We start from the raw sequence: 57,671 nt of genomic DNA, 5'->3' as shown, positions 1-57,671 counted from the left end.
ATAGGCGGGCCAAAGTCGAAAGGCGTCCCGGCCACGGGTGCCAGCTCACCAGTTGGAATAAGCCCGGCATCAACAGGCGTATATTTTTCTGCTTTGATCCTCATGGTATGATCAAGTATGGTGTTAGCAGGCGTTCCAGTTAGGTTGAAATAGCTGTGGTTAGTGAGGTTGAGCACCGTAGCCTTGTCCGTAGTGGCAGTGTAATCGATCTTTAGTTCATTGTTGGCAGTCAATGTGTAAACAACTTTCACATTCAAATTACCAGGATATCCTTCTTCTCCATCAACGCTCAAATAGCTCAGCTCCAGCGAAGGCTCATCTCCATCAACTGCATTGGCAGTCCAAACTTGCTTGTCAAAACCTTTGGTACCACCGTGAAGGTGGTTCTCTCCGTTATTTTTGACCAGCATGTAGGTTTCACCATCAATGGTGAACTGGCCTTTGGCTATTCTGTTCGCATAGCGGCCTGCTATTGCACCAAAAAACGGATGGCCGGCCAGGTATGTTTTCAAACTGTCGAAGCCTAATACAATGGAAGAAACCTTTCCGTTTTTCTCGGGGAAATTCCACTTAGTGACAATTCCGCCATAGTTGGTGATTTTTACTTCAGAACCAGCGTCGTTGGTCAGCGTGAATAGCTGAACCTTTTTGCCATCTACCTCACCCCAATCTGCAGCAGATATGTGGGAGGCGGTTGTAGTCTCCTCAGTTTTTTCTTTAGTAGGCATTGTGCAAGCGTTTAGGCCCAGGGCCAATAAGCAAAGTAGTATAGTAGGTTTCATATTGGTGAGGTAAAGCCAGAGCATCACTTTTGATGCTCTGGCTGGTTTTGGTCTAGATGTACCTGTTGATCAGGTTCTCGATATATTCCTGGCGACCGCTGGTCATTGCAGGCTCTCCGTTTTCGGCAGCATAGTTGCGAAGGTCTTCGAGAGATAGTTTTCCCTGTTCAAACTCCTTGCCTTTTCCGCTGTCGAATGAGGCATAACGGTCTTTGCGAATCTTCTTGTATTCCGACTTTTGCAAAATGTTGTCGGCAGCTACCAGGGCACGGGCAAAGATGTCGACACCACCAATATGGGCATAGAACAAGTCCTCCATGTCAGTAGAGTTTCTTCTGATCTTAGCATCGAAGTTGATGCCACCACCACCAAAGCCTCCGTTTTGCAAAATGATCATCATAGCTTCGGTAACCTCGGTGATATCGTTAGGGAACTGATCAGTATCCCAGCCGTTCTGGTAATCGCCTCTGTTGGCATCAATAGAACCAAGCAAGCCTGCATCGGATGCCACCTGCAGTTCATGGGTAAATGTATGGCCAGCTAATGTAGCATGGTTTACTTCGATATTCAGTTTGAAGTCGTTTAGCAAATCGTGCTGACGAAGGAAGCCAATTACAGTGGCTGAGTCGTAGTCGTATTGATGCTTGGTGGGCTCGCATGGCTTAGGCTCAATGAAGAAGGTGCCTTTGAAGCCTTGCTTACGGGCATAGTCTTTGGCTTTGTGAAGGAACATTGCCAGGTGATCCTGCTCTCTCTTCATGTCAGTGTTTAGAAGCGACATGTAGCCTTCACGACCTCCCCAGAACACATAATTTTCGCCTCCAAGATAGATTGTCGCATCCAAAGCGGCTTTTACCTGTGCCGCACCGTGTGACAGCACATGGAAATCTGGGTTGGTAGAAGCGCCATTCATGTATCTGACATGGGAGAAGAGGTTGGCGGTGCCCCAAAGCAGCTTTATGCCGCTGGCTGCCTGTTTTTTCTTGGCGTACTCGGCAAGCGCATGAAGCCTTTTTTCATTTTCAACCACATTGTCTCCATAGTCAACTACGTCCACATCGTGAAAGCAATAGTATGGAAGACCCAATTTTGTCATGAATTCGAAAGCAGCATCCATCTTGTCTTTTGCTCGTTCTACTGCATCGCCTTTCACGTCCCAGGGGAAAATATGCGTGGGTGCTCCGAAAGGATCGGCACCACTGCCAACAAAGGAGTGCCAGTAGGCAACCGCAAACCGCAGGTGCTCTTTCATTGTTTTGCCTGCTACTACTTTGTTTTCGTCATACCAGCGGTAGGCCATAGGGTTGTCGGAGCCCTGTCCTTCAAATTTAATTTGACCTATGCCTTTGAAAAATTCTTTTTCTCCAAGAGTTATTGCCATGTTTCAAGTGTTTTTAGGGGTTTAAAAAACAGGGCGTTAAGTTAGCAGAATAATGAGATGAAGGCGAAAAATTTTCCACTTTATAACTTTTTCCAACTGTTGTTCTGTTTGAAGTGGTGTTTCTCAGATAGGCTTTTACCCAAAAATATTTATTGACACCTCCAACCTTTCGATTTCAATTTTCGTCTACTCAACAGCTTTACCGTCCACACCTACTGACCGAAACTTCTACTGGATGATTTTTTTAGAGCGAGTAGCAATATTTTTAATTTTCAAATAAACATGAAGGTCAAATTTCTTAACTTTTTTGCAGCCACTGCCCTGGTGGGTATGTTTGCGGCCTGTTCTGGCGACGACGATGCGCTTCCAGGTGAAAATGAAAACCCAGGAAGTCAAAAAGCATCAATAACGCTTTCTTTTAATCTTCCTCCACTTTTTAATGCATCGGAAAGGCAACCAGCGTATGCTGTAGTTACCATGACAGACAAAAATGAGTTAGAGGTGGTGAGCAACAAAAAAGTTGCCCTTTCCCTCAAAGCAGGGAGTTATTTTACTGAAGCGTTTGAAATGCCGTCGGCCACGTACAGGCTTTCCAGCTTTGTGGTTTTCAATGCAGGCGATAAAGTGGTGCTGGCGACGCCGTACGAAGGATCGCTGAAGGGGGAGGAGCTACAAATGGCTTTGCCATTGGTGGTTGATGGAAAAGCGGGGGGTACAATTGTGGCCAACACGGAAGTGGGTCAGGTGTTTGTAGTGGAGGATGCCGCTGATTTTGGTTACGCTGTCGAGGTGTTTGGCGGCAAGAGCGACGAAGTGACCCTTGTTTCTTTTAGTGCTTCTATCAATGTTGGCGGGTTTATTTATGACAATATCAAGCCGTCGGTATTAATTACTGCCACCGACGACGAAGGTAATTCATGGTCTGTTGGTAGAGATATTGACGGTGTGGAAAATATCAGTATTCCGACAAGATTCGACTATTATTACATTAGCTGGACACACTGGGGCGACATTTACGAGAGAGAGCTGACAAGAGAGGAGCTTTTCGAAAAGCATGCAGTGAAACTGGAGGCGCAAAAGGCCATTAAGAGGCTGAAGAGTGAGACTGAGTTTACGCTGCTGGCCGGGGGCTCAAAACTGGAAAGCCATGTGGATTACATTTACAATGAGGAAGGCAAGCTATCAAGGAGAGATTTTTACCACTTCAATGACGATACCAATGAGTGGGTTCTCCAGTTAATCACCTGGTATGAGTATAAGAACGGTAGGCTGGATAACGTCAAAAGGACGATGGACAATACGCTGCTTGATACGCAGCTATACCATTATAGAAGTGATGGTCAGGTTTCAAAAATTGTGCAAACAGGATTAAACGGAGGGCAGGAAGCTGCCTGGTTATATAACTCGCAGACAGATGCATTTACTGGCATACGGTACAGTTTTGACAATGGGAATTTCTTTACTTATCACTACGAATTTGATAAAGGAAACATCGTTTCGGAATATTCGGGTGTGGGTAGTACAGCGGGAACTAGCTCCAGCCAGAAGCGCTACGACTCCTTTATCAATCCACACTATTTGCTGGGAATCACGGACTATTTTCTTCGTCAGTCAAGCAAGAACAACGTGAATGGCGAGACTCAAAGTTATGCCGGGAGCTTCCCAATATATGTGCCTGGCCAGTACACCTACACTTATCACAACGGCTATCCTACGGAGAAAGAGGTGAAGTATGTTGGCTACCAGAATCCGACTGCTACTTATACCTCAAAAACTGTTTACGAATACGAAAACTAACAGGCCAAAAGACGAAAAAGGGCTGCTATTTTATCACGATAGCAGCCCATTTCTATTAATCAAGGTGGCTTTTCAAAATTGCAAGCCACTTTTCATAATGGGGCTCGTAGTCGATATTTTTTGAAGGTTCTACGACCCGAAGCCTTTTCATGTTCTTGAAGGCATCCTTCTGGTCGGCGTAAACGCCAGCACCCAGGCCGGCGCCTACTGCAGCACCAACACTTCCGTCACCCTCATAGAGCTCTACAGGCACGCCTGTTACGTTCACAAATGCTTCGGTAAAGACATCGCTCAGGAACATATTGGCATAGCTAGCCCTGATCACTTTAGGACTCATGCCATTGTCTCTCATAATGTCGAGGCCGTAGCGGAACGAGAAGGCAATGCCTTCCTGAGCCGCTCTGAACAATTCGTGCGGGCCATGAGTGTTGAGGTCAATGGTGTGGATGTGGGCACCTATTAGTTTGTTTTCAAGCATTCGTTCCACGCCGTTGCCAAAAGGCATCACATAGAGGCCTCTGCTTCCAGGCTTTGCTTTGGCTGCTTCTTCATTCATTTGCTCATAGGTGAGGTGCTGACCCGCCACAGATTTTATCCAGCGGTTCATAATGCCGGTGCCGTTGATGCAAAGCAGTACACCCAGTCGCTTTTTGTTGTTGGCATAGTTCACATGAGCAAATGTGTTTACCCTCGACTGGGGGTCGTAGCTCACCTGGTCAGTTACGCCATAAATGACACCGGAGGTGCCAGCAGTGGCGGCCACTTCGCCTGGTTCAAATACATTGAGTGACAGAGCATTGTTGGGCTGGTCTCCCGCCTTGTAGGTAACCGGAATGCCAGCTTTCAAACCTAACGGTTCGGCAACGGCGTAGCTTACTGTGCCATGCTCCGAAAAGACAGGCTTGATGTCGGGCACCATGTTTTTTGAGAAGCCGAAATAGTTGAATACCGGATCAGAAAGCTCGTCCTTTTGAAAGTCCCAGAAAATTCCTTCAGAAAGAGAGGAAACGGATGTGGTAATTTCGCCCGTAAACTTCATGGCAATAAAGTCGCCGGGCAGCATGAGCTTGTAGGTTTTATCGTACAAGAATGGCTCGTTTTCCTTTACCCAGGCGAGCTTGGAAGCTGTGAAATTACCGGGAGAGTTAAGTAGCGAGGAAAGGGCTACGCTTTTGCCGATGGCTTTGAACGCCTTATCGCCGATTTCCACAGCACGGCTATCGCACCAGATGATGGAGTCACGCAATACCTTTAGGTCTTTGTCCACTATCACCAGCCCGTGCATTTGATAGGCAATGCCAATAGCCCCAATGTCTTTGGGGTTGTATTTTTTGGTGGCGTTGAGCTTGGTAATGGCCTGCTGCGTGTATTCCCACCACATGTTGGGGGATTGTTCCGCCCAACCTGGCTCTGGCGACAAAATCGTCGCCTCCGTTTCCGGATAGTGTGTGGAAGCAATGCATTTCTGCGTTTGGGCGTCCACTACAGAAATTTTGACGGAGGAAGTTCCTATATCTATACCTAATAATAACATGGTGCAAATTTGATTAAATGTGTGCTAAAATAGCAAACCTATCCCAAATCCATTTCATTTTACGGACTGGGTGTTAGATTAAGTTTCGGTGATGTAAGCTACTAAATAGTCAACAGCAGGCCGTAGTTCTCGTCAGTGTCAGAGAAGAAAGACTCGGAAAGGTTTTCTCCCTGCGCTTTATAGTCGGGCTGTTGTTTTTGATAGGAAGAATTTAGCAGCGGAGATGAAACAAGGAAGTCCGCTGTTGCTCTGTTGCAGGCAACGGGAATGTTCCAGGCCATGCCTATTCGCAGCAACGCCTTCACTTCAGGGTCGCTTGGCAACTGTGCTAAAGGATCCCAGAAAAAGATAAGAATGTCTATTTCTCCTTCGGAAATTTTAGTGGCTATTTGTTGATTACCACCCATAGAGCCACTTTTCACCTTGGTCACAGGCAAGTTGAGCTCTTTTTCTACAAGATTCCCGGTAGCTTCGGTGGCGAAAAGAGAATGACCAGCTAATACACCCTTGTTAAAGAGTGCCCACTCAATCAGGTCTTTCTTTTTATAATCGTGCGCAACAAGCGCTATATTCTTTTTATCTATCGTATTCATTGTTGTGTCAACTTTCAAGTCAATCATATTCTGTTCAGACACCAAGTAGTGTGCCAATCTCTCAATGATTTATACAAATTTAACCCTTTTTCTTAATAAAAGATTCGTTTCATTGCAACGTAATCAGGCCATTAGAGGTTGTGTTTTCCGGAGAAATCGATTGCAAAGTTCTTAACAAACCGTTGCAGAGAAATTTCCTTTCTGAAAAAGATTTTTCGCTGAAATGGGAATATCGAAGGTGCGTCATCAAAAATCATTTTGTGGTGACCGTCAAAAGGTTTAACTATATCACTCAAGTGACAGCCTATTTGAATAAAGTGAGATGGCAAAAAAAGATGTTGGGATGAAAACAGGGCTGACAAGGCAGATGGGTATTTTGGGCCTTGCAGCTACTGGCATTTGTTCGATGATGGGGGCTGGCATCAACGTAGTGCCTTTCATGATACAGCGAAATGTGCCTGGAATCGGGCCTTATGTGCTTCCGGCTTTTTTGGTGGCCGCAGTGCCTGCCATTCTTGCGGCCATGGCTTATGCCATACTCAGTTCGGCTATGCCGAGAGCGGGAGGTAGTTATGTCCACGTAAGCAGGTCTCTCAACCCCTATCTGGGCTTTGTGGCGAGCTTTTCCCAATGGTTTGGCCTTTCCGTTGCCATTGGCGTTGTGTCCTACGTGGTTGTTCCATTCCTGAGAGACGTTGCTTTTGGCCTGGGTTGGTCAGCATTGGGAGAGGCTTTGGAGTTGGGCTTTGTTCGCCTGGCTATTTCATTCGCTTTTCTCTGGGCTTTTGTACTCGTTAATATCCAGGGCATTAAGCTGTATGAACGTACGCTAATTCCGCTGATGTTTATGATGTTCGGCCTTGGTGCTATTGTGATTGTGGTAGGCTTTTCTCACAACCAGGCCGACTTTGTGTCTGCCATTCAGGTAAAAGAAGGCAGGCAAATTGCAGAGGCTGCCGGCAAGGCCTTTGATTGGAAGGTTTTTGTTACCGCTTCGGCTTTGCTGTTTTCCAGCTTTATCGGGTTCGACTCTATAGCGCAGGCAGGAGGCGAGGCGAAAAATCCAGGCAAGTCATTGCCGATTGCGATTGCTATCGCCATTCTGACTGTGGGTGCGTTTTACTTCCTATTCACATGGGCTGTTTATCATACCGTGCCGTGGGATTTTATAGCAGCTGAATCTATGCAAAAAGACATTTCGGCACCCGGCCTGCTAAGCTATGTGCTGCCATCTGTGTGGGGTGTGCTTATTTTGGCTGGTGCTGCTATTGCTCTGATCAACGATTTGCCGGCCATGATCCTGTCGGTTTCCAGACTGATGTTTGCCTGGGCTGAGGACGGAATATTTCCTAAGAGTGTCGCACGGGTGCACCCCGTGCGGAAAACTCCTGCGACGGCCATTATCGTCAGTGGAGCTATGGCTTCGATTGGCATATTGGGGTGCCACCTTGCGAGCGATTTCTTTTTAGGGATAGATATTATGGTGACTTCCATGCTCGTTAATTTCCTTTTGATGGTCATTTCTGTTTACACCCTGGAAAAGCGAAACCCCGCTCTAGCGCAAGGGATCGTGGTGATGAAGCAACGAGCGTGGCAGATTGTGATCGCTGTGGCTGGCGCTCTTTTGCTGGGAAGCTTGCTTGTGGTGCATATATACAAAGATTTTGCGAGCGACCCTGGCGCATGGTACTTCCATTCTACCTTTATATGGATAGTGGTGATGATTGTCGCTACAATGATTTATTTTCGTGAAAAAAGAAAACTCACCAAACAGGGCGTCAACCTGTCGGAGAGGTTTTCGCAACTACCCCCTGAATAAGACTAGCTATGAGTAACCGAGTAGAATATTGTGAACTGGCACCTGACCTTAAGATATCGAGAGTACTAACGGGGTTATGGCAGGTGGCTGACATGGAAAGAGACGGCAAAACACTGGATCTTGAAGCTGCTGCAAAGTCGATGAAAGCATACGGAGATGCCGGACTGGTCACCTTTGATATGGCGGATCACTATGGTTCGGCCGAAATAATTGCCGGCATCTACAAAAAGAAGTATGCCGACTACCGGCCGGTGAACCTGCTGACAAAATGGGTGCCTAGCCCAGGTCAGATAACAAAAAAGGACGTGAGAGAGGCTGTGGCCACTGCGCTTGTGCGTATGAATATGGAGCAGCTTGACCTGATGCAGTTTCATGCCTGGAACTACGCCGACCCTATCTGGCTCGATTGTCTTTATTGGCTGGAAGAGTTGAGGGAGGAAGGGCTGCTGAAGCAAATTGGCCTCACAAACTTTGATGCAGCCCATTTGAATATGGTGCTGGAAAGTGGGATAAAAGTGGTATCGAATCAGGTGTCTTATTCTTTGCTTGATCAAAGAGCAAAAAGAGACATGGCTGCGGTGTGTGAAAAGCATGGGGTGAAAATTCTGGCATTTGGCACATTGGCCGGCGGTTTCCTGACCGAGAAATGGTTGGGTAAACCTGAGCCTAAGCAAGAGGCAAGTTTGACCTGGTCGCAAATGAAATACAAGCGCTTTGTGGATGTAGCTGGAGGCTGGAAGAAACTACAGGATTTGCTACAGGTGCTTTCAAAGCTGTCTGAAAAATACCATGTATCAATGGCCAATGTAGCTACCCGCTACATGTTGGAGCAGCCCGCTGTTGGTGGTGTCATCGTTGGTGCCAGACTGGGAGAAAGTGAGCACGTGATGGACAATCTCAGGTTGTTTGACTTCCGGTTAGATGCTGACAGCAAGAAAGCTATTGAAAATGTGATTGCAGGGTTTAGCCCCATTCCAGGCGATTGTGGTGATGAGTACCGGAAGCCGCCTTTTTTGACAGCGTCGGGCGATCTCAGTCACCATGTTGAGGCGATCCCAGTGCCCTATCCAACAACTGAAGGCAGTGATGGAAGAATAAAAGCATTGAGCGGCACGGAGTGGGAAGACCTGGCAGGGTTTAGCCGTGCTGTGAAAAAAGGAAATAGAATCTTGATTTCAGGCACGACCGCTACACATGGGGCCAAGGCTATAGGTGGAAATGACCCTGCAGCGCAAGCCACCTTCGCACTTGATAAAATAGAAGGCGCCTTGCAGTCGCTGGGCGCAACGATGGAAGAGGTGGTGAGAACCAGAATTTTTGTTAGAAATATTGATGACTGGGAAGCTGTGGCCAGAGTTCACGGCAAACGCTTCAAAGATATTCAGCCAGCCAACACACTAGTACAGGCCAATTTGGTTGGCAGGGAGTACTTGGTGGAGATAGAGGCTGAGGCGATGGTGGAGTGAGGAGGCGTCGTACCCATAGCGATGAGCAAGCGTGACCTCTGAATGTGGAATAGAGGTCAACTTTCCCGTCGACTTCTTTTTTGCTAAATTTCAAAGACTTAGTGCGTACCTAACGAATTTCTTCATTGAACTACGGACAAAAAGTATTGAAGTATAAGGAAAGGATTGTCTTCGAAAAACTGACCATTCCTTATTTTGACAGAATACCCAAAGAGTTTTTCGAAATTGAAGCCTGCTTTATTTTTGTCAACAAAGGGGAATTCTCTGTCCGCTCCCCAACGAATTATCTTGATTTTGAACCAGGCCAGGGACTATTGGCCAAATGCCTCAACTATTTTTTTGAAACCAACGCAAACCAGCGACAGGTGGGCGAAGGCGTGGAAGTCATTGGTGTTTTGCTCTATCCCTCTATGGTTGAGGAGTTGTTTGACTTTGAACTAAGCGCCTATTCTTACACTGTCGACTTCAACCTGAAGCAGGTTCAGATTGATGCGTTGTTGAATAATTTCAGGGATAGTGTTAATCTGCTGTTGGATCACCCTGAGTTGGCTGACGAGGCCATGATCAAGACGAAACTGAGGGAGTTTGTACTACTCATCAGCAAGTCACAAGGAGCTCCATCCCATTACGATTTCCTGGCGGCGATGTTTAAGCCCGATTTTGCCGCATTCAGAAATGTTATTCAAAGCAACTTGTTCTCCAGTTGCAGCCTCGACGAGTTGGCGGCTCTGTGTCACATGAGCTTGTCAACTTTTAAGAGGAGGTTTAAGGAAGCTTTTAAGGAAACCCCCAAAAAATATATCGCCGAGAAAAAAGTGCATAAAGCGGCAGAAATGCTCAAGTCAAACAACTACAGAATAGCTGAAATTGCCTATGAGTGTGGATTTGAGACCCTCAGCTCTTTCAACAGAACCTTTAAAACCTCCTTCGGGGTGTCACCCTCCGATTATCGTGTGAGCCTAAATGCGTAGTATCTGACCCGATTTGCGCAAGGCGACTTCTTTTGTTTACCGAATTTTGGTCTCGTTAAGGGACTAGGCTCTGACGGCTATTAATTTCGAAAATCAAAGAAGTACCAATATGAAAAAGAACGTAGGTAAGACAGACCGATTGGTCAGATTAATTGTAGGAATCGCCATCCTGGCTGTAGGATATGTGTACAGTACCTGGTGGGGTTTAGCGGGAGCGCTACTCATGCTGCCGGCAATAATGGGCTCAGATCCGGTGTATGATTTAATAGGAGTGAATACCAAAAAACCTATGGAGACTGAGCGCAATGACTAATTTCAAGGAAAAATATGGCCCATGGGCACTGGTTACTGGGGCTACATCTGGTATTGGTGAGCAGTTGGCTGACCAATTAGCTGCCGCCTGGCTGAATATTGTTTTGGTGGCAAGAAAGGAAAAGGAACTCATTCAAAAGGCAAAATTGCTCTCGGAGAAGCATCATATCAAGACAGCGACGATTCCCGCTGATTTGTCAACGACCAAAGGGGTTGAACAGGTGATAAGTGAGTCGAAAGCGCATGAAATAGGCTTGCTGGTGTTGGCAGCTGGCCTGGAAGTCAATGGGGCTTTTGAGAAAAATGACATTTCGAAAGAAATGCAGGTTTTGCAGCTCAATGTAGTGAGCACAGTGGCACTTAGCCATCACTTTATTGGCCCAATGATTGGCAGAGGAAAGGGCGGTATCCTGATGGTGGCAAGTTTATCTGGCCACATGCCCAATCCTTATTTTGCTAATTACGCTGGCAGTAAGGCGTTTGTTTTGAATTTCGGCGCTTCTTTGTACGGAGAAATGAAACCGAAGGGAGTGGATATTGCTGTTCTGTCCCCGGGACTGACGCAAACACCGATGTCTACCAGTACGGGAGTAAATTGGCGTAAGACACCTATGAAAGCTATGACTGCGGACGCCGTAGCTACCGCTGGGCTTAAAAAATTGGGTAAGGGGTTTTTGGCAGTACCAGGCTTTGCGAACAACGTGATGGCTGGCATGGCAAAGCATAGCCCTCTGGGTATGCTCTCAACAATGAATGAAAAAATGATGAAGAAAGCGATTGACCCTGCTAAGCTTTAAAAACCGTCGGAGAAATAGCCAAGCAGCTATGGAAATGCTACTCGAAGGTCAGTAGGATGTGGGCTAAAAGGGTAGCCCACATCTTTCGTTTTGAGAGGCTACTATGGTGTTATAGTCATCCTGGCTAAGAAATTGAGGCTCGTACGTGCCATTAATGCCTTCGAGTTGCTGGACAAAATTTCTCAGGTGATTTCTTGAGCCACATTGCAAGCTGGAGTACACCTGAAGGAGGTCGGCTTTTGTTGTGTGGCTAATATTGCCATCAAGATCATTAATGTCCAAATCTTCAATGCCAGCCCCAACTTTTAAGGCTTCCATAAGTGACAGGGATGATTGCGACGAAAGGCTGTTGTATAAGTTTTGTAAAACTTCATTCTCAAATTCTCCTCGTTGCTTGCCCTCCGTCGGATCGTAGAGATTGTATTTCAAAATCAACGTATAGACACTGTTCATGTGTGTCTGTTCGCTGTTTGAGATGTTGTTAAAAATGATGTGTCCGTACAAATCATAAGAAAACAAATACACATCTCTGGCTAGCTTCTCTTCCTCTCTCAGGAATAGTATGTCTGCTGTTTCTTGCTCGGTAAGTGGCGCAACGATTACTTCATCTGCGCCGTCATTTGAGTTTTGGCACGATGCCATTGCGGTAAGTATCGCCACCAATATCATTAGCTTTTTCATAAGTATGTGATTTTGAGTTTCCTTTCTCAAATATCACAAGGAAGGAAAAGCTTTGCAGTGACTGTGGTCACAGAGGAGGTGATAGCTGAATTGGACGATTCGTAAGTCGTGCCACCAACAAGTTGTGGGCACGACGGCTGTGATTCCGAGCGCAGTGGTGCCCACAGCGATAGTTGGTGGCACCACATTGATGATGCCAGCGCACTGTTTTAATACAATATCACCGTCATCTTCTTCGGCCCGTGGGCGCCGATAACCAACGATTGCTCGATGTCTGCCGTTTTAGAAGGGCCAGCGATAAAGACGCCGAAGCCGGGGATTTCTACAATCTTTTTGTAGGCCTCGTGCATGTTGCCTACCAGCGTTTTGCGCTCGACAACCACAATTAGGTGCACCACAATAAAAGGTAAGGCTCGTATCCCAGCGAGGCTTTCCGGCACCCAAATGGCTCCGTTTTCTGCTGTGCCAAAAGCGCCTTTGATAATGCCGGCTTCAACGTATCGCAGATCCGATGGCTTTTTGACGGTAGCCAGATCTATTCCGGAGGAATAAAGGTCAGGCAGTGTGGTTATCACCTGTTGATAGGCCCTGATCTGTTCTGCAACTGCTGCTTTGACTTCTTCTTCGCTTCTGCATGAAATAACAGTCACGTGGTTGGCTTCCAGTGAAGTGGTAAAAGTAGCCTCAAGGTCTTTGCTCACCTCAAATGCTGGTATTTCTGGTAGCGGCTTTGGTTCAAGCCCAAGCTTCCTGATGTTGCCCAGTATTTTTTCTCTGCTGCTCATGACTTTCTGTTTTTGGCATACCACTCTTTGAAGCTGTCCCGGGGAGGATCAGGCAAATCTCGCTGCTTGCCCCATGCATTGAGAGGGTTGTTGATGAGAGACTTCGGTAGCAACGCCAGCGACTTCCTTGCCAGCTTTCCCATCATATTGTAGAGCGATGGCGAAGAGAGCACTTTGGCAGCGAATGTCATCGAAATTCTTTTCCCGGCTCCGTCTAGCTTTTCATCGGCCACTACCTGCCTCCACTCGTAAAGCTGCTCGTGGATATTAATCTTCACAGGACACACGTCGCTACAAGATCCGCACAGTGTGGAGGCAAAGGGTAGAGATTGGTGTTTCTTCAAATCCACTCCTGGCGATAAGATGGAACCGATAGGGCCTGGCACTGTGGCGTCGTAACTGTAGCCACCGCTGCGGCGGTAAATCGGGCAGGTGTTCATGCAGGCACCGCAGCGGATGCACTTCAGGCTGTTGCGGAACTTCTCCCTGCTGAGCTGTTCCGTGCGCCCATTGTCTACCAAAATAATATGCATCTCCTGGCCTGGTCGTGCCCGGTGGAAGTGGCTGGTGTAGTTGGTAATGGGCTGGCCTGTGGCACTGCGGGCCAATAGGCGGGTGTAAACACCGAGATGCTCCAGTTTGGGAATCAGCTTTTCGACGCCCATACAGGCAATGTGAACGGGAGCCAAGTGAACGCCCATATCAGCATTTCCCTCGTTGGTGCAAACGACGAAACCACCTGTTTCCGCAATTCCAAAATTGACGCCGGTGAGAGCAATGTCGGCCTCGATGAATTTGTTGCGGAGGTGTTGCCTGGCTGCTTCGGTCAGGTATTGGGGGTCGTTGTTGCCTTTTTCCGTCTGTAGGTGCTCGTGGAATATTTCTGAAATGTCTTCTTTTTTCAGGTGGATGGCAGGCATCACAATATGGCTGGGAGGCTGCCGCACAAACTGGATGATTCGCTCTCCCAAATCAGTATCAACTACTTCAAAACCATGCTCTTCCAGGTGCTCGTTGAGGTGACACTCTTCCGTCAGTATAGACTTGCTTTTTACCAGCTTCTGCGCTTTGTGCCTTTGAAGAATGGAGGTGACAATTTCGTTGTGCTCTTTAGCATCAGCAGCCCAGTGTACATTGATGCCATTGGCGGTGGCATTTTTCTCGAACTCTTCCAGGTAGCCGGCGAGATTGGAAAGTACGCTGTCTTTGATGCCTGATGCCAGCTCCCGCAGCTGCTCCCATTCCGGAATCTGCTTGCTCGACAAATCACGCTTGCTCCGTACCCACCAAAGCGTTTCGTTGTGCCAATCGACTTTTTTATTGTCTTTGAGGAAAGTTTCGGTGTTGGTGCTATGGCTCATGCTGATACTCCGTTTAATATCTCCGCTACGTGCATCACCTTCACTTTCATGTTGTTTCTACCGATAATACCTTCCAGATGCATCAGGCACGACATATCGTTGCCCACGATGAACTCAGCTTCGTGATCTGTATGGTCTTTGATTCTGTCCTTTCCCATTTTTACCGATAGCGCCTCCTCACCAACAGCGAACGTGCCGCCAAAACCACAGCATTCTCCTGGCATATTTAGCTCAACCAACTCAAGCCCTTTTACTTTTTGAAGGAGGCTGGCAGTCTTATTAAATGGCGGAATATTTAGCTCCGGAGCCGCTGCAATTCTTAAGCCTCTCAGCCCATGGCATGAGGCATGAAGTCCCACTTTGTGAGGAAAGGCAGTTTCAATTTTATCAACTTTCAGAATGTCGTGAAGGAATTCTACCAACTCGTAAACATTGTTTCTAATCGACCCAGCTTCAGTTTCCCTGCCAGCGGAATGCAGGTGGTCTTTTACGTGGAGGGTGCAGCTGCCGGAGGGACAAACGACGTAATCATATCCGGCGAAATTATCGATGAAGAGCTCGTCAATCTTTTCATTTTTTGACTCATAGCCTGAGTTCGCCATTGGCTGACCGCAGCAGGTTTGGTTCTTTGGGTAATCCACCTCGCAGCCCAGCTTTTCCAGTAGCTCCAAAGTGGCAATGCCAACCTGAGGGTAGAATTGGTCGACGTAACAGGGAATGAAAAGCGCAATTTTCATGGACTAACTCGAGGGAGAATGCTTTTTAACGTTATAGTTCTTGCTAAGAAATTCTTTGGTGATCGTCCGGTAATTTACCAATAAAGCAGCGCCGAGAGCAGTGCCCAGTGCAAAAGAAGTGGAATAAATTTTATAAGCGGGCAGTTTGTTGGCCAGCATTTTCACAAACACTTCATTGGAACTAAAGCCACCATCAATAAATATTCTTTTGATATCGGTGTCTCCAATGGCCAGCTTGAGAGAGGCAATCTGCAAATCCGTTAGTTCATCGATAAGATGAAAATAGGCGTCTTCATAGCTCCCGAAAATAGAAAGATCCTGGTTCGGGTTGTTTGCAAAGCCGAATCGCTCCGGGTGCAGCACCCTGTGATCGAACAAAAGTGCCTTGTTTGATTTTCTCTTTGACTTGAAATCTTTTTTCCAGGCAACGGACTTGTAAGTTTGATAGTCGATGCCAAAAAACTCACTCAACAGTTTTGCTTGATTGCTAAGATGCTTTCCCAGAAATAATCGGGAAGCCTTGACTGAAATGCCCTTTGCGCTGAAAAAATTCAAACAATCAGCGCTCAGCTCAGCTGCGGTCAACACCTTGTCGTTGAAGATGTTCATGCAAATGCTCCAGGTGCCCGTTGAAATAAGCACGAAAGGGTCATCATTGGCCTGAATGTAGGGCACGAGGGCAGAAGAGCTGTCGTGCACGCCTATGCCCACATGGATCGGCTTGCCGTTGATGTCGATATGGGTAGTTTTTGTAGATTCCTCGATGGGAGTGAGAAACTGAACCAGTCCTTCCTTCTCCAGCCAGTCGGCATATTTGTTTTGCCCAAAATCCCAAAGTCCTGTGTGACAGCCTAAGCTGGTGAAGTCTGTGGTGGCTTCGCCCGTAAACAGGTAGCTGAGGTACTGGGGGAAATGAAGGCTCTTGTGGAGCCTTTTGAACGCTTCTGGCTTGGCATATTTCAGGTAGTATAGCTGTAAGCCAGAATTAAGCATGCCCATGGATGGGCTGGCGGTAGACACTGAAAAACTTTCCTCCGGCCCGTATTTACTAAAGAAGTCTTTTGACAAGTCCTCAGGAAATGGCTTCAGGTAATTGATGAAGGGAGTAACCAGCTCTCCTTGTTCGTCGAGGTGTACCATGGAAGCACCATAGGTCGAGAAGTTGATTGCCTTAACATCGTAAGTGGAATCTTGAAGGACTTTGTTGGCACTCTCCTTCACCCATTTAACAAGCGATGTGAGGTCTTCCGACAAAAAGCCATCATCATCGGGGATCTCGTCAAATCTGATATACTCATGGGAGATTTCGGAGAGGTCTTCGTCAAATAAGAAGAGCTTTTTGTTGGTCTTCCCAATATCGAATATAAGAGTGACTGGCTTTCCCATATCAGAGGCCGGTTGCTACTGTTTTCAATCCACGTTTTGCGATAAGCTGCTTTCGTATTTGATTTTCTCTGAACGAATGCAATGGATCGTAAGCGCCCCCCATGCGCATGCGGGACTCTGCCACCAGGGCTCTAACATCCGTGCGGAAGGCGTTTTGAAGTACTTCCTGGGCTGCCGATACGTCGTTGGCGGTCTGAGCTTTTTTCAACGCCCCTCTGTCAACAATGAGGGCCTGTGCGTAGGCAATCTTAATCGCTTCGATAGCCTGGATCAAATCCTCAATGGGATCCTTCAGGTTGTGACTCGCATCAATCATCCAGGAGAGTTCGGGGTTCTTTGTGTTTTGCATACCGTCTACCAGTTCGTTGAAGATAAGAAAAAACTGGTAAGGCTTAATGCTGGCAACAGTTAAATCGTCGTCGCCATATTTGCTGTCATTGAAGTGGAAGCCACCAAGTTTTTTCTGCATCATCAAAATGGCCACTATCTGCTCTATGTTGGTGTTGGGTAGGTGGTGCCCGAGGTCAACCAGGCTCAAAGCTTTTTCGCCTAAAGAGCTGGCCAGCAAGTGCGAGGTACCCCAGTCCGGTATCACCATCGAATAAAAGTAAGGCTCGTAGGGCTTGTATTCCACCAGCACTCTCCAGTCGGAGGGCAGATGGTCATAGATTTGCTGCAAGGAATCCTGCGTTCGCTGTAGCGCCTCTCTGAAATTCAACTGGCCGGGAAATGACGAGCCGTCGGCCAGCCACACCGTTAGCGCCTTTGAACCCAGCGCAACGCCGTGATCAATCACTTCTTTGTTGTGGGCGATGGCTTCGTCTCTCACATTTTTATCGACATGGCAAAGCGATCCGAACTTGTACGACACTTTAGCGTCCGGCTGATCTTGAAAGGTATTTGAGTTGACGGCGTCAAACAGCAGCCCGTGAGAAGAAGCGAGTTGCTTGATGGCTGTCGCATCCTTCGGAATGTCCCACGGGATATGGAGGCTGATGGCGTTGCTGGAAGCATTGAGCAGGTGCAGCAGGCCCACGTCTTCTATCTTTTCTTCCAGAGAGCGAGGTTCACCTCCTTCAGGGAAGCGGGCAAAACGAGTGCCGCCAGTGCCTAGTGCCCAGCTCGGGACGGCAATTTGGAAAGTATCTAATTTGTTTAAAACCGATTCGACGTCGATGCCCTGGTCAGTGAGAGCGTCGACGAGAGGAGTGAAGCGCTTTTGATGGTGGGCTTTTTGTTGGGAGTTATTTTCGAGGATGGAGTTCTTTGTGATCATGGTGTTTTGTAGCGTACGTGTTTGAGGTTTAACTCAAGAATTGTCTTCAAGCCAGACAGGCTCTTACTTTTTCTTGACAAAAAGTAAGCAAAAGTCAAAGAAAATTTAACGCTCTGGGCCTTTACGCTCACCAGCTCACCAAATTTTCTACCCACCCTCCAGGGCGGATAGGCTGTCTGGGCTAGATTTAGCAGAAAGGCAATCCTCCAGGGGTTAGAACCCCTGGAGCGATTGAAACTTTTTTATCTGACGAAAGCAGCGGCGACGCCGCCGTCAACGTTCAATATATTGCCCGTACTCTTGCTAAGCAAGCCGCCGGTAAATGCGAAGACTGCATTGGCAATGTCGACTGTGCCGATGATTTCGTTGAGCAAAGTGCGTTTGGCGTAGAAAGCAGGCAGTTCTTCAACCGTGATGCCATAAGCTTTTGCACGGCCTTCAGCCCATTTGCCTTCCCATATTTTGCTACCTTCAATGACGGCATCAGGATTCACGGTATTGACTCTGATTTTCTCAGGTCCAAGTTCTGCGGCCAGCAGCCTGGTCATGTGGGCCTGGGCTGCTTTGGCTGAGCCATACACCACATTGTTTGGCCCGGAAACCAGTGCGTTTTTGCTAACGATATTCACCAGATCGCCGCCGAGCCCCTGTGCACGCAGAATATCGACACCAGCTTGCGACACCAAAAACTGTCCCTTGGTAAGCACGTCCATTAGCAGGTCATAGTCCTGCTCAGAAGTGTCGGTGATCGATTTGCTGATAGCCAGCCCTGCTGAGTTTACAATTACGTCGACGCCTCCAAACTCCAGGCAAGCTTTTTTGAACGCAGCTTTGATGCTCTCTGGATTTGTGACGTCCATTTTTGCGTAGGTCGACACGTCTCTTTTGTAAGTCTTATTGGCTGCGGCCGCCCTGTCTTCGTCGATATCCGTGATAACTACACAGGCACCTTCGGCTGCCAGCTTGTCGGCAATTGCCTTTCCAATGCCACCGGCGCTTCCTGTGATCAGCGCTACTTTGCGGGACATGGGTTGCTCCTTCGGCATGCGCTGCAGCTTGGCTTCTTCCAATAGCCAGTATTCAATATCAAAAGCCTCCTGAAGAGGCAGGGCCACGTACTCAGAAATAGCTTCTGCTCCACGCATCACGTTAATGGCATTGATGTAGAATTCCGACGCCACCCTTGTTGTTTGCTTGTTTTTGGCAAAAGAGAACATGCCCACGCCAGGCCAGATAATAACGACCGGATTTGGATCACGCATGGCCGGGCTATTGCTGCGCTTGTGTTCGTTGTAATATTTCGCATACATCTCTCTGTATGCCTGGAAATAAGGCTCAAGCTGTTTTTTGATGGCAGTTTTGTCGGAAAGGTCTGCGTCTTTCGGCAAGTCGAGTACCAACGGCCTGATTTTAGTTCTCAGGAAGTGATCTGGGCAGCTGGTGCCGAGTGGTGCCAGGCGTTCAAGGTCTTTGCTGTTGGCAAACTGCAGCACCTTTTCATCATCGGTAAAGTGGCCGACCATGCGGTCGTAGCTTGAAGCAAGGCCCCTCAAAACCGGAGCCAGCTGTGCTGCCTGGTCTTTTCTTTTTTCGGGAGAAAGAGATTCAATGATCTGCCCCCCAAAAATCGGCCTTTTCTTGCCATAATTCTGCTCCAGGTACTCACTGGCCATGTCGATTACTTCAAGGCTATTGATGTAGCAATCATAGGCTGTGTCGCCCCAGGTGAACAGCCCGTGGCCGCCCAACATGATGCCTCTGATGCCAGGATTGTCAGCCAGCGACTGCTTCAACTGTAGGCCGAGATCGAAACCAGGGCGCTGCCACGGCACCCACGAAATCTGACCTTTGAAAAGGTCTTTTGTTATTTGCTCACCGTCCTTCGATGCTGCAATGGCAATGGCTGCATCGGGGTGGAGGTGATCTATGTGCTTGAAAGGCAGGAAGCCATGCAGCGGCGTGTCGATTGATGGTGCTTTGGAATCGAGGTCGTAGATGCAGTGGTTGAAAAGGGCCACCATTTCGTCTTCGAACTCAAGGCCGCGGTATACATTTTCCAGTGACCTGAGCTTGTCGTTGTACAGCCCGGCCAATCCACTGCGGGTAAGCGTGCCTATGTCACCTCCTGAGCCTTTAATCCACATTACTTCCACTTCCTTGCCGGTAAGCGGGTCTTTCTCCATGGTTTTACAACTGGTGTTGCCGCCGCCATAGTTGGTGATGCGCAGGTCTGCACCAAGAATGTTAGATCTGTAAAGGAGCAATGCCACTTCATCACCTTTCAGTTGGGCAGCTTTTGCGTCGTCCCATAGGTAGTTGACGTGTTTGAATGTTTTTGCGGGTGCACTCATGGTATTATTGAATTAAAAGTTTTGTTGTCATTGTTAAGTTAAGAACGGACTGTTGCCAAGAGAATGCTTCGACAGGCCCAGCGTGACATCCGTTTCGGGCATTATACTTCAAAAATCAACATCTGTAGCTGCTTCACTGTCATGCACTATACTGTATGGGCGGTTTTTTTGTGTTTAATATATTTGTAACATTGATTGTTGGTGAATAAACCCTAATAGTGCGGTGGAAGAGCTGTTGCTGGATATCAAAGAGAAGTCGAGTGTGCCTAAGTACAAACAGATTGTAGGCAGTGTCATTTCAAGTATTGAAGCTGGCAAAATCAAGTATGGGCAGAAGCTGCCATCCATCAATCAGGTGAGCTACGATTACCTTCTTGCCCGGGATACAGTGGAGAAGGCATACAATGAGCTGAAAGAGCTTGGTGTGATAGCGGCTGTGAAAGGCAAGGGGTATTATATCAGCAACTCGGCACCTAAATCACAACTAAAGGTGCTCATGCTCTTCAACAAGCTGAGTACTTATAAGAAGGAGATATACAACTCCATTGTCCATGAGCTGGGGGAAAAGGCGCACATCGATTTTTTTGTTTACCACTGCGATTTTGAGCTTTTTGAAAAAGTACTAAACGAGCACCTCACTGGCTACAGCTATTTTGTGCTAATGCCTCATTTTACTGATCTGGATGTAGAAAAGCTGAATGCCTTGCTATCCAAAATACCCAGAGAGAAAATAATCATTCTGGACAATCGGATCGAAGGTGTGAGTCACTTTAATGGCTGCGTTTACCAGGACTTCAAAATGGATATATATAATGCCCTGTCTGAAGCCAAAGAAAAGCTTAGCCGGTACAAAAAACTTATTCTTGTGTTTCCTGAAAACGAAACATATCCCTACACCAGAGATATTGTCATAGGGTTCAGGAGGTTTTGCGGGTTCAGCAATGTGCTCCATGAAATTATCAGCGAAATAGGTTCTGAACACGTGATTGAAAGTAAGACAGCTTATGTGGTCATTGAAGAAAGCGATCTGGTGAATCTGATCAAGCTTCAGCGGGCCAATGGAATGGAACTAGCCAAAGATGTTGGCATTGTTTCGTACAATGACACCCCGCTCAAGGAGGTGCTTAGCGACGGAATTTCTGTCATTACCACTGACTTTCGCAAAATGGGCCAGCTGGCAGCGAAGGCCATGCTGGAAAACAGCCCGATTGAGGTGAAGAACGACTTTCGGTTTATTGAGAGGAAGTCGGTGTAGCTATTAGTCGAGTTAATTTTTTAACTTGGGTATAATATTTTTCGACATGAAAAACGAAGAAAAAATTATTGAGCTTTTGATGGAGTACATCTCCTGGGCCGATAAAATGGAAAAAGAATTCAAAGAGGAGATGGTTCAGCTCCGACGTGATTTTAATCAAACCAACTCATGACAAGAGGCGCTTATGCAAGAGATATTCAAGCTCCCCAAAAGAGTCGGCAAGCTGGAGGATGAACCTTAGCACAATCACTTGCCAAAGTTTCCGTGATTGTAGTTCCGAATGACAAAGATTATTTCGTCAATTTCGACTCGCCTTGTCGTTTCTATTCAGGTTTGTGAGTAAGTAGACTTTCCCTACTATGTCAGCTCCACTTCTTTAACCCCAGCAACTTTTCTCCTAACTCAGTAAGCCTCGCAATTTTATAGTGCTTCTGTTCCCATTTTCTCGGGTCTCCGGGGAAGGCATAGCCTTCCGGTGTCTTGCGTTTTTGCCATGACTCAATGCGCCATTGTCTGAGCTTTTCGTCGTGTTCCCTCGCTGGCATCATAGAGACGTACTGCGCAATGCGCACTTTGTTGCCGCTCGTATTGGGACGGATACCATGTGGGAGAAGGCTATTGAAAATCAGCAAATCGCCAGGCTCAAGTTTCACTTTCACAATCTCGAAACCTGAAATGTCGGGTTTGAAAGGATCACGGTCTTTGGGCTGTGTAAGCTTCCAGGTGTCGTAGGTTCGGAAGAGCTCGGGCACGCACTGAAAGCCGCCAATGTTTTCGTCGGCTTGGTCACTAAGAGCCAGGACACCCTGCACATTCTGAGGCTTGGTTTCGGGGTCGTAGTCCCAGTGCATAAATCCTTTAAAGTCGTGACCCGGCCGCAAAGGCAGGTTAAGGTTGGCTCGGTCGATAGTGACCCAAAGCTTTTCTGTTCCCCAAATGTCTACAAAAGCATCGTACACTTTGGGAGTTTGCCGGTTGTCCCACAGGTACTGATGATTAAAGATCTCCACCATGCCGCTGTGTTGCAGTTCTTTCATTTCCATCAGCGCCCGTGGAGGTGCATACCATGTGTCCGGGTTGGCGGGATCTTTTTCTTCAAACTCCCAAATCAGCTGCGCCAGCCTCTCAGTTTGCGGTTTTGGCACAGCCTGCTTGATCACAATGTAGCCGTTGCTTATCCAAAATGTCCAATCCGCCTCACTCAACACCCTGAGGGGGTGTCCATTGGATCGGTCGTTGAGATGGAAGGTCTGATCAATCGCCGTCGATTGATTTTGCTCGCCTTTGCTGGGATCGAACGGTTGGTAGAATTTGGAAGTAGCCGCTTTCATCAGTCAAAAGTTACCTAAAACGCCTGTCATTGATGGTGCCACGGCTTAATTTTTTAGCTCCCCTACTATTTGCCGCTCGCAAATTCGTAGCTGCCGGGCTGTAGCTCATACACTGCTTTGCCATTATCAAACCTCACGAATGCAATACCTTTCGATTTAGCGACAGGCTTGCCTCCTTCAGAGATGTCTTTGATAGAAGATGCTGGCAGGTAAAGTGTGGCGGAAGTATTGGGAGGCACAGTGGTTGCGTATGTTAGCCTGTTGCCTTCCACTTTCCAGCTGCTTTCAATTCTTCCATACATCGAGTCATAATATCCTTTCGCCCAGGTCATTTGCCCGGTGGGGTCAGGAGTGGGTTGCAAAACGAAATGCTTGAAAGCCGGGCTATCGGGGTCTCTTTGGATGCCAAGAGAATAGTTGTACATCCACGCACCCACAGCTCCGAAAGAATAATGGTTGAAGGAATTCATGCTGTTGTTGCCGCCGAAGCCGTTTTCCACAGTGTAGGAGTTGAGCCGTTCCCAGATGGTGGTGGCACCGTTGACGACAGAGTAGAGCCAGGAGGGGTAGCTGGTTTGCTGCAATAGCTTGTAAGCCAGGTCACTTCTCCCGTTTTCCGAAAGTGCTTCGGTGATTGAGGCGGTACCAATGAATCCAGTCATGAGAGAGTAAGCTGGCCTGGTAGCTCCACCGTCGTCGGTGTTTTGGCGCTCGACCGTTGCTGCCAGGTGCTGGATGGCGTGGGGTACGTTTTCTGCATTGAAAGCGCCGAGTGCTAAAGGAATAGCATAGCTCGCCTGTGTGTCCATGAGTTGTCCTTCGTCGGATGTGTCTTCGTCGGGTGTTTGCCCTGGAGGGCCAAACCTTGGCGCCCTGAATCCAGACTTAACTGTTTTGTGCGTGACTTTGTTGACATATTTGGTATTGAAGAAGGCCTTGCGCTCCTCACGTTGAGCCGAAAAAGCTTTGGCTTCATCGGCGTGACCTAAGATGTTGGCTGTTTTGGCCAGAATTTCCAGGTCATATATTTGGTAGGCTGTCCAAAATAGTGTGTTGTCGTTTTTGTTGTTTTCCGGACTCAGCCAGTCGCCCAATGGGCCTTCGTTAAGAATGCCTGTCCTGGAATCCACCTTTGATGCCAGAAAAGCTGCGTATCTTTTCATAGCACCGTAGTGCTCTCTCAGCAGTTCCACATCGCCGTACTGTTGGTAGGTTTCCCAGGCTACAATAATGCCTGCACTTCCCCAGAGCGTACCGCCAAAGCCACCCCCAACAGGCGCTACGTCGGTAAAGCGGCCATCCTCTCTTTGAATATCTCGCATCGCCAGCAAATGCCTGCGAAGGAACAGGTCATTGTCGGCCAGGTAGGTGGAAGCGCCTGAAAATACGTTGATGTCTCCACTCCAGCCCATTCTTTCATTCCGGGCCGGTGTATCCGTTGGGATCGACAGGAAATTTCCCCGCATCGACCAGGTAATATTTCCCCAGAGCTTGTTCACCAGTTCGTTGGAGGTTTGATAGCTGGAGGCAAGCTCCTGGATGGAGCTCACAACCATGCCCTTTACACTTTCCAGCGGCAGTGCTTTTTCAATGCCTGTGATCTCCAGAAATCTGTAACCGTGGAAAGTAAATCTTGGCTGGATTGTTTCGTCGCCTCCTTTCAGTATCCAAATATCCTGCGTTAGCGCTGCCCGAATATTTTCCAACATAATCATGCCCACGTTGTTGCCGTATTCGTCAAGTGCAGGATATTTTACTTCCGCATACCTCAAAGTGATTTTGTTCCCGGCCGTTCCATTCAGTGAAATATTGGGAAAGCCTACCATGTTTTGGCCCATGTCGTATACAAAGACACCCGGCCTGACTTCTTCCACACTTTTAGCAGTTAGCGTCTTTACGATGGATGAGTTGGCCCCCATTTGTCCGACCAATTGAAGGTCGTCATAGTCAAACGTGGTTGGCCCGCCTCTGCCCGGGAAGGTGCCCACGTACGCTGTGCCTTTTAGAGGTACTTCTACTGCCGGTTTCCAATTAGCGTCATTGTAGTCGGCTTTGGCCCATCCTTTTACTTTTTCCTCTAATGAGGCATCGTACACTTCGCCTTGAAAAAAGCTCCCGACTCTAATAGGGCCCTCTGTGAAAAGCTTCCAGGCGTCAGGCTCTGTTGCGATCACCTGCTCGGTTCCGTCGCTGTAGGTGACTACCAGCTTAGCAAGCAACGACTGCCTGTCACCAAAGTAGTTCCAGCTTTCGCCGCTGTACGTAATGTTGCCACTCCACCAGCCTTCTGCCAGCCAGGCACCTACGGCATTGGCCTTCCCTGCGATCATCTTGTCCGTGACATCGTAGGTTTGATACATGTGGGTTTTGTTGTACTGTGTAAGACCAGGGTTGAAGTAGTCGTTGCTGATTCTCTTGCCGTTGATATACATTTCGTAAATGCCCCTTGCTGTCACATAAAGCCTTGCTTTGGCGATGGCCTTGTCCTCTGCAGAAAATTTGGTTCGGAGCATTGGTGTGGCGTTTCGGCTGGGGTTTGCTATTACCGTGGTTCCATCCACAACATAAGCGTCGTTAGCGATGCTAAAGCCTGTTTTTGTGCCGTTAAGGAAGTTTGAAAACACGCCTTTGTAGCTTGAGATGGAAGCAAGATTTTCTTTGAAAACGGCATTGGAGGGAAAGCGGAAGTTCTCTATCTCAACGGAGGAAAAAGAAGCTTTTTGCCCCCTGTCGGCGGAGAATCCAATATCAGCGACCATGGGAAAGCTGATGAAGTTATTGCCCAGCCCTACTGGATTAAGATTCAAGCCTCTCGGAGCAAATGGACTTGGGTTGGGGTCATCACTTTTGGTGATCAGATGCTCTGCGTCGTTGCCATCGATAAAAATCTCAAACACACCAAAGTTGCAGTCGGCATAAAATGTATGTGGGGCGTACTTATTGGTGTTGTTAACAAGCGTAAGGGGAAGTTGATAGCTTTTAAATGGGACGCCCACCTCATCTTCTGGCGCATAGCCGACCCGATAGATATTAAAGCTGGACAAACCTGCCGGAGTGCCATCTACTTTTGAAATATCAAGCTCGAACTTGATGTAGCTTTCGTTCTCACCGCTCTGCACGCCCATGATGTTCATGTCTTTGTCCATGAGCCGGCTGTCGTTGGCACCGAAGATGAAGCCAGCCCTGGTTGAGCCCGAGGCTTTGTCCATCTGAAGTTGATAACTTAGCTTAAAGACAGACAGGTAGTGAGAGTAGAAGACCAGGTCGTCATCGCCGCCACCAATCCAGGTGGCTCCGCTCCAGGCTGATAGATTCGGGTCGGGATTCATCAGACCTGTTTCGAACCACGAAGATGCAGAGGCATTTGTTTTTTGGTTGCCCCATAAGGTTACCGTCCAGTTATATTTGGTGGTGGGCTGGAGGCTGGCACCGCCGTATGTAATGCCTAGCGCTTTACCACTTTCGATCTTGCCAGAGTTCCATACCTCATTTCCTTTTTCTGACACTACTACGATTTGATAGGCCGTTTGCATGAGTCCACGTAAATCATTCGAGCCCTGCATTTGCCAGCTAAAGCGGGGCTTTTCTACGTCAATGCCAAGAGGGGCTGTGGCATACTCTGTTTTAAGGTTAGCAACTTTGAATGAGCCCTGCGATAATAATGCATGAGTTGTCAGGAGTAGGAGAGAGAAAAACACTCCTTTGATGTAGCGGTTTTTCATGTAAGTAGGTGTTGGCAAGTAATATACAACTTTTGGGTTTTTCCAGATAGATTAAAGTGTCAAATTAACATAATGAAATAGCCGCCGTGTCCTGCACTGTGCTGTTTATGAATGATCACATAAATCACTAAATTGAATGTGCTTATACTACTTATACACTACCTACAATGAACTACTCAATATTGAAGGCCCACATTAAGGGGCTGGCGACGCCTTTTTGCCAATCATTTGCCTTTGTGATCGTAGCGCTTGCAGTGCTTGAAGGCTGCCAAACAAAAACTACGGAGCAAAAAGACACAACTGTTTCCACTGCTGATTCCACCATCCTAAAAGTGGTGCAGGACAATCAAGCCAATACCATTTCCATATTCAGAGAAGGAGAAAGCGACCCTCTTGTCACGCAAAATGTAAGACCCGATTTCCGTCCTTACTTGCATCCCATTGTAGCCCCCGATGGCAAGGGGCAGCTAACTGAATACAGTCCTGGTCACCACAAGCACCAAACGGGCCTCTACTGGGGCTTCACGAGGGTAAATGGCCGGGACTACTTCCATCATCCCGAAGGTGACTACTGGCGGAAAGTGTCGGCAGAAGTGATTGAAGCCGAAAGCAAGGTGGTGAAGTGGCAGACGGTCTACGACCTGCTTGATGAGCAGGGCAATCCCGTGCTGACAGAAACTCAAAACTGGTCGATGAGGGAAACAGGAGGCAAGTTCTTGCTTGACCTCGAATGGAACGGGCTTGGCAAAACCGATGTGACCATTGGCAAGTATGACTACGGCGGACTATTTCTGCGGATGCCGTGGGTGGAAGGCATCAAAGGGGAAGTGGTAAATGCTGCCCGTCAGAAAAATGAAAAAGCCGAAGGGCAGCGTGCCATGTGGGTAGACGCTGGTATGCAGGTGGAAGGACGAGATGACCTTGCACACATTGCCATTCTGGATCATAAAGAGAACAAAGGCTTTCCACAGATGTGGAGAGTTGATGGGCAGTTGGGTATTGGCCCGGCCCGTGCCCGCATGGGTGACTGGACTATTGGCAAAGGCGAAACTGAAACCATCAAACATGAGATTGTGGTCTACACAGGCGAGCTGAATGACGTTGAGATGACCGAAACATGGCAGGATTATGTCGGCGACCACAATATGTACTCGACGGCGGTGCTTTGGGGCATTGCGCAAGAAGAGGGAAGAAATGCCAAATTTCTGAAGCCCGAAGAGGCGGTGGAGGCCATGACTATCAAAGATGGCTATGACGTAAACGTGTGGGCAGCCGAACCTATGATGTCCCAGCCGATGGCCTTTTGTTGGGATGATCGAGGCAGGCTGTGGATTGCAGAAAACAAAGATTACGAGTCGAGGGGCTATGGCTTCTCTAAAGCCGGTAATAGCCGCATACTGATCCTGGAAGATACCGATCACGATGGGGTGGCTGATAGCCGCAAAGTGTTTCTGGAGGGGATCGCCTTTCCTTCGGCAATAGCTGTTGGTTTCGATGGTGTGTTTGTTGGTGCACCTCCCAACTTACTTTTTGTGCCCGACAAAAACCATGATGACAAGGCGGAAATGGATGATATTGAAGTTCGCTTAACAGGCTGGGGCATCCGTGACAGACACGAAACACTGAACAGCTTTCACTGGGGGCCTGATGGCTGGCTTTACGGTTTGCAGGGCTTTGCCACACCTTCCAAAGTGAAACTGGCGAAAGGAAAAGGCCGGATATATGGTCACAATGATCCTTTTCCTGAAGACATATTTGAAGGAGAAGGCACCGATATCAACGGAGGCGTTTGGCGCTACCATCCTACGAAGGACAAATTCGAGGTAGTATCACATGGGTTCAGCAATCCCTGGGGCATCGACTTTGACGCAAAAGGGCAGCTGTTTATCAGCGCTTGCGTTATACCACACCTCTGGCACGTAATTCCCGGAGGTATTTATCATCGCCAGGGCGGGCAGCACTTCAATCCTTACGTGTATAATGACATAAAAACGATTGCCGACCACCGGCATCGTTCTGCCCATGGCGGCTTGAGAATCTACCAGTCTGACGCTTTTCCTGCGGAGCAGCAAGGCCGTCTGTTCATGGCTAATATTCATGAGCATGCCGTGTTGTCGGATGTGCTTGAGCCCAAAGGCTCTGGCTTTATTGGTCACCATGGTGAAGAGTTTTTGATGGCTAACAATGCGCAGTGGGTAGGTTTCAGCATGGAGCTGGGGCCGGAAGGAGCACTTTATGTTCTGGACTGGCACGACGCAGATATTTGCGGCAAAGAGGTGCTCAACGAAGAAACTGGCCGGATTTTCCGTATTGCCCCTAAAGAGTCGTTGGCAGAAAACTGGGAAGGACGATATAGTGACCTTAGTAAAATGACGGATGTTCAGCTTGCCGCCTTACAAACCAGCAAAAGCTCCTGGCATGCCAGAAGGGCCCGGCTTATTCTACAGGGTAGAGCAGCTAAGTCGTCTTTGCCAAAAGAGGTGCATGACCAGCTCAGAAAGATTTTTACCAGCAACCCAAACCCTGATTTCCGACTGAATGCCATGTGGGCGCTGCATGTCACCGGTGGTTTCAGTGAAAAGCAGTTGATGGAAAGCCTGAGTGACAAAGATGAGTATGTGCGTGCCTGGGCCGTTCAGTTGCTCAGTGAAGAGAAGGCTTCAGGTGAGGCAGTGAATAAGTTTACTACCATGGCGAAAAGTGATAAATCGGCTGTGGTGAGACTTTACCTTGCGTCGGCGCTTCAGCGCATTCAGCCGGAACAAAAATGGGCGATTGCGGAAGCTTTGATGAGTCACGCTGAAGATGTGGAAGACCACAACCTGCCAAAAATGATCTGGTTTGGCACGGAGCCCCTCGTGGCTGAAAATCCTGACAGGGCACTCCAGCTTGCAGCAAAAAGCAAAATCCCAATGCTGGCAGAATATATTGCCAGAAGGGCGGTAGATGCGGACGCCACAGAGAAACTTATCGCAGCCATCGGGAAGAAGCCTGAGACAATGCTGAGTATGCTGGAAGGCATGCGCAACGGCTTGGAGGGACGCACCGATTTGAGTGCACCAGCCAACTGGCAGAAAGTGTATGATAACTTGCAGAGCTACCGGGATGTGAAGGTGAAGCAATTGGCATTGGAGGTGGCGCAGTTCTATGGAGACACCGAGGCAGCCAAACAATACCTGGCCACGCTGAAAAACAAAAATATACCTATTGATCAGCGATTGAAAGCGTTGAATTCTCTCGCCGATCAGCAGCGGGAGGAGCTTGTTCGGGAAATCCCGACTTTATTGAATGAGGAGGCTTTGAGGACCGATGTGATCAGGGCCGTGGCTGCCTTCGACGACAACTCATTGGGTCAGCTGCTCATCGATAAGTACGCAAGCTTCAACAGGCAGGAGAAGCTGGAAGCGGTTCAATCACTGGCCTCCCGCCCCAATTACGGCTGGACGCTCACTCAGGCTTTAAAAAGCGAAAAAATTCCCAAGCCTGATGTACCAGCCTATGTGGCTCGTCAGCTAAGGCGGGTGGTTGGGAGTGGGTTTGTTGAAGTTTGGGGGCCTATCGACGAATTGGGATCGGACATAGCTGCAGATTATAAGAAATACACGAGCTTACTGACTGACAAAGCCATAGGAGGAAGCGATGTTGTCAATGGTAAAATGATTTTTCAGCGTACTTGTGGTGCCTGCCACAAAATGTATGGCGAAGGTGGCAGCATTGGCCCGGAGTTGACAGGTTCCAATCGGGCTAACCTTGACTATCTGCTGAGCAATGTCCTCGACCCCAGCGGTGAAATTCAGGATGACTACAAAATGGTGGTTATCACCACCAGGGACGGGCGCACCTACTCAGGCAATGTGAATGCGGAAAATGAACGGCAGCTTACGATCCGGGTTGTTGGGCAAGACGCCGTGGTGATCAATAAGTCGGACATTCAATCCAGGGAGGAGTCGGCCAATTCGATGATGCCGCCGGGGCTATTCAAGACGCTAACTGATAAGGAAATCATTAACCTGGTTGGCTATCTTATGGCATCGGGACCGGTGAGCCAACCAACAGAATAATTAAGTTATTTATGAGAAGAACAGTTTTAAAGAATCCATTAGGATTACCCGCATTGGTATTGGTTTTGGCGGCTCTTACAGGATGTGGGCAGGATGCTTCGGAAGAGGATAAGCCGGCAAAGCCTAACATCGTTTTCATTATGGCCGACGACCTTGGCTATGGTGACTTGGGTGTGTATGGACAGCAACAAATAGCCACACCAAATATTGACAAGATGGCGGCGGAAGGCATGCTGTTTACACAGTTTTATGCTGGAAGCACCGTTTGCGCACCTTCCAGAAGCGCTTTGTTGACAGGGCTTCACACAGGACATACCCGGGTCAGAGGCAATGCCAGGGTGCCGCTTGGAGCGAGTGATACTACTTTTGCAGAGCTGATTCAGCGGGCTGGCTACGTCACAGGACTGATAGGTAAGTGGGGTCTCGGGGAACCAGGATCGACCGGTGTGCCGAATAAAAAGGGCTTTGATTATTTCTACGGCTATTTAAACCAACTGAGGGCACACAACTATTATCCTGACTATGTGTGGGAGAATGAAACCGTAGACTCTTTGGATAATGTGATGGACTATATCCCCGAAACCTATGCCAAAGGTGTGGGTGGGATCGCTGCCGAGAAAAACACCTATATTCAGGATAGATTTCTGGAGAAGACACTTCAGTTTCTACAAAGCAACAAGGACTCCACCTTTATGCTTTACCTGCCGCTCACACTACCTCATGCCAACAACGAGGCGGGTTATTTCGGTCAGTCGGGGATGGAAATTCCCGATTTCGGAGCTTATAGTGACAAAGATTGGCCTGACCATCAAAAGGGGCACGCCGCCATGATTTCCCGGCTTGACAAAGATGTGGGAACCATACTGGATAAGCTCAGGGAACTTGGACTTTCGGATAACACACTGGTTATTTTTACCAGCGATAACGGGCCTCATGATGAAGGCGGGGCTGATCATACATTTTTTGATAGTAACGGCCCTTTGCGTGGCCTAAAAAGAGATTTGTTTGAAGGAGGAATCAGGGTGCCCATGATTGCATCCTGGCCGGGGAAAATAGAAAAGGGAAGCAAAAGTGACTATATAGGTGCCTTTTGGGATGTATTACCCACCTTTGTGGAAGCAGCCGAAATAGATTCTGAGAACACGACTGATGGAATATCTTTTCTGCCATCGCTACTTGGTAAGCAACAAAAAGAGCATAGCTACCTTTACTGGGAATTTTACGAAGGGGGTGGCAAGCAGGCGGTTCGCATGGACAAATGGAAATGTATCGTTTTAAACATCAACAAGCCTGAGCAGCGAGAAGTACTTCTATTCGATTTGAGTAACGACCTCGCTGAGGAACAAAACGTCGCAGACCAGTTTCCCGAAGTGGTTGCTAAAGCATTGGAACTCATGGAAACAGCACATAAGTATGACCCAGACTTTCACTTCGACTTTGAGAGCTCAGGCGATAACTAGAAAAAGCTATTCGGATTTATTGAACAACTATTATGCAATTAGTCATTACCGATGGGTATACCCTTAATCCCGGAGACCTTAGCTGGGAGGCCCTTCATCAGTTGGGTGAAGTGAAATATTATGATCGAACGTCGCCGCTGGAAATGATTGAGCGATGCAAGGAGGCCCACGTGATTGTCACCAACAAAACCCCAGTCACAGCCGAAACCATAAAAGCTTGTCCGCATTTAAAGCTGATTGCCGTCACCGCCACGGGCTACAATATTGTGGATGTGGCAGCGGCGGGAAATGCGGGTGTGCCCGTTTGCAATGTCCCCATTTACGGGACGCATTCAGTGGCCCAGCATACGTTCGCACTGATTCTTGAGCTTACGAACCGGGTGGGGCAAAACTCTCAGAGGGTAAGCAATGGTGAATGGTCGTCGGCTAAAGATTGGTGTTTCACAAGTGGCCCTATGATTGAGCTTTTGGACAAAACGATAGGCATCGTGGGCCTGGGGAGAATTGGGACACAGGTAGGCAAGATGGCGGAGGCCTTTGGTATGAAAGTCATATATCACAACAGAAGCCCGAAGCAGGTGGGCTGGAAATCCCGAACGGTCGGGGAGCTGTTTAAAGAAAGTGATTTCATATCAGTCCATTGCCCACTAACCAGCGAAAACGAGAAGTTTATCAATGAACAACTGATTGCAACCATGAAGCCAAAGGCTTTTCTCATTAATACGAGCAGGGGGCAGCTGATCGACGAAGAGGCTCTTGCCAACGCTTTGCAGAGGGGTGTCATTGCCGGGGCTGCACTGGACGTACTCAGCAAGGAACCGCCTCCTAAAGATCATCCACTTGTAGGCCTGAAAAATTGCCTGATCACCCCTCACAATGCGTGGTTGAGTTTTGAAGCCAGGAAAAGAATGATGACTACTACTGTAGAAAATATCCAGGAGGCATTGAAGGGAAGTCCAATCCATGTAGTCAATCAGGGTAATTTAAAAAGCTGAACAATCTTTCTAATTGGCTGATGCTGTGAATATTAAGCTCCGGATCATGTGATCTGTTTTTTCAAATGTGTAAATTTTAGTGTCGAAAAGGAGAATTTTTAACTGACCTACCTATACCTACTATGAAAACTAAAGCCGATCGTCGTCGATTTTTAAAAAACCTGGGGATGGGGGGCGTAGGCGCTGGCCTGCTCTCAGCCGAAATGTCGTGTGCCCCCAATGAGAGGAAAGGGATAGCCGAAAATAACAAGCCCATTGGCGAACGTTCGACCAGAGCCTACAATGGCAAGTACAGTGACGATTATTTGAGCCGAATAGCCATGCCGATTGGGGGCATGGGAGCTGGCATGTTTTGTCTGGAAGGTGCCGGCGCAATTTCACATGTGTCGGTAAGAAACAAGCCTGATATATTCAATGAGCCGGGCATGTTTGCTGCCATTTCGGTGAAGGGGGTAGACAAGGGAGCCAAAGTGCTGGAAGGCCCGGTACCTGACTGGAAAAAGTTTGGGCTGAGGGATGCAGGCAATGGTCTTGGTGGAGCAATTACAGGGCTGCCCCACTTCAAGAAAGCTATCTTTGAAACCCGGTTTCCATTTGCGAGTATTGAACTTGAAGATGACGATGTGCCCCTTAAAGTTGAGATCACTGGCTGGAGCCCCTTTATTCCCGGCGATGATGACAACTCCAGCCTGCCAATTGGCGCCATTGAATACAAGCTTAAGAACACAGGCCCTGGTTCAGTAGAAGCTGTTTTCTCGTTTAACTCAAAGAATTTCCTGAAGGTAGACAAGGGGCTCAACACAGTTAAGCCCATAACGAATGGGTTTGTTCTCTCGGAAGCTGGTACAAAGGAGGAGCCTTCCAAAAAATGTGACTTTGCGGTTTTTACAAACGACGCAGCGACAGTTGTTGATCATTGCTGGTTCCGTGGGGGCTGGTGGGATCCTTTGACTATCGCCTGGAACACCATAAAAAATGCTGAAGTGAGGCCGGTAAAGCCCGTAGAATCGGGTGCTCCTGGTGCTTCGTTGTACGTTCCTTTTTCCCTGGCAGCCGGGCAGGAAAAGACGATCAAGGTAATGATGGCATGGTACAGCCCTGACAGCGATCAGTCGTTTGGGAAAATGGGTATTCGTGCAGAGGACTGCTTGCCCGAAGATGGATGCGCTGATTCACCTGACGGGTTGGATAAATACGATAAGAATTTTGATGCAAAGTTTTTCAAGCCATGGTACAGTAGCAGGTTCTCAAGTGTAAATGAGGTGAGCAGCTATTGGAAGGATAACTACGATGACCTGTACAGAAAATCCGATTTGTTCACAAATGCTTTTTATGCCAGCACATTGCCGTCAGAGGTGGTTGAGGCGGTGGCAGCAAACCTGTCCATTCTCAAATCGCCTACAGTGCAAAGGCAATTCGATGGCCGTCTCTGGAATTTCGAGGGTTGTGGCGATTCGTGGGGTTGCTGCCACGGTTCTTGCACCCATGTGTGGAACTACGCACAGGCCATACCACATCTTTTTCCAGCGCTGGAAAGAAGCCTCAGGCACACAGAATTCTTTGAAAATCAAAATGCTCAGGGTCATCAGAATTTTCGGGCAACATCACCTATCAGGGTAAATGATCATAATTTCCATGCGGCGGCTGATGGCCAGCTTGGAGGGATTATGAAAGTGTACAGAGAGTGGCGCATTAGCGGAGACAATGCGTGGGTTGGCACAATGTTCCCGCTGGTGAAGTCGAGCATGGACTTTTGTATTCGTACGTGGGATCCATCCGAGAAAGGGATACTGGAAGAGCCGCACCACAACACCTACGATATTGAATTCTGGGGGCCGGATGGCATGCACATGAGTTTTTATGTGGGGGCGCTAAATGCGCTGGTGGCAATGGGTAAGTTCCTGGGCGAAGAAGTAGGAAAGTATGAACAACTGGCCAGCCAGGGGAAGGCCTTTATGGAAAGTGAATTGTACGATGGAGAATATTTTATTCAAAAAATAAAGGTGGATGGGCTTAAGGCTCCTAACCCTATTGAAGCTTCGGCGATTAGCATGGGAGGCCAATACTCTGATGAGGCGAGACAACTGCTGGAAGAGGAGGGGCCTAAGTATCAATATGGATATGGCTGCCTCTCGGATGGTGTACTGGGTGCGTGGATTGCCAGGGTGTGTGGGCTCGATGACCCAATTGATCCTGCGAAGCTAAAGAGCCATTTACTGGCGGTGCATAAATACAATCTGAAGGACAACCTAAGCGACCATGCCAATCCCCAGCGGCCTACGTTTGCCCTGGGTCATGATGGAGGCCTTCTTTTGTGTTCGTGGCCAAAGGGAGGAAAGCTTTCACTGCCTTTCGTCTACAGCGACGAGGTGTGGACGGGCATTGAATATCAGGTGGGCGCCCACCTGATGGAAATGGGAGCCGTGGAGGAAGGGCTTGAGATTGTTCGTACCTGTCGTGACAGGTACGATGGCCGGGTGCGAAACCCTTTCAATGAGTACGAATGCGGAAGCTGGTACGCCAGGGCGTTGTCAAGCTACGGCATGCTACAAGGTCTGACGGGCGTGCGCTACGATGCTGTCGACAAAACGCTTTATGTAGATTCAAGGGTGGGGGATTTCACCAGCTTCCTTTCAACAGAGAAGGGCTTTGGCACTGTAAGCTTAAAGGGTGGTCAGCCATCTTTGGATGTGGCTCATGGTGAGATTTCGGTAGATAAAGTAATTGTTTCCGGCAAGGAGGCGGCCTTGGTTTAGTAAGTATGTTGACTGTTCAGAAGGAACATATTATTTCACTGCGCTACACAATGAAGGATGATCAGGGTGTACTGTTGGAGGACAGAATGAGCGGGAGGCCAGTTGAATTTCTATATGGTATGGGTCAGATTCTTCCAGAGTTGGAGGCACATCTGCTAGGTCTAAAGACTGGCGATACCACGTCACTTTCTTTTTCTACAGAAATGGGCAGCTCAGTCACCTCGTTTCATTTTGAGGTGTTGGTAGACCAGGTAAGGCATGCAACAACTACTGAGTTGGCGAATGGCCACCCTGAGAACGAGGAGGTGAAGGATGACTGCGGCCCTGAGTGTGATTGCTTCAATTGAATAAACAAGAAAGGTATAATGCAAAAGACTCAGCCCGAACAGGCTGAGTCTTTTTTTATCATAGTAAAACGAGTTGTTATTTCGTTCTCAAAACAATCGATACCACTGCGCCGGTTGCTTCCTCTCCGTCATTTGGCTTGCTTACAATATACAGCGTATGAAGTTTTCCGTCTGTCACCGGTTCGAAATTGATGGTGAACATACTTGCGTTCATTCCACCTGGCAATGAGGAGCCCGAAGCCGATGATGCCTCACCAATTTTTTTGCCATCAATTGCATCAAGATGTACTTCAAACATATAACCTTTGGCCATTGGCTGCTGGCTGCCCGTCATGAAATCGGCCCCGCTAACGTCGGTCAAATCAATGTTACTAAGGCTGAAAGATCCGGTTGCATTTGGCAAAAGCAGAAGGTTCATGCCGCTGAATGACATTGTTGTGTATCCATCAAGGTTGCTCGCCTTTGTCAAATCCAACTTGCTGCTCTTCAGCCTCAAAGTAGATGAACCAACCAGAGGTTTGATATTGGTGCCACCCTTGTCAGTATAGCTAGCCCTAATGATCAATGAGCCATTATCCATTGGCTTTTTGTCCAGCGTGGGTTTCAGGGATCCTGTGACAGGAAGTGACTCGGCTGCCTTGCCACCATCGGCAAGAGAAAGCACCCATGAAACGATGCTCTTTGCATCACTCTCTGAAAGGCCAGGATGAGCCGCCATGGCGGTTTCGCCCCACACCCCTGAGCCACCATTCATGACCTTTTGGGCTAGTTTGGTAACAGCATCCGGGTCGTCTTTGTATCTCTTTGCCACGTCTAGATAGGCTGGCCCAATCGATTTTTCAGCCTCTTTGTGACAGGCCTTACAGTCCAAAGAGTTCATCATGTTCTTTCCAATCATATTCTCGGAAATTACCTGATGGCCTTGTGTGGCCTCTGCCTGGTCGGTACTTTCGATGTAGTCTGCGGAAACAAACAAGCTTGCCATATCTGGCTCTGAAGAGTCGTCGCTGTCGCTTACGCTTACAGCATATTCCACATTTTTTCCAGGGAAATAGAATGACTTATTGCCCTTCACGCTAATTGTCACATCAGGGGCAGCATTGCCAGCATAAACTGAGATCGAACTACTTTTAGCGGTTAACTTAGCCGGATCACTTGCTTCAACTGTAATGGCATAGTCACCAATTTTTGAGTAGGTATAAGTAACCTCCGGAGTGGATGTTTGCTTGGTTTCTCCGTTGCCAAAATCCCATGTGTAGGTAAGCTTGTCCCTCTCCGGGTCGCTGGCCGTTGCAGTTACAGTTACCTCCAGAGGTAACGTGCCTGAGCTTTTATCAACAGCTATTTGCTCTACAGAAGGCGCTCTGTTGCCGCCGTTAAAGTCAACTCTCGAAAGTGCTGCATCGCCATTTTTGGCAAACCATCCATTGCCGTACTCAAGCAAATAGAACTTTCCGTCAGGGCCCACTTCCATATCGATCAGCGAGTTGAACTTAGTGTGCTCCATGAAGGGCTCCATTTTCTCATAGTCGCCATTAGGGTACATGGTCACGGCTTTGATCCAACCACGGATCCAGTCGTAGATGAAAAGTTTGCCATTATAGTAGTCAGGGTATCTCGTAGCAGCGGGGAACATGTCAGTATAATAGACGGGCCCGGCCATTGCGTTTCTTCCACCGGTGGCTACCTGAGGAAACTCTTTTGATGCAGCATAAGGATACCAGATGAACGGAGGAGCTACCGGGGGCAGTTCTTTTATGCCTGTGTTATTAAGCGAATTATTTACCGGGTGCTCAGCATCAAATAGATCTCCTGACTTACCTGTTGCATAGTCGTATTGACGATAAGGATAGTTTTTCCCGACGAACAGCGGCCAGCCGAAGTTGCCAGCCTTCCGTGCCTGGTTCAACTCGTCATAGCCACGTGAACCACGGGTATCCATGCTGTCGTTGGCAGCATCCGGGCCCACTTCACCCCAATACAGGAAGCCGGTTTTCTGGTCAATGGAGATTCTGTAAGGGTTTCTGTTGCCCTGTACATAAATCTCAGGTCGGGTGCCTTCGGTACCAACAGGGTAAAGGTTGCCTTCAGGTATTTCGTAGGAACCGTCTTCTTTTACACGGATTCGCATGATTTTTCCACGAAGGTCGTTGGCATTACCTGCGCTTCTTCTGGCATCGTATTGCTCATGGCCTGGTCTGTCGTCCAGCGGGCCGTAGCCACTGTTGACATATTTGCTGCCAGGCTCATTAAATGGTGTCGAGTTGTCACCTGCTGAAACATAGAGTAGCCCGTCTTTGTCGAAGGCAATTGAGCCGCCAGTGTGGCAGCATATTTGGCGTTGAGAGTAGAACTCTAAGACTACTTTTTCAGAAGCCAAGTCAATTTTATCGCCGACAAACTTAAAACGAGACAGCCTGTTAACCGAAGTGTCTTTTGGACTGTAGAAAATGAACACATTATTGTTGGTGGCGAAGTTGGGGTCTTTCTGGATGCCCAAAACACCTTCTTCAGCATTTACTCCCTTCACGCCGCTCTGATGATACACGTCAAGCTTAGCCGCTTCAGTAACCTCTCCGGTGCCATTTTTATAGAGCAGGATTTCACCTCTTCGTTGAGCAATTAGAATGTCAAAGTTAGGGAGAATGGTCATTTCGGTAGGCTCGTAAAAAACACCACCTTCAGCAAGCATCGTTTTTGTGAATCTGTTTTCCTCCGGCGCTCGCAGGCTGGTCGCTTTTGAATAATCAAGTTCGTTGCCGTCACCAATGGCGTACTGGATGCCTGCCAGGATGTGTTTAAGGTAAAGTTCTTCTGTGTAAGACTCATCCGTATGGCCCAGGGCTGTGTAATAGGCACGGCCTCCGTCGTAGTCGTGGTACCAAGCCATTGGGTGGTTGCCTATTTTTGCACCACCTTCGTAGCTATCCTCATCAATAGTCATTAACACTTTAGTGTCAGGATTAAGATTTCTATAGCTATAAAACTCGTCTGTCTTTGTCCACTTTTCAGGCAAGAAACTTGTACTTGGGTGCGACTTGTCTACAATGTTCAGCACACCTTCCTGCACATTGGGGCTCTTGTCATTGATGCCTGGGTGATCGAGGAAGTAGCCTCCAACCAATTTGCCGTACCATGGCCAGTCGTATTCAGTGTCGGCAGCGGCATGGATACCCATGTATCCTCCACCGGCCTGGATGTATCTTTCGAAGTCAGCCTGCTGATAGTGATTCAGCACATCACCAGTGGTGCTGAGGAAAACAACTGCAGAGTAGTTCTTCAGTGAGTCCTCGTTGAAGTAATCTGCATTGGTAGTTGTATCCACCTCAAAACCGTTTTCAACACCCAGCTTTTGTATGGCTGCTATGCCAAATGGGATGGAGGTATGGTGCCAACCGGCGGTTTTACTGAAGACTAAAACTTTAGCAGGCCCTGATTTTTTTGAGCAAGAAAGGAAAGTCAGCGTTAAAAAAGCCACCAGGAAAAGGCTTTTTATGATAGACAAAGGGTGTTTCATCGAACGTAATTTTTATGGGTATGAGACGATTGAACTAAGCTTAATATGTTTCATTAACACAATAAACCGAAATTATGTATAAAAACTTCCCAAGATAAAAGATAGGATCGTAAAAGTGGCGTTTTTGCATTCCGCAAAACGGTTTTTTTACAAATGGTGACATTTTCTGGACGACTAATTGAGTTTCGACGATATTACATTTTGTCTGGCAGAAATGTTTTTAGTGCATTAAAAGTAAATAGTTGCCGCCCGCCCGTCAGGATAGTGCAGGATGCTTGCAAATTCTCTATCTTCTAGCTTCAAAGATTTAGAACACACCTACCTACATTATGACGAATCAATCAAAAGAAGCTATAGTTTCTGAGGAATACGAAAGGGAGCCCGTGCCAGCGTCGGCACAGAAGGGATGGACAAGCTTCCTGGGAATGTATGCCGGGGAGCATGCCGCAGGAACAGAGTTTGTCATCGGGCCCTTGTTTCTTACAGCGGGGGTCAGCGCTTTTGATTTGCTCATTGGCTTGCTACTTGGCAACTTCATGGCGGTGTTGAGCTGGCGATACCTTACTGCTGAGCTGGCAGTGAAGTACCGCACCACGCTTTATTTTCACCTGGAAAAAATAAGTGGAAGAAAATTGGTCATTGTCTACAATCTGGCCAATGGCATCTTGTTCTGCTTCCTGGCCGGTTCAATGATTACGGTGTCCGCTACTGCCGTCGGTATTCCTTTCGATATGGACATGCCTAAGCTTACTGACACGATGCCGAACGGAATTACCTGGGTAGTGATCGTGGTGGGGTTGGGTATCGTTATTTCTTTGATTGCTGCAAAGGGCTACAACACGGTTTCTAAAGCGGCCAACTGGATGTCGCCGGTGATTGTCCTCGGTTTTGTAGCGGCTGGTATTGTCGCAGCCAACCAACTTGGGGTGAATTCTTTTTCTGATTTCTGGAATATTTGGGGAGAAGGAACTGAGCCTTTTCCTGGTCAAATCAAATATACTTTCTGGCACGTAGCTATCTGGTCGTGGTTCTGTAATGCTGCTGTCCACATTGGCATGTCAGACCTTACCGTTTTCAGGTTTGCGAAAAAAGCAAGCTCAGGCTGGACTACTGCGGCAGGAATGTACGTAGGGCATTACATGGCATGGATAGCCGCTTGTTTGCTTTATGCGGTGTATTTGAGAGCGCCGGAAACGCAAGCTATTTTAGCAAGTGGCGAGGCGCCTTCGGTAGCACCGGGGCCTTTGGCATACAACGCACTTGGAGTTTTTGGAGTCATCGTAGTTATTCTTGCTGGCTGGACGACAGCTAACCCCACCATCTATAGAGCCGGACTGGCATTTCAGGCGATCATGCCGAAGGTGTCAACTTTCTGGGTGACTATCCTGGCGGGCGCATTGGCAACAATAGCCGGCTTGTTTCCAGCATTTGCTATGAAGTTACTTGACTTTGTGGCGGTGTATGGATTTATACTGGCGCCGGTAGGAGCCATCATTGTCTTTGAACACTTCTTCGCTAAAAATTGGGGGATACAGACGTTCTATGCTGAGAAATCGGGCATAGGTTTCAACGTTGCTGTATTTGTTGCATGGATATTTAGTGTCGCCTTGTTCTATTTTATATCTGTTCAAAAGGGCGTGTTCCTTAGCTTTTTGACACTTCCCGCATGGTTGCTCTGTGGGTTTCTTTACCTGTTTATCAGTAAGCTGACTCAGAAGAAAGGCTTATGATTTGAGGGGCGGCTTGCGTAGTACAAAGGGAAAGGGTATTTTAAGATTTTGTTGTTAACAAAACACATACCCTACACCTACACATGCTTACACTACTGATTATTCTTGTGGCGCTGGCTTTCATACTGATTGCCATCACAAAGTTTGACATCCACCCCTTTCTTGCACTTTTTGTTGGTGCCATTGGCTACGGTCTACTTTCTGGTATGTCGCCCGACCTCATCCTGAAATCCATCACCGACGGTTTTGGTGGAGTGCTCGGCAGTATCGGCCTGCTGATTCTGTTAGGCGTAATGATAGGAACGTTTCTGGAAAAAACGGGCGGAGCGCTGGTGATTGCCCAAAAAATACTTTCGTGGATTGGCGAAAAGTCAGTCATGCTGGCCATGATGATTTGTGGTTATATCCTGTCGATACCGGTTTTTGGCGATAGTACCTTCATCATGATGAACCCGATAAGTAAGTCGCTCTCCTTTAAAGGGAAGGTGCCTTACGCTGCCACAACTGTCGCCCTTACGTTAGGTGCAACAGCCAGCCACTCGCTGGTGCCGCCCACACCTGGCCCAATTGCTACAGCCGGTATTCTAAACGCCGATTTAGGAATGGTCATTTTTTGGGGACTGATTATCAGTATCACCACTTTGATTCCGAGCTACTTCTTTGTGAAGAAATTCGTTATGAAGATTCCATTGGAGCCAGTTTTTGCAGCCAGCGAAACAGAGGAGAAAATTGGTAAACACCCGTCGGCTATCAAGTCTTTTCTGCCGATTGTTATTCCACTACTGCTGATTGTGCTTGCTTCAATAGCGAAGTACCCTACCCAACCGTTGGGTGAAGGGGCAGTTATCACAGTTATCTTATTTATAGGAAGCCCTGTGATTGCACTTCTGTTAGGAGCTTTCCTTTCTTTTGCTCTGCCGGAGAAGTTTGATAAGCAGGTGCTGTCTTCTACTGGCTGGATAGGTGAGGCATTGAAAATTGCTGCGCCGGTAATATTGATAACAGGTGCAGGCGGCGTGTTTGGAAAGATGCTTCAAAATTCTGGCATTGCTGACCTGGTAAGCACAGGTCTGAGCGGAGCCAGTTGGGGGATTTTTCTACCCTTCCTTATTGCCTTTTCGTTAAAGACCGCTCAGGGCTCTTCTACAGTGGCTATGATTACCACCGCTTCCATTATTGCTCCGTTACTGGGCACGCTTGGTCTTGATACTGAGCAAATGCGGGTGTTTGCCGTGCTTGCAACTGGTGCCGGTGCCATCGCTATCTCTCATGCCAACGACAGCTTCTTCTGGGCAATGACGCAGCTCTCGGGCATGACGATCAAACAAGGGAATCAGTCGCACAGCCTGGGCACATTCATTATGTCGTTTACAGCCATAATGATGATTTATTTGATTACGCTTTTTATATAAGTTGTGGGATGCAAACTTGGGAAGTTGTGCATTATTCAATAACATGGAAGGAATAAATTATTCTTTCAGTATTGATGCTAGGGCAACAAAATGTTACCTTTGCAAGGTTATGGAACGGGCAGCCAAATGGCACCCGCCCCACATTGAGACAAACAAGTAGCTATCTGATAATCGTGAAAATTAGAGTGATAGCTATTGTTACCTCGATCCAAATGTTGACCTTAAAAATAAGGCTAACTATGGGTCGAGGTTTCTTTTTGTCCCTCCTTGCTTTTACTTCATTCATTGTAGCAAAAATTAAGGATGGAAATTATAACTCCCCTTTCGGGTTATGCAAATTTACATCAGAGCATCCTCGCAAAGAACCTGAGCGCTTCCAAGTTATCCCTATCTTAGTAACAACTTATTAACATAACTTTGAAAGACCTTTCCTCACATAGATCAAATGGGTAGCAAATTCAGCTCTTCGAATAACGATTTCCACAGTCAAATAGAAAATGCATGTGTATACATTTAAATCTCTTTTAAGTAATTTTTTAACCTCTTGAATTACAATTATGTCTACCATGAAACGTTTCATCTTGTTATTCCGGCACAATTGTCAGATGTAGTTGGGAAATGATTTTTTGATCAGATTAAGAGCCGTATATGCAAGATACTGGCGAATGCTTGCATAACTCCGTTCCTCATTTTTTCAAATAGCTGAACTTCAAATAATCCATTTCTATTCGTTTGAAGGTCTTATCTAATATGTCTTACCAACTTGATGTAAGGAGATGAGATCATTTAGGGGGTTGGGATGCAAGTAGACCGCTCCTTCAGGAAGAGCTAGTAGCTAGGTTTGATATTTGATTGCTTTAAAGCAATTGTTTGTTTAGCTATCAACCCTCCAAGGGGTTTTGAACCTTTGGAGGGTTGAAATACAAACTACCTGGCTGTCCATCCGCCGTCAACAGCAATCAAAGAGCCCACCATATAGGTGGCGGCATCGCTGGCAAGGAAAATAGCTGCTCCCTGGATTTCTTTCAACTCGCCCCAACGTTCAAGTGCTGTGGCACCAATAATGAATTTTTTGCCGTCTTCGGTGCCGGCAATGGGGGCGTTCATTTCTGTAAGGAAAGGCCCTGGGCAAATAGCATTGACGGTGATGTTGAATGGAGCAAATTCCAGTGCCAGTGCACGAGTCATCTGTACAATGGCTCCTTTGCTTGAAGCATAGGGCGTACGGTTAGGAACTCCTACCAACCCAAGTGTGCTGGCCATGTTGATGATGCTGCCTTTTCTAGCCTTTTTCATGTAGGGAGTCACAGCTCTGTTGCAAAGCCAGGTGCCATTTACATTTATCTCCATCACTTTGTTGAAGTCGGCCAGTGAAAGCTCATCGATGGGGCCACGGATATTGATGCCTGCGCTATTGATCAATATATCGATACGACCGAAAGTGTCCATAGCTGCCTTAGCCATGGCTTCAGTTTGTGCCTGGTCGGTTACATCGGCGGCGAATGATATGGCTTTGACACCGTATGAGCTGCTGATTGTTTTGGCGGCTTCTTCGCCGTCTTTTTCGGTTCGGTTCACCAACATGATATTGGCACCTGCTGAGGCCAGGCCTTCTGCCATGGCCAGGCCCAAGCCCTTGGAGCCTCCGGTGATGATGGCGGTTCTGCCTGTCAGGTCGAATAGTTTAATACCGGGTAGTTTGTCTGTAGTCATCAGAGATTTATCAAGTTTTAATAATGATCAAAAAGTAATTTCCTCAGCGCCTCGTTCAGGAGACTTTGAGCGAGTGTTAATTCTTATGTAGTGCGCTTCAAGCGCAAGCCTCACAAGTTCTCGTTGCAAACGAGAACCATGTACCTATCTTATATTCAAATTGCTGGCGCTGTATTTCAGGCAGGCTAGGTTATTTTGTTCTTCAAATGCAAGTCTTTGTTCGGCTGTAAGACCAGCCACCGATGGTAAAGGCGTTTTTGAAGCCTTTTCTTTGACCATACTTAAAGTATTCGCCAGGTACTTGCCCGAAACCCCTTCAAAAACATTCCAGTAATCATCAGTCAGGCATGGGATTTCCAGAGGGTCTCTTGTGATCATTTCCAGGTTGAATCTGATGTCAGGGTTGTGTTTTTTGCAAACGTCCACCATTTTCTTCAAATCGCAAATGCCAGTGCCGAGCGGCACTTCCGAAAGCAGAAATCCTTTTTCGTATTCCATCACCCCCATGTCTTTCACGTGTGTGGTGAAAGCGTACGGGGCCAGTGTCTCTACCACATTCATAGGTTCTTCCATCAGCGCAATGCTATTGCCAAAGTCGACGGTTACGCCCACCCATTCGCTATCGATGGTTTTGACAAAATCGACAAGTTCCGGCGCCATCCAGTCCTTATGGTTTTCGATGGCCAGTTTCATTTTGTGCTTGCGAACTATCGGTTCGGCCAATCTGACCCAGGCAAGAGAATTTTTTGCGTATTCGTCAAAGTCGCTTTGCGAGTGCAGACTTTCGTACCTTCTTGTGCCAAGGCAGACGGTTCTCAAAATACTTACTCCTGCTTCCTTTGAAGCGATTACCTCTTTTTCAAAATCCGCTACTTCCTCTGCTTTTTTGGGAAGGCCAATTGATCCCTCCAGGTATAGCCCAAGTTTTTCTCTTTTGTCTCTGGCCTTTTTAGCGAAGTCGGACGTCCAACCTCTCACTACGGTTTGCACACCACCGGCACCTATGCTGGCGCAGTGCTCCATAAGCTGAATGGCGTCAGTCATGGGCGGATACTTTTTGCTTTCCGTTTTGGAATTCCACCTGGCGGCATAAGAATGCACCACAACACCCATCGGAACATCTTTCAAAAAGTCGGGCATTACCGGGAATGGCATGCTCAAAGCAAGGGCGCCAATGCCAGTTTTTTGGAGAAACTCCCTTCTGGAGGGGCCTCCGTCTGGTTTATGATACAGAACCTTTTCATAAGCTTTCATGGTAGTGGGGTGTTAGTGTAAGTAGGTGTTTATTTGGCTTTCGTTTTTGCTTCTTCCTGTTCAAGCGTTTCTATGTGGGTGTTTAGCTCGGCGGCTGTCCACGGAACAACACGACCCTGTGAAGTCACTCTCGTTCCTCCTACAAAGCGCCCACTGACGGCACTGGCACTGTTGCCCCACTCGTTTCTAATATAGGTCAAAACAGTGGCAATGCTGCTATCGTCCAGGGTCGAATGTGCGGGCATCACAGGTAGTATTTCAGGAGCGTTGTACAACCTTCCAGCAACTTCGATTGGGCCTTCAATTCCATGTAATATAATCAATGCCAGGCGCTTATCGCTGCCCGTTACCCAGTCGGAGCCAGCTAGGGGTGGGGCAAAACGGCTTATTCCGGCACCGTCGGTGCCGTGGCAACCGGCACAGGTGGTGAGGTAATTTTGTCGGCCAAGAGCGAATGCTTCACGCTCCTGTTCAGTCAGCGTGTTTACGGCAGTTTGTGCGATAGCTTCCACTTTATGACCTGGCCACTCAAACATTGCATTTAATGAGGCGAGCTTTGACGCTTCGATCACAGCTTGAGGATTGGTGAGAATGGCGGGAGCGGAAGTCAGCTTTATGGGGCCTTTTTTGCTGGCACTGCTTTGCTGAATTGCCAAGCCTGTCAGTACTGTTTTTTCCTTCCAGCCAAATGCTGCTTCGGTCACATTCAGCATCGCCAGGAGTTCGCCAAGCTCTTTTGAATCTCTTTTGTTGACGATTGAGGTGGCGAGCATTTCAAGAAAGATTTCTTTTGGCTGAGACGAGCTTTCCCAGGAAGGAGAATTCCAAAGCCGCTGCATAAAGATGAATTCCTCGTTTTCAAGGCTGCTCATCACAGCGTCACGAATCAATGGTGAATCGGAGTGGCGGGAGACAATCCCTTCCAGAATTTGTTGCGAAACGCTGGATGACAATGCATTGGCGCTTAGAGCGATTTGTAGCACTTGTTCAATTTCAGCGGCCTCATGACTGCTCACCAGCACAGCCTCCACCTTTTTCTGAATGGCTATATTTGCTGCGGCTATCGGCTCCAGAATTCTCAATGCTGTTGCCTGAATCAGCGAGCTTTTGTCCGACAGAACGCTGATTAAAAGGTCAGTGTCGTTTTGGTGAAGCCCTTCCATTGTCCAAAGAGCATGGAATCTTGCGAGGTCGTTGGCGATGCCCGTGACAATTTCCCTAAGTGCAGGAGTGATATTCAGGTCGTTTCGCTCTACCAAAAGACGTTGGGCCATGTCTCTTTGCCAGCCATCGGGATGAGAAAGAAGTTTGACTAGTTGACTTGATGACGCTTGGGATAGCTTTTGACTGGCTGAAGGCTGCCAATCTTCTGGTACCACCCGCCATATTCTTCCCATATGAATAGGCTGCTCCAGTTGACGCTCCAATGTTTTTTCTTTCAAATAGGGTGTGGCATACTTTCCGTCCTGGATGATGCCGTGGTACATGTCCACGATATACATTACTCCGTCCGGGCCTGGGGCGATATGCACTGGCCTGAATCTTTCGTCAGTAGAGGCAAGAAACTCAGTGCCGGGATGTGGGTCAGTAGCGCTCAACATTATACCACTTTCGCTCACAACATTTCTTTTAATAAGATTACCGGCCGGCTCGCACACAAAAGCATTGCCGTAATATTCCTTAGAAAAAACGGTGCTCCGCAAAACCATCGGGGAACAGGCTGCAGTAAACTCTATCAGCTTTTCACTGTCGTCCAGCGTGCCGGGAATATACCCCCTGTTGACGGCAGGTGTGGATCGAATCGGATACACTCTTCTGTCGATGGTAAGTCCGTGGTCGATACCGGTAGATGGTTTGTGGTTTTTGTTACGACCTAGATAATTGGGAGGTACAAGATCAGCATGCAGTTGCGACCAGTTGTAATTATAAAAAAGTCGACCCTTGTCATCGTGACTTACTCCCCACTGGCCACGAAATTCGGTGCTGTCTCTTACCCATTCTTCATTCACCAACCGGTAGCGCAATCTCGACTTCACGTTGTAGTACCAGTTGTCGGTATTGAGAAGCAGGCCGTTGTCTGAGTGCTCAGGCATGCCATTGGAAGCATAGGTTGAATCAAGTAAAATTTTTGAATCTGCTTTAAGGTCGCCATTCAGGTCTTTTGTGGCCCAAAGTGCGTTATTTTCAGCAACAAGCGCTCCTCCCTTGGTTAAGCCTATTGCCCTGGGCAGCGCCAGGCTGTCGAGATAGACAGTGCTTTTGTCCATGGCGCCGTCTCCATCGGTGTCTTCAAGAATCGAAATCCTTCCAAGTTTGTCATTTTCCTCATGGCCCTCAATGTCAGTCATGTAGCCCCGCATTTCGACCACCCACAACCTGCCGTCTTCATCGAACACAGCAAAGACAGGCTCCTGAATCATTGGCTCGCTGGCTACCAGTTGAATCTTCAGACCAGGCTCCAACTGGAAAGTGCCTAGCTGTTCTTCAGGCGTTTTAGCCGATGAATCATCAGTGATCGGCTTGTTAGTGTCGGAACATGCTATGAGGAAAAATGACGAAATAACAAAAGAGAACAAACGGGCCGAAGGCGTTGAATCGCAAAACTTTCTCAAGGAAAATGTATTTTATGTTTAAGCAGGTATAACAGGCCACACAAGTGTATTGGTGTGTGGTTAGCTACAATTTGATACATCTTGCCTGGATACACAAGTATGTTTTACAATAACGGTATGGTAGTGGGAGTACAGATGGGCTAAAAACAGAAAAGGCTAGGACTGCTACCTTAGGCTTTTTCGGTGCTCTCGCAAGGATAAGAGCTACATCGCCGCCGCAGCCTTGACGTGATTTGAGACACCCTGCTTTACTAGCCAATTTCTCTTTTCGATGAGAATCCTAAAAAGTAATGAAAGTGACGTAATCAAGGGAGTCACCTCAAAATTCTCTGCAATTGCCTCGCAGACTTAAAGCCACATTGAGATGCAATAAAATCAATAGTGTAATCAGGATTATTGAGAAGCGTTTTTGCCCTCTCTCTTCGAAGCTCAGTTAGATATTCGACAACAGTCAACCCTGTAGACTCTTTAAAAACCCGAGTCAGGTTTCTGGGGCTCATGGCTATCATTTCTGCCAATGCGTCTATCGAGTTTTCATCTCCGATGTTGTTGATAAGAAAATCCTGAACCTCATGAATTTTTGGGTTAATGTGATTTCGAAAATCCAAATAAATGCTTTTTTGTGAGTGCGACTGATCACGCCTGTGATACACCACTAAGCCTCGTGCCACCTTATGAACGAAATGAGGTCCTTTCAGGGCTTCCAAAATTGCAAGCGCAAGGTCGATGCCTGCACTGATGCCTGCACTGGTATAAATATTATCGCTCTTTACATACAGGGAATCCGCCAGCACGTTCGCTTTCGGGAAACGAGCCTTCAGTTCCTCTGTTCGCCTCCAGTGGGTGGTGCATTCTCTGTTGTCCAATAGCCCGGCTTCACCTAAAAAAAAGGCGCCCGTACAAATAGAGCAAGTATTTACCTGGCTGTCGGCACATTGGCTTATCCACTTAAAAAAGTTTTTCTCAGCACCAAACTGTGCACTTCGTAAATAGTCATGGTCCGTGCCAGCCACAAACACGAAGTCGCCTGGCTGCAAATTGGCCAGCTCATAACTTTTTATTGCTCCAAACGCAACACCAGAGGTTGATATAATACCGTCATGATAACTGTAAAATTCAATCTCTGCATCAAGTCCATGCGATTTGGCTTCTATAAAAACCTGCGCAGGCCCTGCAAGATCCAATAGCTCAACAAAGGGAGGAACGATAAAGGCTACTTTCAGCATACCTGTTTTTTTTACCTAAACAAGTTACCGATAATTTCCGGACTCAAATTCACTGGGATAGGTACCTGCCAGAAAATATGTTCTTACCAGAAACCTTCCGGGTGAGTCGTTGCCTCCCCATGCTGCCTGCCTTAATGAATAACCGGAAAGCTTCAGCATGTAGTCTTCATGGGCCCGAACTTTTTTTTTGGATAACATCAATCTTCGGAACTGAAAAACTTGTTTAGTTAATTACGTTCCTTGAATTTAAGCTTCTAAAAGGTTATTCTTTTTGGATTCAGCTTTACGTAGAAGTACAAGGCCAGCAAAACATCAATTGTTATACAGAAGATATCATAGCCGTCTGGTGCTACTTCGCTTACATGGGGAAAGAGAACATCCCAAAGCCCGTGTAGTGCAAGCCCTATAACCGTGAGTATGAAATTCTTTTTGTAACCCCAATACGCAAACATCAGAAAGAACGATGCCCCTGGAATTGTAAGTAAAAGAGCGTGCGGAGCGATTGAAAATCCTATATAAATAAATGGTATTACCGCCAGGCTCAATGAAGCGAAGAGGTTGAGGTCAATCTTCCGGAATATCTCAGCGAAAGCAATTATCGCCAATGTAGTGCCAAGGCCAATAAGAAAGCTTGTCATATCTTGGTTATTAGATGTTGATAACGACATTTCCTTTTTTGTGCCCTTTTTCAACATAGGCGTGTGCTTCAGCAATTTCCTCCAAAGGGTAAGCTCTGTCAATTACTGGCTTGAATTTGCCTGCATCAGTAAGCTCCTTTAGAAAAACAATATCTGCTGCGGTATGATTAATTACACCCGTCATTACACTCTTTCTGCTCGTTATAGATGTCCACAGCCCCTGAAGCATTTCCGGCATACCTGCCGCACTCAAAATCATTATCCCGTTGCTAGTGAGCGACTTTAAAGAGCGGGAAACTGATATCGCTTTGACTGTATCAAAAATTAAATCGTAGACTTCACCGTTTTGCGTAAAATCTTCGACTGTATAGTCAATCACTTTATCGGCACCCATAGATTTTACCAGGCCAGTATTCGAAGTGCTGCATACACCTGTTACAATTGCCCCGTACGACTTCGCCAGCTGAACGGCAGCACTTCCAACCGCTCCCGAGGCCCCAACTATCAGAACTTTTTGATCTGCCTTTATCATTGCCTTCTTGATAAAATGTAGGGCTGTGACTCCTCCAAAAGGAATGGCTGCTGCTTCGCTGTGCAAAATAGCAGCTGGTTTTAAAGCCAATGATCCACCTTCCGGGAGAACGATATATTCTGCGTAGGCACCAAAACTCATATCGGCATGTCCAAAAACCTGGTCGCCAGCCTTGAAAAGGTTTACCTGTTTGCCGACAAGTTCGACTTCTCCCGAAAAAACACTGCCAAGTATATTAGTCTTAGGCTTTAGAAGGCCAAAAAATAGCCTGACTGCAAATGGGTCTGCTTTTCGCAACCGTACATCACCTGAATTAACAGCCGTAGCTTTAATTCGCAAAAGAATTTCATTGTCCTTTGGTACCGGCTTAGCCACTTCCTTGATTTGGAGAACTTCCGGAAAACCATACTGAGTGTAGACTGCTGCTTTCATTTTCTTTATTTTATTGTGTTATGAAAAAAAATGGAATTGACTCTGTTTCTATTTCAAAATTCTTTGTAGCTGACTGGCCGTTTTTAAACCACACCTGGAGGCTACATAGGCCAGACTGTTTTCGGGATTCTTAAGAAGAGCTTTGGCCGTCTCTAGACGTACCTGGGTCAAATACCCGCTAACAGAAATTCCGGTTGTTTCCTTGAACACCCGTTTCAGGTTTTCCGGACTCATTTCGGCAACTAGTGCCAGGTTCGAAATAGATGTCGCTCCGGAAAGGTTGTCGACGAGGTAGTTTTGCACGTCGTGAATTTTGATATTCAGGTGATTTCTGAATGCCAGATAAATGACTTCCTTTTTTCGATCATTATTTCTGAGATAATGGACAAGCCCTCTTGCTACCTTTTGAGTAAAAGGAGCTCCTGCCAAATCCTTAAGAATGGATAAAGCCAGGTCAATCCCTGCGGTGACCCCGCCACTCGTGCTCACGCCAGCGTTCTTGGAATACAAGACATTCGTCAAAACTTTGGTCTGGGGAAAGCGCTGTTGCAACTCGTCTACCCTTCGCCAATGCGTAGTGCATTCCAGGCCATTTAGGAGACCAGCCTCGCCCAATGCAAACGCACCATTGCAAACTGAACAGATGTTTACTTTTCTGTCGGCACAGTCTTTTAGCCAATCAAAGAATTTTTTTTCTTTTCGAAATGCCGGGCTTCGGACATAATTTTGATCCATTCCTGGTACAAAAACATAATCGCCATCCTTTAACTCAGCATCCGAGAAGCTGGCGATGGTTCCAAAACCCAGCCCGCATGTGCTGACCGGGTTGCTCTGAAAAACGTAAAACTCAATATTGATTTTAAATTGGTAAAACCTGGCTTCGGTAAATACCTGAACGGGGCCGGCCAAATCAAGTAGCTCAACCGTAGGCGGGATAATAAAGGCAATAGTTTTCATCTGTATAAAATTTGTTTTTCAAAGGCCAGATGGAATAGCCAAAGACCTTTCGGAAGTGATGGTCGCCTGTTTGCTGACTTTATTCATTCCGTTGGGTATGGCTCTCCTTATGGCTATTTCATGATTTGTGTTAATTCTCTGCTTGGAAATAGGAAAACGAAGTGGCATTCTTTACCATCAAACTCTCACGGTGCTCAGCGTTGTGGCGGTTATAGTGTTTTGATTGCGGCATTGACAGGGCTGACTGTTTTCGTAACAATCGCACGACGCCTGTTTCTGCATTGTGTTGCTGGCGCACCTCCAGCAGGGTCGGGTTATATCGGTTGTAATTGGTAGTTGAAGAGTTTCCGCAGCAGCAACAGTCCTTTCATTCACTGAACTTGCCAGGAGAACTACATCATTTTTATAATTGAACATGATATCACCCACTGGTCTAAATCCAGCCTTTACTATTCCATTGAAAGAGCTTTGATTTTCGGGGGCCGAAATAATCCATATTCTTTCACTGACTTTTTCTTCAGCCTGTAAAATCGTGCCCAGCAGTTGAACATAGTAACCCCTGCCCCGATAAGGCTCCAGTGTTCTGAAATTCCACAGATAAGCATTCCCCTTGGGAATATCAATTTCTTTGGATAGTTCTCCGATCCGGGCTTTTTGGCGACCCAACCACCCAAAAGAAACTGGCATACCTTTTAACCTCAGCACCCAGGCCTCATTGCCTTCCCGAAACCTTTTCAGAATATCTTGTTCTGTTAGATTCATTAACCTTGCCAGGGTGAGCACATCAAGCTCTCTTTTGACTGAAATATGGTTTTTCCTTTTCGGTGCTGGGTAGTCATCACCATGCCAAAACGTGAATAGTGCCATGTGGAATTTGTGTTTTTATTGTTCGGTTATTTGACCTTCATTCCGACCCCCACCTCGAGGGCGATGTTATTTATGTTGCCGTCCACAAAGTTGATGTCGGACCCTTTGATAGGCCAGGGATAAAGGGGGACATATAGGCGTCCGGTAAAAAAGTATTTTTTTAATCCTCGCTTATAACTATACATTAATCCGTAGTCTGGGCTTAATGCGCTTATGGAGGCACTTACTTTATCAACAGTGGGATTATATACCGTTTCTTTGAAGGCAGTATACTTGGCGCCAATCATCAGTAGTAGTGTATGAGTGCTTTTCCTGGAGTAGAAGGTTGTGCCTGCGCCAAACTTTTGATTGAAAGAGTAGTTATAATCGGTTTTTATATAGTTGAAATCTCGCTGAAGAAGGTTGTTAATATTAAAGGAAGTGTGTGAGGCAAGGCTCAGCCGCTTATAAGGGTTCCATTGAATCAGGCCGGCAAGCAGAAGGTCTGTTCCAAAATTGGTGTGAATGCCTATACCCGGTTCGATGGTCAGCTCTCTTGTTGGATGATCTTTCGGTGAGGCTGCCGGCTCACGTTGTGCAAACCCATATGTGGGTGCTAATACCAAGATCAATAGAGGTAAATATTTACTTGTTTTCATATTTTTATACTTGTTATCATTAGTATTTGGATTATCTGTTTTTGAAATAGTAGGTGAGCCCTTTAATGATGTTGGGGTTTTTTGAACCCATATGATCCAGGTCATCCTCCCTATTTTTTGATAGACTGATACTCGAATAGTTGTCTCGAAGGGTTTGAAAGAATGCTTCAAACGGAGCTTGCATTCTGCCCAGATTCTCCGACTGGCCGATGCCAAGAAATACCAGCTGTGGTTTATCCCTGTTCCTTTCTCTGTATTCTTTTTCCAATAGCAGAGAAACTTCATTATCAAACCAGATAGATGGGCTTAGCAGAATGTAATTGCCAAACAACTGATTGTTAACGGCCAGAGCGCATGCACCAAACAAACCGCCATACGAATGGCCCAAAATCGCCCGGCTGTTTCGGGTTGTGTCTACACTAAACTCCTGCTCAATTCTCGGAACTAGTTCATTTTCAAGAAAACGTAAGAAATCCCCGCCGCCTCCTGTTGTCGGGCTGATTTTCGTAGGCGTATAGTCCAACTCTCTGTCATTACCATAGCCTATGCCGACCACCACTACATTCGTTACTGAATAACGATCGGATATTTCTTCGCAATGATTGGCAACGAAGTCAAAATTCTCTTCGCCATCCAGAACATAGATTGAAGAATGCTTTATCCCTGACGAATTATAGTCCAATGGAAGTCCAACTTTTATCTTATAAGTGGCACCATTGAAGGTAGACTGGATGGAGAATTCCCTTGTCAGGCTCGGGTTAAATTCTTCCTCGCTACACGACGCCAGAAATAGCACAAGCGCACCGACCAGGGCGCCCAGTGTAAGAGTTGTTAGTTTTTGCCTTTTCATAACATTGTCTTTTTGTGATGTCCTTCGACAAGACAAAGGTCAGGCTCCTGATGTTATTCACCTAGGTCAAGAAGGCGTCATAAAAGGACAACTTAGGCGGCCAGAAAGAGAGGTGTGGAATTGCGTTGATGTAATGCGCTAAAATGATTGGAGCGGCAATTTTTCCAGGAAATGAATCTTTCTATAAACAATTTGAGATTACGATATCCGAGGAGGCATTGATGGATCAAGCGGAACATCTGGGGAGTAAGACTCTGAAATAACGTTGTACCATTTGGCGAACGATAGATATTAAAGAAGCAAAACTGGTTCAATGCGTCCCGCTTGGATATTTTAGCCGACAGCGACTCTCTGAGCTAGAAAATAAAAAAGCCCAAGAAATTAATCTTGAGCTTTTTGAGTGATCCCGCTGGGGCTCGAACCCAGGACCCATACATTAAAAGTGTATTGCTCTACCAGCTGAGCTACGGAATCTTTTAACATTTATTAACCATCAAATAAGGAGGAATTTTGCTTTATTTGGCTGCCTTTCCTTAATTGCGCCCGTAAATGAGGTTGCAAAGGTAGTACTCTATGAATAATTTGCAAAGCTGGCATATAAAAATTTTCTTCTGTTTTTTCGTAAGCACGTTTCTGACCCCAGAATATTCTTCTGCTCAATCAGTTAGCACTGATTTGGTGAAAGCAGATTCATTGTTTGAACTAAAGAAGTACACTGAATCATTCGACGAGTATCAACTAGTGTTTGAGGCGGGCATGGCCTCTCCACAAATGCTGATGAAGATGGCCTTTATCAAGGAAGGACTCGATGAGTATCCTGAGGCACTTTTTTATCTGACGAAGTACTATGACCTCACTCACAATAATCTTGTCCTCAAAAAAATTAATGAAATAGCCGAAAAGCAGGGTCTGCAGGGCTATGATGTAACCGACGCTGATTTTTTTATGTCATGGTACTCGTTGTACTACGATCTCATTCTCACCGTGGTAATGACGGTGATTTTTGTACTACTGCTTTTGCAGGCTTATCGCTTCCTTAAAAAGAAAGGCTTTTCCACAGGCCTCATGACCTGGCAGTTAGTCTTTGGGTTGCTTCTCATTGTTGTTGTCAATTACCCTTTTTCGAAACCTGAGGCTATCATTATGGAATCGGCCACATACCTGATGAAAGGCCCCTCCGCCGGCGCCCCCATGCTGGAAATAGTGTCACAGGGCCACAAAGTAAAAGTCCTCGATGCTGGCCAAATCTGGACCAAGATCCTCTGGCACGACGCTGAGGTGTACGTGAGGAGTGGGAGTTTGAAGCGGTTGGGGTAGATCGAGATAACTTACATCTGGATTTTGCTCATTTTTCGCTTCAGTTCTTTTATTGTCACCAGGCCATTTGATTTTACATGCTCACTGCTACTCTATTCATGTTGAAACGATGCATTTTCCTAGCAAAGTTAAGTTGTTACTAGTCAAATGTATTGGCTGAAAGGTAAATAATGGGGCTATAATTCGAAGATTTTTTCACCGCTTCATCTTGTTGATTTTGGGCTAAAATTCACATATTTATACGATCAATCTCCAGCTAATTATTAGAGGTTGTTCGTTTTAAAGTCAGCGCAGCTTATGAAGAACCCCTCCACCCGACAGAATCTGGCCTTGTTTGTCTTGTTCTTTCTTTTTTTTTCTCAAAATGTGTTTTCTCAGGACGCTTCAAGCTGTGAGCAAGCAGTGGTGGCTAGTACTGGAATCAACACTGTTCCTACAACCGGACAAGATGGCTATTGGTATACCTACACTGTTCCAGCAGATGGTAAGCTGATAGTTTCTTCTTCAACCGACCTTTGGGTAAATCTCAGCTACAATACTTGCGACAATAGATACTATGCTGGATCAGGTAAGGGAAATGCAAGTTTCGCTGACGCCACTGAAGGTCAGGAGGTTTTTATCTACTGGAACCTGGGTAGCGGCAGCGGCGACTTTGAATGGAGTATTGATATAGTTGAGCTTGGAGAAGGTGATAATTGTTCTTTATCTAAGCCAATAGTTGTTGGGGAGAATTACTTGCCCTTTACCAATGGTCAATATTGGTTTAGCTACCTAATGCCAGCGGATGGAAGGGTAGTGGTTGAAACAACTGAAACGGTTTATTTTGAAATTTTACATGGTAACTGTACTGACGAATATTTATACTGGGATGCTTCTTCTTCCTCTGGGGCCTCTGTTTCGTTTGAAGCCAATGAAAATGTAATAGTTAGATTTAGGATCGAGGAGGGAGGGGATTTCAATTGGACTTTTAGCGTTTTGGATCTGGAAGATGGGGATGTATGTGATTTTGCAAAAGAAGCTTCTAACGGAGTCAATTCTATTCCTCAAGGAGCAGCGAATATTTACTGGTTTAAATACACTAAAGCAACTGAAGGGAAAATTGTACTTGACACTTCCCCTTGGAGGACAATCAATACATATTCGGGGATTTGCGACAATTTGGAGTTGATTGATAGCCAATATGGGGGTTCAGTATTAACTGATGTTGAATTGGGAACTGAGGTGTATATCGCTGTTTATACACAATTTGGTTCTGCGACTGAACTGGTGATTGAGGAATACCCATTGCAACCGGGCGACGGCTGCAATTCTACATCAATGGCAATTGAGGGAACGAATAGCCTACCACAAACTGACTATTACAAATATTGGTATGAGTTCGCAATGCCCAGCGAAGGTAGGTTAGATATTACTTCGGAAACAAATGCTTATTTCACCGTGTATTCCGGCGATTGTGACCTTCTTAGCTATGAAATAGGTGGCTATGGGCAAGTCAGTGTCACAAGTTTAAGCTCGGATGAAAAGGTCTGGATTGTTTGGGATACCCACAGCTACGATAACTTTGACTGGAATTTGACTATCAGTGAGCTTTCGTCAGGAGACAATTGTTCTTTGGCCGAGACGGCGGTTGAAGGGACTAATCATCTACCTGAAACCACCTTAGATTATTATTGGTACACCTATACAACTCCAAGAACAGGGAGATTGACAATAATGTCTGAAACAGACCAATGGGTTAATGTTCAGTATAATAATTGCGAACAACTTTATGGCTTTGCATCCGGATATGGCGATTTGTCCAAGCCAGTCTTTGAGGCTGGAACACAGCTTTTTATCCAATGGAACACTAGCAATGGAGGCGATTTCGACTGGAGCATAAGCTTGGATGACTTTGAACCTGGGGACATTTGCGAAGTGCCAATTGATGCAACTGAGGGTTCAAACGCATTTACAACAGGGGGATACGTTGATCAGTGGTATCGCTTTGTGATGCCGAATGATCAAAAACTTTCAATCGTCA

Annotated in this window: 41 protein-coding genes and 1 tRNA gene (2 of these 42 cut by a window edge); 17 read left to right on the top strand and 25 right to left on the bottom strand. The window is 47.0% G+C overall.

Features of this window, described 5'->3' with window-relative positions; genetic code table 11:
- Window positions 1-728, bottom strand: partial view of an aldose epimerase family protein gene (locus RIG68_RS18755; RefSeq protein WP_350125713.1) — the 5' portion only. The gene continues 358 nt to the left of window position 1, outside the view; only the first 728 of its 1,086 coding nucleotides appear in the window; the start codon lies at window positions 726-728; the stop codon falls past the left edge of the window.
- 106 nt (window positions 729-834) lie between these two features.
- Window positions 835-2,163 (bottom strand): xylose isomerase, encoded by a 1,329-nt coding sequence (gene xylA, locus RIG68_RS18750; RefSeq protein WP_350125710.1) that lies wholly within the window; start codon window positions 2,161-2,163, stop codon window positions 835-837.
- 282 nt (window positions 2,164-2,445) lie between these two features.
- Here xylA and RIG68_RS18745 point away from each other — a divergent pair, with 282 nt between their 5' ends.
- A complete protein-coding gene (locus tag RIG68_RS18745; RefSeq protein ID WP_350125707.1) occupies window positions 2,446-3,960 on the top strand; it encodes a hypothetical protein in 1,515 nt (504 codons plus the stop codon).
- Window positions 3,961-4,015: 55 nt separating this feature from the next.
- Here the strand turns inward: RIG68_RS18745 and RIG68_RS18740 are convergent, their stop codons facing one another.
- Together RIG68_RS18740 and RIG68_RS18735 are read right to left on the bottom strand one after the other, a co-directional pair.
- Window positions 4,016-5,494 (bottom strand): xylulokinase, encoded by a 1,479-nt coding sequence (locus RIG68_RS18740; protein WP_350125704.1) that lies wholly within the window; start codon window positions 5,492-5,494, stop codon window positions 4,016-4,018.
- Window positions 5,495-5,595: 101 nt separating this feature from the next.
- Entirely contained in the window at window positions 5,596-6,144 is a 549-nt protein-coding gene (locus tag RIG68_RS18735) for a methylglyoxal synthase (RefSeq protein ID WP_350125701.1), read from the bottom strand.
- Window positions 6,145-6,409: 265 nt separating this feature from the next.
- Between RIG68_RS18735 and RIG68_RS18730 the strand changes: the two genes are divergently transcribed.
- The 5 genes from RIG68_RS18730 (at window position 6,410) to RIG68_RS18710 (ending at window position 11,452) form a co-directional block, all read left to right on the top strand.
- Entirely contained in the window at window positions 6,410-7,906 is a 1,497-nt protein-coding gene (locus RIG68_RS18730; RefSeq protein ID WP_350125698.1) for an APC family permease, read from the top strand.
- Between the two features lie 8 nt (window positions 7,907-7,914).
- Window positions 7,915-9,372: an aldo/keto reductase gene (locus tag RIG68_RS18725; RefSeq protein WP_350125695.1), complete on the top strand. Its 1,458-nt coding sequence runs from the start codon at window positions 7,915-7,917 to the stop codon at window positions 9,370-9,372.
- A gap of 125 nt (window positions 9,373-9,497) precedes the next feature.
- Window positions 9,498-10,343, top strand: a complete 846-nt coding sequence (locus tag RIG68_RS18720) for a helix-turn-helix domain-containing protein (RefSeq protein WP_350125692.1) — start codon at window positions 9,498-9,500, stop codon at window positions 10,341-10,343.
- A gap of 109 nt (window positions 10,344-10,452) precedes the next feature.
- Window positions 10,453-10,656, top strand: coding sequence for a YgaP family membrane protein (locus RIG68_RS18715; RefSeq protein WP_350125689.1), 204 nt, complete (start codon window positions 10,453-10,455; stop codon window positions 10,654-10,656).
- On the top strand, window positions 10,649-11,452 hold the full coding sequence (locus RIG68_RS18710; RefSeq protein ID WP_350125686.1) for an SDR family NAD(P)-dependent oxidoreductase: 804 nt from the start codon (window positions 10,649-10,651) through the stop codon (window positions 11,450-11,452). Before RIG68_RS18715 ends, RIG68_RS18710 begins: the two co-directional genes overlap by 8 nt.
- Window positions 11,453-11,515: 63 nt before the next feature.
- Here the strand turns inward: RIG68_RS18710 and RIG68_RS18705 are convergent, their stop codons facing one another.
- From RIG68_RS18705 to RIG68_RS18675, 7 genes are all read right to left on the bottom strand, one after another.
- Window positions 11,516-12,133 (bottom strand): DUF2202 domain-containing protein, encoded by a 618-nt coding sequence (locus RIG68_RS18705; protein ID WP_350125684.1) that lies wholly within the window; start codon window positions 12,131-12,133, stop codon window positions 11,516-11,518.
- Between the two features lie 209 nt (window positions 12,134-12,342).
- The gene (locus RIG68_RS18700) at window positions 12,343-12,918 is read right to left on the bottom strand and encodes a LutC/YkgG family protein (RefSeq protein ID WP_350125681.1); all 576 of its coding nucleotides are present in this window, start codon (window positions 12,916-12,918) and stop codon (window positions 12,343-12,345) included.
- Window positions 12,915-14,279 (bottom strand): lactate utilization protein B, encoded by a 1,365-nt coding sequence (locus tag RIG68_RS18695; RefSeq protein ID WP_350125678.1) that lies wholly within the window; start codon window positions 14,277-14,279, stop codon window positions 12,915-12,917. The genes RIG68_RS18700 and RIG68_RS18695 overlap by 4 nt, the downstream gene beginning before the upstream one ends.
- Window positions 14,276-15,016 carry a (Fe-S)-binding protein gene (locus RIG68_RS18690; protein ID WP_350125675.1) on the bottom strand — a complete coding sequence of 247 codons (741 nt, stop codon included), beginning with the start codon at window positions 15,014-15,016 and terminating at the stop codon, window positions 14,276-14,278. The genes RIG68_RS18695 and RIG68_RS18690 overlap by 4 nt, the downstream gene beginning before the upstream one ends.
- A 3-nt stretch (window positions 15,017-15,019) precedes the next feature.
- The gene (locus RIG68_RS18685; protein ID WP_350125672.1) at window positions 15,020-16,402 is read right to left on the bottom strand and encodes an FGGY-family carbohydrate kinase; all 1,383 of its coding nucleotides are present in this window, start codon (window positions 16,400-16,402) and stop codon (window positions 15,020-15,022) included.
- A 1-nt stretch (window position 16,403) separates the two neighbouring features.
- A complete protein-coding gene (locus RIG68_RS18680) occupies window positions 16,404-17,678 on the bottom strand; it encodes a sugar isomerase (protein ID WP_350125669.1) in 1,275 nt (424 codons plus the stop codon).
- A 242-nt stretch (window positions 17,679-17,920) separates the two neighbouring features.
- The gene (locus tag RIG68_RS18675; protein WP_350125666.1) at window positions 17,921-20,029 is read right to left on the bottom strand and encodes a bifunctional aldolase/short-chain dehydrogenase; all 2,109 of its coding nucleotides are present in this window, start codon (window positions 20,027-20,029) and stop codon (window positions 17,921-17,923) included.
- Between the two features lie 223 nt (window positions 20,030-20,252).
- Here RIG68_RS18675 and RIG68_RS18670 point away from each other — a divergent pair, with 223 nt between their 5' ends.
- The gene (locus RIG68_RS18670) at window positions 20,253-21,284 is read left to right on the top strand and encodes a GntR family transcriptional regulator (RefSeq protein WP_350125663.1); all 1,032 of its coding nucleotides are present in this window, start codon (window positions 20,253-20,255) and stop codon (window positions 21,282-21,284) included.
- Window positions 21,285-21,330: 46 nt separating this feature from the next.
- Complete coding sequence (locus tag RIG68_RS18665; protein WP_350125660.1) at window positions 21,331-21,456, top strand: hypothetical protein; 126 nt, start codon at window positions 21,331-21,333, stop codon at window positions 21,454-21,456.
- 190 nt (window positions 21,457-21,646) lie between these two features.
- Here RIG68_RS18665 and RIG68_RS18660 read toward each other — a convergent pair whose 3' ends face one another.
- Complete coding sequence (locus tag RIG68_RS18660; protein WP_350125657.1) at window positions 21,647-22,615, bottom strand: phytanoyl-CoA dioxygenase family protein; 969 nt, start codon at window positions 22,613-22,615, stop codon at window positions 21,647-21,649.
- Window positions 22,616-22,680: 65 nt separating this feature from the next.
- A complete protein-coding gene (locus RIG68_RS18655; protein WP_350125654.1) occupies window positions 22,681-26,337 on the bottom strand; it encodes a family 78 glycoside hydrolase catalytic domain in 3,657 nt (1,218 codons plus the stop codon).
- A gap of 167 nt (window positions 26,338-26,504) precedes the next feature.
- On the opposite strand from RIG68_RS18655, the gene RIG68_RS18650 reads away from it, so the two are divergent.
- The 5 genes from RIG68_RS18650 (at window position 26,505) to RIG68_RS18630 (ending at window position 35,956) form a co-directional block, all read left to right on the top strand.
- Window positions 26,505-30,398: a PVC-type heme-binding CxxCH protein gene (locus tag RIG68_RS18650; protein WP_350125651.1), complete on the top strand. Its 3,894-nt coding sequence runs from the start codon at window positions 26,505-26,507 to the stop codon at window positions 30,396-30,398.
- Window positions 30,399-30,409: 11 nt separating this feature from the next.
- Window positions 30,410-31,858, top strand: a complete 1,449-nt coding sequence (locus RIG68_RS18645; protein ID WP_350125648.1) for an arylsulfatase — start codon at window positions 30,410-30,412, stop codon at window positions 31,856-31,858.
- 32 nt (window positions 31,859-31,890) lie between these two features.
- Window positions 31,891-32,853 carry a D-2-hydroxyacid dehydrogenase gene (locus RIG68_RS18640; protein ID WP_350125645.1) on the top strand — a complete coding sequence of 321 codons (963 nt, stop codon included), beginning with the start codon at window positions 31,891-31,893 and terminating at the stop codon, window positions 32,851-32,853.
- Between the two features lie 122 nt (window positions 32,854-32,975).
- Window positions 32,976-35,609: a GH116 family glycosyl hydrolase gene (locus RIG68_RS18635; RefSeq protein WP_350125642.1), complete on the top strand. Its 2,634-nt coding sequence runs from the start codon at window positions 32,976-32,978 to the stop codon at window positions 35,607-35,609.
- Between the two features lie 5 nt (window positions 35,610-35,614).
- Entirely contained in the window at window positions 35,615-35,956 is a 342-nt protein-coding gene (locus RIG68_RS18630; protein WP_350125639.1) for an FKBP-type peptidyl-prolyl cis-trans isomerase, read from the top strand.
- Between the two features lie 76 nt (window positions 35,957-36,032).
- On the opposite strand, the gene RIG68_RS18625 is transcribed toward RIG68_RS18630, so the two are convergent.
- The gene (locus tag RIG68_RS18625; protein WP_350125636.1) at window positions 36,033-39,473 is read right to left on the bottom strand and encodes a ThuA domain-containing protein; all 3,441 of its coding nucleotides are present in this window, start codon (window positions 39,471-39,473) and stop codon (window positions 36,033-36,035) included.
- A gap of 329 nt (window positions 39,474-39,802) precedes the next feature.
- Here RIG68_RS18625 and RIG68_RS18620 point away from each other — a divergent pair, with 329 nt between their 5' ends.
- Both RIG68_RS18620 and RIG68_RS18615 read left to right on the top strand, forming a co-directional pair.
- Complete coding sequence (locus tag RIG68_RS18620; RefSeq protein ID WP_350125633.1) at window positions 39,803-41,203, top strand: purine-cytosine permease family protein; 1,401 nt, start codon at window positions 39,803-39,805, stop codon at window positions 41,201-41,203.
- Between the two features lie 83 nt (window positions 41,204-41,286).
- Entirely contained in the window at window positions 41,287-42,615 is a 1,329-nt protein-coding gene (locus RIG68_RS18615; protein ID WP_350125630.1) for a GntP family permease, read from the top strand.
- A 927-nt stretch (window positions 42,616-43,542) separates the two neighbouring features.
- Here the strand turns inward: RIG68_RS18615 and RIG68_RS18610 are convergent.
- The 11 genes from RIG68_RS18610 to RIG68_RS18560 form a co-directional block, all read right to left on the bottom strand.
- Entirely contained in the window at window positions 43,543-44,328 is a 786-nt protein-coding gene (locus RIG68_RS18610; protein ID WP_350125628.1) for an SDR family NAD(P)-dependent oxidoreductase, read from the bottom strand.
- A gap of 144 nt (window positions 44,329-44,472) precedes the next feature.
- A complete protein-coding gene (locus RIG68_RS18605; protein ID WP_350125625.1) occupies window positions 44,473-45,582 on the bottom strand; it encodes a sugar phosphate isomerase/epimerase family protein in 1,110 nt (369 codons plus the stop codon).
- A 29-nt stretch (window positions 45,583-45,611) separates the two neighbouring features.
- Window positions 45,612-48,194 carry a DUF7133 domain-containing protein gene (locus RIG68_RS18600; RefSeq protein ID WP_350125623.1) on the bottom strand — a complete coding sequence of 861 codons (2,583 nt, stop codon included), beginning with the start codon at window positions 48,192-48,194 and terminating at the stop codon, window positions 45,612-45,614.
- Between the two features lie 314 nt (window positions 48,195-48,508).
- Complete coding sequence (locus RIG68_RS18595) at window positions 48,509-49,420, bottom strand: GlxA family transcriptional regulator (protein ID WP_151999604.1); 912 nt, start codon at window positions 49,418-49,420, stop codon at window positions 48,509-48,511.
- A 254-nt stretch (window positions 49,421-49,674) separates the two neighbouring features.
- A complete protein-coding gene (locus RIG68_RS18590) occupies window positions 49,675-50,058 on the bottom strand; it encodes a DUF6010 family protein (RefSeq protein ID WP_350125620.1) in 384 nt (127 codons plus the stop codon).
- Window positions 50,059-50,068: 10 nt separating this feature from the next.
- Entirely contained in the window at window positions 50,069-51,022 is a 954-nt protein-coding gene (locus RIG68_RS18585) for an NAD(P)-dependent alcohol dehydrogenase (RefSeq protein ID WP_350125617.1), read from the bottom strand.
- Between the two features lie 48 nt (window positions 51,023-51,070).
- Window positions 51,071-51,979 carry a GlxA family transcriptional regulator gene (locus tag RIG68_RS18580; protein ID WP_350125614.1) on the bottom strand — a complete coding sequence of 303 codons (909 nt, stop codon included), beginning with the start codon at window positions 51,977-51,979 and terminating at the stop codon, window positions 51,071-51,073.
- Window positions 51,980-52,156: 177 nt separating this feature from the next.
- Window positions 52,157-52,846, bottom strand: coding sequence for a GNAT family N-acetyltransferase (locus RIG68_RS18575; RefSeq protein WP_350125611.1), 690 nt, complete (start codon window positions 52,844-52,846; stop codon window positions 52,157-52,159).
- A 26-nt stretch (window positions 52,847-52,872) separates the two neighbouring features.
- Window positions 52,873-53,484, bottom strand: coding sequence for a hypothetical protein (locus RIG68_RS18570; protein WP_350125608.1), 612 nt, complete (start codon window positions 53,482-53,484; stop codon window positions 52,873-52,875).
- Between the two features lie 31 nt (window positions 53,485-53,515).
- Entirely contained in the window at window positions 53,516-54,334 is an 819-nt protein-coding gene (locus RIG68_RS18565) for an alpha/beta hydrolase (RefSeq protein ID WP_350125605.1), read from the bottom strand.
- Between the two features lie 401 nt (window positions 54,335-54,735).
- Window positions 54,736-54,808: transfer RNA gene (locus RIG68_RS18560), tRNA-Lys, on the bottom strand.
- A 204-nt stretch (window positions 54,809-55,012) separates the two neighbouring features.
- Here RIG68_RS18560 and RIG68_RS18555 point away from each other — a divergent pair.
- Window positions 55,013-55,651, top strand: a complete 639-nt coding sequence (locus RIG68_RS18555) for a hypothetical protein (protein ID WP_350125602.1) — start codon at window positions 55,013-55,015, stop codon at window positions 55,649-55,651.
- 297 nt (window positions 55,652-55,948) lie between these two features.
- Window positions 55,949-57,671: the start of an MBG domain-containing protein gene (locus RIG68_RS18550; protein ID WP_350125599.1), read on the top strand. It continues 3,704 nt past the right edge of the window; only the first 1,723 of its 5,427 coding nucleotides appear in the window; it begins with the start codon at window positions 55,949-55,951; its stop codon lies beyond the right edge, outside the window.

It is taken from the genome of Imperialibacter sp., from assembly GCF_040222385.1.
Classification (GTDB): domain Bacteria; phylum Bacteroidota; class Bacteroidia; order Cytophagales; family Cyclobacteriaceae; genus Imperialibacter.
The sequence above is the reverse complement of the archived record's forward strand: the minus strand, read 5'-3'. Positions and strand labels throughout refer to the sequence as shown.

What these genes read in the sequence shown, in the direction of transcription:
- RIG68_RS18635 (WP_350125642.1), top strand. Translation starts at nt 32,976, where the DNA reads ATGAAAACTAAAGCCGATCGTCGTCGATTTTTAAAAAACCTGGGGATG.
- RIG68_RS18595 (WP_151999604.1), bottom strand. Translation starts at nt 49,420, where the DNA reads ATGCTGAAAGTAGCCTTTATCGTTCCTCCCTTTGTTGAGCTATTGGAT.
- RIG68_RS18745 (WP_350125707.1), top strand. Translation starts at nt 2,446, where the DNA reads ATGAAGGTCAAATTTCTTAACTTTTTTGCAGCCACTGCCCTGGTGGGT.
- RIG68_RS18660 (WP_350125657.1), bottom strand. Translation starts at nt 22,615, where the DNA reads ATGAAAGCGGCTACTTCCAAATTCTACCAACCGTTCGATCCCAGCAAA.
- RIG68_RS18580 (WP_350125614.1), bottom strand. Translation starts at nt 51,979, where the DNA reads ATGAAAACTATTGCCTTTATTATCCCGCCTACGGTTGAGCTACTTGAT.
- RIG68_RS18655 (WP_350125654.1), bottom strand. Translation starts at nt 26,337, where the DNA reads ATGAAAAACCGCTACATCAAAGGAGTGTTTTTCTCTCTCCTACTCCTG.
- RIG68_RS18675 (WP_350125666.1), bottom strand. Translation starts at nt 20,029, where the DNA reads ATGAGTGCACCCGCAAAAACATTCAAACACGTCAACTACCTATGGGAC.
- RIG68_RS18730 (WP_350125698.1), top strand. Translation starts at nt 6,410, where the DNA reads ATGGCAAAAAAAGATGTTGGGATGAAAACAGGGCTGACAAGGCAGATG.
- RIG68_RS18740 (WP_350125704.1), bottom strand. Translation starts at nt 5,494, where the DNA reads ATGTTATTATTAGGTATAGATATAGGAACTTCCTCCGTCAAAATTTCT.
- RIG68_RS18640 (WP_350125645.1), top strand. Translation starts at nt 31,891, where the DNA reads ATGCAATTAGTCATTACCGATGGGTATACCCTTAATCCCGGAGACCTT.
- RIG68_RS18630 (WP_350125639.1), top strand. Translation starts at nt 35,615, where the DNA reads ATGTTGACTGTTCAGAAGGAACATATTATTTCACTGCGCTACACAATG.
- xylA (WP_350125710.1), bottom strand. Translation starts at nt 2,163, where the DNA reads ATGGCAATAACTCTTGGAGAAAAAGAATTTTTCAAAGGCATAGGTCAA.
- RIG68_RS18695 (WP_350125678.1), bottom strand. Translation starts at nt 14,279, where the DNA reads ATGAGCCATAGCACCAACACCGAAACTTTCCTCAAAGACAATAAAAAA.
- RIG68_RS18610 (WP_350125628.1), bottom strand. Translation starts at nt 44,328, where the DNA reads ATGACTACAGACAAACTACCCGGTATTAAACTATTCGACCTGACAGGC.
- RIG68_RS18645 (WP_350125648.1), top strand. Translation starts at nt 30,410, where the DNA reads ATGAGAAGAACAGTTTTAAAGAATCCATTAGGATTACCCGCATTGGTA.
- RIG68_RS18700 (WP_350125681.1), bottom strand. Translation starts at nt 12,918, where the DNA reads ATGAGCAGCAGAGAAAAAATACTGGGCAACATCAGGAAGCTTGGGCTT.
- RIG68_RS18650 (WP_350125651.1), top strand. Translation starts at nt 26,505, where the DNA reads ATGAACTACTCAATATTGAAGGCCCACATTAAGGGGCTGGCGACGCCT.
- RIG68_RS18585 (WP_350125617.1), bottom strand. Translation starts at nt 51,022, where the DNA reads ATGAAAGCAGCAGTCTACACTCAGTATGGTTTTCCGGAAGTTCTCCAA.
- RIG68_RS18710 (WP_350125686.1), top strand. Translation starts at nt 10,649, where the DNA reads ATGACTAATTTCAAGGAAAAATATGGCCCATGGGCACTGGTTACTGGG.
- RIG68_RS18685 (WP_350125672.1), bottom strand. Translation starts at nt 16,402, where the DNA reads ATGGGAAAGCCAGTCACTCTTATATTCGATATTGGGAAGACCAACAAA.
- RIG68_RS18690 (WP_350125675.1), bottom strand. Translation starts at nt 15,016, where the DNA reads ATGAAAATTGCGCTTTTCATTCCCTGTTACGTCGACCAATTCTACCCT.
- RIG68_RS18715 (WP_350125689.1), top strand. Translation starts at nt 10,453, where the DNA reads ATGAAAAAGAACGTAGGTAAGACAGACCGATTGGTCAGATTAATTGTA.
- RIG68_RS18570 (WP_350125608.1), bottom strand. Translation starts at nt 53,484, where the DNA reads ATGAAAACAAGTAAATATTTACCTCTATTGATCTTGGTATTAGCACCC.
- RIG68_RS18620 (WP_350125633.1), top strand. Translation starts at nt 39,803, where the DNA reads ATGACGAATCAATCAAAAGAAGCTATAGTTTCTGAGGAATACGAAAGG.
- RIG68_RS18565 (WP_350125605.1), bottom strand. Translation starts at nt 54,334, where the DNA reads ATGAAAAGGCAAAAACTAACAACTCTTACACTGGGCGCCCTGGTCGGT.
- RIG68_RS18590 (WP_350125620.1), bottom strand. Translation starts at nt 50,058, where the DNA reads ATGACAAGCTTTCTTATTGGCCTTGGCACTACATTGGCGATAATTGCT.
- RIG68_RS18705 (WP_350125684.1), bottom strand. Translation starts at nt 12,133, where the DNA reads ATGAAAAAGCTAATGATATTGGTGGCGATACTTACCGCAATGGCATCG.
- RIG68_RS18575 (WP_350125611.1), bottom strand. Translation starts at nt 52,846, where the DNA reads ATGGCACTATTCACGTTTTGGCATGGTGATGACTACCCAGCACCGAAA.
- RIG68_RS18625 (WP_350125636.1), bottom strand. Translation starts at nt 39,473, where the DNA reads ATGAAACACCCTTTGTCTATCATAAAAAGCCTTTTCCTGGTGGCTTTT.
- RIG68_RS18680 (WP_350125669.1), bottom strand. Translation starts at nt 17,678, where the DNA reads ATGATCACAAAGAACTCCATCCTCGAAAATAACTCCCAACAAAAAGCC.
- RIG68_RS18615 (WP_350125630.1), top strand. Translation starts at nt 41,287, where the DNA reads ATGCTTACACTACTGATTATTCTTGTGGCGCTGGCTTTCATACTGATT.
- RIG68_RS18605 (WP_350125625.1), bottom strand. Translation starts at nt 45,582, where the DNA reads ATGAAAGCTTATGAAAAGGTTCTGTATCATAAACCAGACGGAGGCCCC.
- RIG68_RS18665 (WP_350125660.1), top strand. Translation starts at nt 21,331, where the DNA reads ATGAAAAACGAAGAAAAAATTATTGAGCTTTTGATGGAGTACATCTCC.
- RIG68_RS18725 (WP_350125695.1), top strand. Translation starts at nt 7,915, where the DNA reads ATGAGTAACCGAGTAGAATATTGTGAACTGGCACCTGACCTTAAGATA.